At 71.6% G+C, this 54,923-nt stretch carries 55 protein-coding genes (1 of these 55 running past the window's edge); 18 read left to right on the top strand and 37 right to left on the bottom strand.

The window, feature by feature from the left end:
• The 8 genes in view from nuoH to ACFWUQ_RS09855 are tightly spaced (at most 15 nt apart) and all read right to left on the bottom strand, a layout consistent with a single transcriptional unit that may run on beyond the window.
• Positions 1 to 923, bottom strand: partial view of an NADH-quinone oxidoreductase subunit NuoH gene (nuoH, locus tag ACFWUQ_RS09890; RefSeq protein ID WP_384535334.1) — the 5' portion only. It extends 451 nt beyond the left edge of the window; 923 of the gene's 1,374 nt are visible here — the first part of the coding sequence; its start codon is at positions 921 to 923; its stop codon lies off the left edge, out of view.
• Positions 920 to 3,436: an NADH-quinone oxidoreductase subunit G gene (locus ACFWUQ_RS09885; RefSeq protein ID WP_384535331.1), complete on the bottom strand. Its 2,517-nt coding sequence runs from the start codon at positions 3,434 to 3,436 to the stop codon at positions 920 to 922. Before ACFWUQ_RS09885 ends, nuoH begins: the two co-directional genes overlap by 4 nt.
• Positions 3,433 to 4,830 (bottom strand): NADH-quinone oxidoreductase subunit NuoF, encoded by a 1,398-nt coding sequence (nuoF, locus tag ACFWUQ_RS09880; protein WP_384535328.1) that lies wholly within the window; start codon positions 4,828 to 4,830, stop codon positions 3,433 to 3,435. Before nuoF ends, ACFWUQ_RS09885 begins: the two co-directional genes overlap by 4 nt.
• The gene (gene nuoE / locus ACFWUQ_RS09875; RefSeq protein WP_384535325.1) at positions 4,830 to 5,579 is read right to left on the bottom strand and encodes an NADH-quinone oxidoreductase subunit NuoE; all 750 of its coding nucleotides are present in this window, start codon (positions 5,577 to 5,579) and stop codon (positions 4,830 to 4,832) included. The genes nuoF and nuoE overlap by 1 nt, the downstream gene beginning before the upstream one ends.
• Positions 5,576 to 6,901 (bottom strand): NADH-quinone oxidoreductase subunit D, encoded by a 1,326-nt coding sequence (locus ACFWUQ_RS09870; RefSeq protein ID WP_384535323.1) that lies wholly within the window; start codon positions 6,899 to 6,901, stop codon positions 5,576 to 5,578. Before ACFWUQ_RS09870 ends, nuoE begins: the two co-directional genes overlap by 4 nt.
• Complete coding sequence (locus ACFWUQ_RS09865; RefSeq protein WP_384535321.1) at positions 6,901 to 7,647, bottom strand: NADH-quinone oxidoreductase subunit C; 747 nt, start codon at positions 7,645 to 7,647, stop codon at positions 6,901 to 6,903. The genes ACFWUQ_RS09870 and ACFWUQ_RS09865 overlap by 1 nt, the downstream gene beginning before the upstream one ends.
• A complete protein-coding gene (locus ACFWUQ_RS09860; protein WP_329380917.1) occupies positions 7,644 to 8,198 on the bottom strand; it encodes an NADH-quinone oxidoreductase subunit B family protein in 555 nt (184 codons plus the stop codon). The genes ACFWUQ_RS09865 and ACFWUQ_RS09860 overlap by 4 nt, the downstream gene beginning before the upstream one ends.
• Before the next feature lie 15 nt (positions 8,199 to 8,213).
• Positions 8,214 to 8,573 carry an NADH-quinone oxidoreductase subunit A gene (locus tag ACFWUQ_RS09855; RefSeq protein WP_384375927.1) on the bottom strand — a complete coding sequence of 120 codons (360 nt, stop codon included), beginning with the start codon at positions 8,571 to 8,573 and terminating at the stop codon, positions 8,214 to 8,216.
• 878 nt (positions 8,574 to 9,451) lie between these two features.
• Here ACFWUQ_RS09855 and ACFWUQ_RS09850 point away from each other — a divergent pair.
• The 6 genes from ACFWUQ_RS09850 (at position 9,452) to ACFWUQ_RS09825 (ending at position 14,352) form a co-directional block, all read left to right on the top strand.
• A complete protein-coding gene (locus ACFWUQ_RS09850; RefSeq protein WP_384535318.1) occupies positions 9,452 to 10,306 on the top strand; it encodes a C40 family peptidase in 855 nt (284 codons plus the stop codon).
• A 208-nt stretch (positions 10,307 to 10,514) separates the two neighbouring features.
• A complete protein-coding gene (locus ACFWUQ_RS09845) occupies positions 10,515 to 10,658 on the top strand; it encodes a hypothetical protein (protein WP_384535316.1) in 144 nt (47 codons plus the stop codon).
• Positions 10,659 to 10,964: 306 nt separating this feature from the next.
• Positions 10,965 to 11,804 (top strand): hypothetical protein, encoded by an 840-nt coding sequence (locus ACFWUQ_RS09840; protein ID WP_384535315.1) that lies wholly within the window; start codon positions 10,965 to 10,967, stop codon positions 11,802 to 11,804.
• Positions 11,761 to 13,260 (top strand): B12-binding domain-containing radical SAM protein, encoded by a 1,500-nt coding sequence (locus tag ACFWUQ_RS09835; RefSeq protein WP_384535312.1) that lies wholly within the window; start codon positions 11,761 to 11,763, stop codon positions 13,258 to 13,260. The genes ACFWUQ_RS09840 and ACFWUQ_RS09835 overlap by 44 nt, the downstream gene beginning before the upstream one ends.
• Positions 13,257 to 13,904 carry a dTMP kinase gene (gene tmk, locus ACFWUQ_RS09830; protein WP_384535309.1) on the top strand — a complete coding sequence of 216 codons (648 nt, stop codon included), beginning with the start codon at positions 13,257 to 13,259 and terminating at the stop codon, positions 13,902 to 13,904. The genes ACFWUQ_RS09835 and tmk overlap by 4 nt, the downstream gene beginning before the upstream one ends.
• A 4-nt stretch (positions 13,905 to 13,908) precedes the next feature.
• Positions 13,909 to 14,352: an NUDIX domain-containing protein gene (locus ACFWUQ_RS09825; protein ID WP_384535307.1), complete on the top strand. Its 444-nt coding sequence runs from the start codon at positions 13,909 to 13,911 to the stop codon at positions 14,350 to 14,352.
• 136 nt (positions 14,353 to 14,488) lie between these two features.
• Here ACFWUQ_RS09825 and ACFWUQ_RS09820 read toward each other — a convergent pair whose 3' ends face one another.
• Positions 14,489 to 15,772 (bottom strand): geranylgeranyl reductase family protein, encoded by a 1,284-nt coding sequence (locus tag ACFWUQ_RS09820; RefSeq protein WP_384535304.1) that lies wholly within the window; start codon positions 15,770 to 15,772, stop codon positions 14,489 to 14,491.
• Between the two features lie 245 nt (positions 15,773 to 16,017).
• Here ACFWUQ_RS09820 and ACFWUQ_RS09815 point away from each other — a divergent pair, with 245 nt between their 5' ends.
• Complete coding sequence (locus tag ACFWUQ_RS09815) at positions 16,018 to 16,524, top strand: GNAT family N-acetyltransferase (protein WP_384535382.1); 507 nt, start codon at positions 16,018 to 16,020, stop codon at positions 16,522 to 16,524.
• 59 nt (positions 16,525 to 16,583) lie between these two features.
• Here the strand turns inward: ACFWUQ_RS09815 and ACFWUQ_RS09810 are convergent, their stop codons facing one another.
• From ACFWUQ_RS09810 to ACFWUQ_RS09800, 3 genes are read right to left on the bottom strand one after another with little or no spacing between them, the layout of a single operon-like run.
• Positions 16,584 to 17,342, bottom strand: a complete 759-nt coding sequence (locus ACFWUQ_RS09810; protein WP_384535302.1) for a GntR family transcriptional regulator — start codon at positions 17,340 to 17,342, stop codon at positions 16,584 to 16,586.
• A 30-nt stretch (positions 17,343 to 17,372) separates the two neighbouring features.
• On the bottom strand, positions 17,373 to 18,299 hold the full coding sequence (locus tag ACFWUQ_RS09805) for a glutaminase (protein WP_384535300.1): 927 nt from the start codon (positions 18,297 to 18,299) through the stop codon (positions 17,373 to 17,375).
• A gap of 6 nt (positions 18,300 to 18,305) precedes the next feature.
• Positions 18,306 to 18,998, bottom strand: coding sequence for a demethylmenaquinone methyltransferase (locus tag ACFWUQ_RS09800; protein WP_384535298.1), 693 nt, complete (start codon positions 18,996 to 18,998; stop codon positions 18,306 to 18,308).
• 413 nt (positions 18,999 to 19,411) lie between these two features.
• Here ACFWUQ_RS09800 and ACFWUQ_RS09795 point away from each other — a divergent pair, with 413 nt between their 5' ends.
• A complete protein-coding gene (locus ACFWUQ_RS09795) occupies positions 19,412 to 20,233 on the top strand; it encodes a DUF3152 domain-containing protein (RefSeq protein ID WP_384535295.1) in 822 nt (273 codons plus the stop codon).
• A 54-nt stretch (positions 20,234 to 20,287) separates the two neighbouring features.
• Complete coding sequence (locus tag ACFWUQ_RS09790) at positions 20,288 to 20,761, top strand: response regulator transcription factor (RefSeq protein ID WP_384535293.1); 474 nt, start codon at positions 20,288 to 20,290, stop codon at positions 20,759 to 20,761.
• Here ACFWUQ_RS09790 and ACFWUQ_RS09785 read toward each other — a convergent pair.
• From ACFWUQ_RS09785 to ACFWUQ_RS09725, 13 genes are all read right to left on the bottom strand, one after another.
• A complete protein-coding gene (locus tag ACFWUQ_RS09785; RefSeq protein ID WP_384535291.1) occupies positions 20,727 to 21,371 on the bottom strand; it encodes a hypothetical protein in 645 nt (214 codons plus the stop codon). The two genes, ACFWUQ_RS09790 and ACFWUQ_RS09785, sit on opposite strands and share 35 nt — an antisense overlap.
• Before the next feature lie 27 nt (positions 21,372 to 21,398).
• Positions 21,399 to 22,598 carry a cyclic dehypoxanthinyl futalosine synthase gene (mqnC, locus tag ACFWUQ_RS09780; protein WP_384535288.1) on the bottom strand — a complete coding sequence of 400 codons (1,200 nt, stop codon included), beginning with the start codon at positions 22,596 to 22,598 and terminating at the stop codon, positions 21,399 to 21,401.
• 114 nt (positions 22,599 to 22,712) lie between these two features.
• Positions 22,713 to 23,498 (bottom strand): prepilin peptidase, encoded by a 786-nt coding sequence (locus ACFWUQ_RS09775; protein WP_384535285.1) that lies wholly within the window; start codon positions 23,496 to 23,498, stop codon positions 22,713 to 22,715.
• A 4-nt stretch (positions 23,499 to 23,502) separates the two neighbouring features.
• Positions 23,503 to 26,478: a BTAD domain-containing putative transcriptional regulator gene (locus tag ACFWUQ_RS09770; RefSeq protein ID WP_384535282.1), complete on the bottom strand. Its 2,976-nt coding sequence runs from the start codon at positions 26,476 to 26,478 to the stop codon at positions 23,503 to 23,505.
• A 62-nt stretch (positions 26,479 to 26,540) separates the two neighbouring features.
• The gene (locus ACFWUQ_RS09765; protein ID WP_384535280.1) at positions 26,541 to 27,002 is read right to left on the bottom strand and encodes a pilus assembly protein TadG-related protein; all 462 of its coding nucleotides are present in this window, start codon (positions 27,000 to 27,002) and stop codon (positions 26,541 to 26,543) included.
• Positions 26,999 to 27,481: a TadE/TadG family type IV pilus assembly protein gene (locus ACFWUQ_RS09760; RefSeq protein WP_384535277.1), complete on the bottom strand. Its 483-nt coding sequence runs from the start codon at positions 27,479 to 27,481 to the stop codon at positions 26,999 to 27,001. The genes ACFWUQ_RS09765 and ACFWUQ_RS09760 overlap by 4 nt, the downstream gene beginning before the upstream one ends.
• 7 nt (positions 27,482 to 27,488) lie before the next feature.
• The gene (locus ACFWUQ_RS09755; protein WP_384535380.1) at positions 27,489 to 27,866 is read right to left on the bottom strand and encodes a TadE family protein; all 378 of its coding nucleotides are present in this window, start codon (positions 27,864 to 27,866) and stop codon (positions 27,489 to 27,491) included.
• 104 nt (positions 27,867 to 27,970) lie between these two features.
• The gene (locus ACFWUQ_RS09750) at positions 27,971 to 28,225 is read right to left on the bottom strand and encodes a hypothetical protein (protein ID WP_384535274.1); all 255 of its coding nucleotides are present in this window, start codon (positions 28,223 to 28,225) and stop codon (positions 27,971 to 27,973) included.
• A 46-nt stretch (positions 28,226 to 28,271) separates the two neighbouring features.
• On the bottom strand, positions 28,272 to 29,207 hold the full coding sequence (locus tag ACFWUQ_RS09745; RefSeq protein ID WP_384535272.1) for a type II secretion system F family protein: 936 nt from the start codon (positions 29,205 to 29,207) through the stop codon (positions 28,272 to 28,274).
• Positions 29,204 to 30,145, bottom strand: a complete 942-nt coding sequence (locus ACFWUQ_RS09740; RefSeq protein WP_384535269.1) for a type II secretion system F family protein — start codon at positions 30,143 to 30,145, stop codon at positions 29,204 to 29,206. The genes ACFWUQ_RS09745 and ACFWUQ_RS09740 overlap by 4 nt, the downstream gene beginning before the upstream one ends.
• Before the next feature lie 7 nt (positions 30,146 to 30,152).
• On the bottom strand, positions 30,153 to 31,460 hold the full coding sequence (locus tag ACFWUQ_RS09735; protein WP_384535266.1) for a CpaF family protein: 1,308 nt from the start codon (positions 31,458 to 31,460) through the stop codon (positions 30,153 to 30,155).
• Positions 31,457 to 32,293: a hypothetical protein gene (locus tag ACFWUQ_RS09730; protein WP_384535264.1), complete on the bottom strand. Its 837-nt coding sequence runs from the start codon at positions 32,291 to 32,293 to the stop codon at positions 31,457 to 31,459. Before ACFWUQ_RS09730 ends, ACFWUQ_RS09735 begins: the two co-directional genes overlap by 4 nt.
• Before the next feature lie 28 nt (positions 32,294 to 32,321).
• A complete protein-coding gene (locus ACFWUQ_RS09725; protein WP_384535261.1) occupies positions 32,322 to 33,032 on the bottom strand; it encodes a hypothetical protein in 711 nt (236 codons plus the stop codon).
• Positions 33,033 to 33,650: 618 nt separating this feature from the next.
• Here ACFWUQ_RS09725 and ACFWUQ_RS09720 point away from each other — a divergent pair.
• Entirely contained in the window at positions 33,651 to 34,289 is a 639-nt protein-coding gene (locus ACFWUQ_RS09720; protein ID WP_384535259.1) for a hypothetical protein, read from the top strand.
• Positions 34,290 to 34,297: 8 nt separating this feature from the next.
• Positions 34,298 to 35,320 carry a hypothetical protein gene (locus ACFWUQ_RS09715; protein WP_384535257.1) on the top strand — a complete coding sequence of 341 codons (1,023 nt, stop codon included), beginning with the start codon at positions 34,298 to 34,300 and terminating at the stop codon, positions 35,318 to 35,320.
• 71 nt (positions 35,321 to 35,391) lie between these two features.
• Here the strand turns inward: ACFWUQ_RS09715 and ACFWUQ_RS09710 are convergent, their stop codons facing one another.
• From ACFWUQ_RS09710 to ACFWUQ_RS09685, 6 genes are all read right to left on the bottom strand, one after another.
• Entirely contained in the window at positions 35,392 to 36,183 is a 792-nt protein-coding gene (locus ACFWUQ_RS09710) for a hypothetical protein (RefSeq protein WP_384535254.1), read from the bottom strand.
• Between the two features lie 37 nt (positions 36,184 to 36,220).
• Positions 36,221 to 36,811: a hypothetical protein gene (locus tag ACFWUQ_RS09705; RefSeq protein WP_384535251.1), complete on the bottom strand. Its 591-nt coding sequence runs from the start codon at positions 36,809 to 36,811 to the stop codon at positions 36,221 to 36,223.
• A 126-nt stretch (positions 36,812 to 36,937) separates the two neighbouring features.
• On the bottom strand, positions 36,938 to 38,155 hold the full coding sequence (locus tag ACFWUQ_RS09700; protein WP_384535248.1) for a mucin-2: 1,218 nt from the start codon (positions 38,153 to 38,155) through the stop codon (positions 36,938 to 36,940).
• A 97-nt stretch (positions 38,156 to 38,252) separates the two neighbouring features.
• Positions 38,253 to 38,603, bottom strand: coding sequence for a hypothetical protein (locus tag ACFWUQ_RS09695; protein ID WP_384535246.1), 351 nt, complete (start codon positions 38,601 to 38,603; stop codon positions 38,253 to 38,255).
• Positions 38,600 to 39,010 (bottom strand): hypothetical protein, encoded by a 411-nt coding sequence (locus ACFWUQ_RS09690; protein ID WP_384535243.1) that lies wholly within the window; start codon positions 39,008 to 39,010, stop codon positions 38,600 to 38,602. Before ACFWUQ_RS09690 ends, ACFWUQ_RS09695 begins: the two co-directional genes overlap by 4 nt.
• 53 nt (positions 39,011 to 39,063) lie before the next feature.
• Positions 39,064 to 41,256 (bottom strand): alpha/beta hydrolase, encoded by a 2,193-nt coding sequence (locus ACFWUQ_RS09685; protein ID WP_384535241.1) that lies wholly within the window; start codon positions 41,254 to 41,256, stop codon positions 39,064 to 39,066.
• A gap of 77 nt (positions 41,257 to 41,333) precedes the next feature.
• On the opposite strand from ACFWUQ_RS09685, the gene ACFWUQ_RS09680 reads away from it, so the two are divergent.
• Complete coding sequence (locus tag ACFWUQ_RS09680; RefSeq protein ID WP_384535240.1) at positions 41,334 to 41,579, top strand: hypothetical protein; 246 nt, start codon at positions 41,334 to 41,336, stop codon at positions 41,577 to 41,579.
• Positions 41,580 to 41,609: 30 nt separating this feature from the next.
• Here ACFWUQ_RS09680 and ACFWUQ_RS09675 read toward each other — a convergent pair whose 3' ends face one another.
• On the bottom strand, positions 41,610 to 42,131 hold the full coding sequence (locus ACFWUQ_RS09675; RefSeq protein WP_384535238.1) for a hypothetical protein: 522 nt from the start codon (positions 42,129 to 42,131) through the stop codon (positions 41,610 to 41,612).
• 242 nt (positions 42,132 to 42,373) lie between these two features.
• Here ACFWUQ_RS09675 and ACFWUQ_RS09670 point away from each other — a divergent pair, with 242 nt between their 5' ends.
• Positions 42,374 to 42,634, top strand: coding sequence for a WXG100 family type VII secretion target (locus tag ACFWUQ_RS09670; protein ID WP_384535236.1), 261 nt, complete (start codon positions 42,374 to 42,376; stop codon positions 42,632 to 42,634).
• Positions 42,635 to 42,708: 74 nt separating this feature from the next.
• On the opposite strand, the gene ACFWUQ_RS09665 is transcribed toward ACFWUQ_RS09670, so the two are convergent.
• Positions 42,709 to 42,972 (bottom strand): hypothetical protein, encoded by a 264-nt coding sequence (locus ACFWUQ_RS09665; protein WP_384535234.1) that lies wholly within the window; start codon positions 42,970 to 42,972, stop codon positions 42,709 to 42,711.
• Between the two features lie 197 nt (positions 42,973 to 43,169).
• On the opposite strand from ACFWUQ_RS09665, the gene ACFWUQ_RS09660 reads away from it, so the two are divergent.
• The 3 genes from ACFWUQ_RS09660 to ACFWUQ_RS09650 are packed head-to-tail and all read left to right on the top strand — an operon-like array spanning position 43,170 to position 45,406.
• Positions 43,170 to 43,823 carry a hypothetical protein gene (locus ACFWUQ_RS09660; protein WP_384535231.1) on the top strand — a complete coding sequence of 218 codons (654 nt, stop codon included), beginning with the start codon at positions 43,170 to 43,172 and terminating at the stop codon, positions 43,821 to 43,823.
• A complete protein-coding gene (locus ACFWUQ_RS09655; RefSeq protein ID WP_384535228.1) occupies positions 43,811 to 44,842 on the top strand; it encodes a hypothetical protein in 1,032 nt (343 codons plus the stop codon). The genes ACFWUQ_RS09660 and ACFWUQ_RS09655 overlap by 13 nt, the downstream gene beginning before the upstream one ends.
• A 39-nt stretch (positions 44,843 to 44,881) precedes the next feature.
• A complete protein-coding gene (locus ACFWUQ_RS09650) occupies positions 44,882 to 45,406 on the top strand; it encodes a hypothetical protein (RefSeq protein ID WP_384535226.1) in 525 nt (174 codons plus the stop codon).
• A gap of 61 nt (positions 45,407 to 45,467) precedes the next feature.
• On the opposite strand, the gene ACFWUQ_RS09645 is transcribed toward ACFWUQ_RS09650, so the two are convergent.
• Entirely contained in the window at positions 45,468 to 46,196 is a 729-nt protein-coding gene (locus ACFWUQ_RS09645; protein WP_384535224.1) for a hypothetical protein, read from the bottom strand.
• Positions 46,197 to 46,279: 83 nt separating this feature from the next.
• Between ACFWUQ_RS09645 and ACFWUQ_RS09640 the strand changes: the two genes are divergently transcribed.
• On the top strand, positions 46,280 to 47,665 hold the full coding sequence (locus tag ACFWUQ_RS09640; protein ID WP_384535221.1) for a PE-PGRS family protein: 1,386 nt from the start codon (positions 46,280 to 46,282) through the stop codon (positions 47,663 to 47,665).
• A 3-nt stretch (positions 47,666 to 47,668) separates the two neighbouring features.
• On the opposite strand, the gene ACFWUQ_RS09635 is transcribed toward ACFWUQ_RS09640, so the two are convergent.
• The 3 genes from ACFWUQ_RS09635 to ACFWUQ_RS09625 all read right to left on the bottom strand — a co-directional run bounded on the left by ACFWUQ_RS09635 (position 47,669) and on the right by ACFWUQ_RS09625 (position 54,300).
• Entirely contained in the window at positions 47,669 to 48,511 is an 843-nt protein-coding gene (locus tag ACFWUQ_RS09635) for a hypothetical protein (protein ID WP_384535377.1), read from the bottom strand.
• 211 nt (positions 48,512 to 48,722) lie between these two features.
• Complete coding sequence (locus ACFWUQ_RS09630) at positions 48,723 to 53,183, bottom strand: FtsK/SpoIIIE domain-containing protein (protein WP_384535219.1); 4,461 nt, start codon at positions 53,181 to 53,183, stop codon at positions 48,723 to 48,725.
• Positions 53,184 to 53,436: 253 nt separating this feature from the next.
• Positions 53,437 to 54,300, bottom strand: a complete 864-nt coding sequence (locus ACFWUQ_RS09625; RefSeq protein WP_384535217.1) for a menaquinone biosynthetic enzyme MqnA/MqnD family protein — start codon at positions 54,298 to 54,300, stop codon at positions 53,437 to 53,439.
• Between the two features lie 238 nt (positions 54,301 to 54,538).
• On the opposite strand from ACFWUQ_RS09625, the gene ACFWUQ_RS09620 reads away from it, so the two are divergent.
• Positions 54,539 to 54,742, top strand: a complete 204-nt coding sequence (locus ACFWUQ_RS09620; protein WP_384535214.1) for a cold-shock protein — start codon at positions 54,539 to 54,541, stop codon at positions 54,740 to 54,742.
• The last annotated feature ends 181 nt before the right edge of the window (positions 54,743 to 54,923 follow it).

Here is a 54,923-nt window from a genome sequence, read left to right as displayed (position 1 = left end):
AACCAGAGCATCGGCCACCAGCCGTGGTTCGCGCCCTCCCAGTACGTGGAGATCGGCGCCGGGGCCCGCCAGCCGCCCAGGAAGAGGGTGACGGAGACCGCCGAGACGGTGACCATGTTGACGTACTCGGCGAGCATGAACAGCGCGAACTTGATGGACGAGTACTCGGTGTTGAAGCCGCCGACCAGGTCGCCCTCGGACTCCGGCATGTCGAAGGGGGCGCGGTTCGTCTCGCCGACCATCGTGATGACGTAGATGATGAAGGAGACCGGCAGCAGGACGATGTACCAGCGGTCGGCCTGGGCCTCCACGATCGCCGAGGTCGACATCGACCCGGAGTAGAGGAACACCGAGGCGAAGGCCGCGCCCATGGCGATCTCGTAGGAGATCATCTGCGCGCAGGAGCGCAGGCCGCCCAGGAGCGGGTACGTGGATCCCGAGGACCAGCCCGCGAGGACGATGCCGTAGATGCCGACCGAGGCCACCGCGAGGATGTAGAGCATCGCGATGGGCAGGTCGGTCAGCTGCATCGTGGTGCGCTGGCCGAAGATGGAGACCTCGTTGCCCGCGGGCCCGAAGGGGATCACCGCGATGGCCATGAACGCCGGGATCGCCGCGATGATCGGGGCCAGGACGTAGACGACCTTGTCGGCCCGCTTGACGATGACGTCTTCCTTGAGCATCAGCTTCACGCCGTCGGCGAGCGACTGGAGCATGCCCCAGGGGCCGTGCCGGTTGGGGCCGATGCGCAGCTGCATCCAGGCGACGACCTTGCGCTCCCACACGATGGAGAAGAGCACCGTCACCATCAGGAACGCGAAGCAGAACACCGCCTTGATGACGACGAGCCACCAGACGTCCCGCCCGAAGAGGGACAGGTCCTCCGCGGCGAGCTGTACGAGATCACCGTGTACCGCGTTCACGCGCCCACCTCCGCAGTGGTGCCGTCGGCGCCGGCCGGGGTCGCGGGTCCGATCCGGACGAGGGTGCCCGGGCGGGCGCCGGTGTCGGCGAGGACGCCGGAACCGGTGGAGTTCAACGGGAGCCACACGACGCGGTCGGGCATCGCGGTGACCCGGAGCGGGAGTCGCACGCTGCCGGCGGGGCCGGTGACCGCGAGGACGTCTCCGTCCTTGACGCCCGTCTCGGCGGCCGTGGCGGCCGACAGGCGGGCGCTCGCCTCGTGCCGGGTGCCGGCCAGGGCGTCGTCGCCGTCCTGGAGCCGGCCCAGGTCCAGGAGGAGCCGGTGGCCCGCGAGGACCGCCTCGCCCGCTCCGGGGCGGGGCACCGGCACCCGGTCGGTGGACTGCTCGGTGGCGAGCTCGCCCTCCCAGGGGCCGAGCCGCTCCAGCTCCCGGCGTACGGCGTGCACGTCGGGCAGGGCGATCGGCCGGTCGGCCGCGTCGGCCAGCATGTGCAGCACGCGGGCGTCGGCGGGGGCGAGGCGCCGGGTCATCTGCTCCGGCTTGAGCGCGGCCTCGAACGGCCGGACCCTGCCTTCCCAGTTGATGAACGCGCCCGCCTTCTCGGCCACCGCGGCGACCGGGAGGACCACGTCGGCGTGGTCGGTGACCTCACCGGGCCGCAGTTCCAGGGAGACGACGAAGGCCTCCTGGAGGGCGATCCGCGCCCGGGCCGGGTCGGGCAGGTCGGTGACCTCCACGCCCGCGACCAGCAGGGCGGACAGTTCGCGCGAGGCCGCGGCCTCGACGATCTGGCCGGTGTCGCGGCCGTAGCGGTGCGGGAGCTCGTCCAGACCCCAGGCGGTGGCGACCTCGCCGCGGGCCCGCGGGTCGGTGGCCGGGCGGCCGCCGGGCAGCAGGGACGGCAGCGCGCCGGCCTCGACGGCGGCCCGCTCGCCGGCCCGGCGCGGGATCCACACCAGGGCGGCCCCGGTCGCGGCGGCGGCCCGGACGGCCGCGGTCAGCGCTCCCGGCACTCCGGCGAGGCGCTCCCCGACGACGATGACGGCGCCGGGCAGGCGCAGCGCCTCGGCCGCGACCGCCCCGCCCGCCTCCAGGCCGGTGCGGGTGGCGAGGGCGTCGAGCCACTCGGGCTCGGTGCCGGGGGCGGCGGCCAGCAGGGTGCCGCCGGCCTTGTCCAGGCCCCGGGTGGCGAAGGGGGCGAGGGCGAAGGTCCGCTGCTTGCGCGTACGGTGCGCCTTGCGCAGCCTCAGGAAGACCCCGGGGGCCTCCTCCTCCGACTCGATGCCGGCGAGCAGGACGGCCGGCGCCGCCTCCAGCGAGGCGTACGTGACCCCCGTACCGTCGAGGTCCTTGCCGGTGCCGGCCACGGTGGCGGCCAGGAAGTCGGCCTCCTCCGCGCTGTGCACGCGGGCCCGGAAGTCGATGTCGTTGGTGTCCAGCACGACGCGGGCGAACTTGGCGTAGGCGTAGGCGTCCTCGACGGTGAGCCTGCCGCCGGTGAGCACTCCGGCCCGTCCGCGCGCCGCGGTGAGGCCCGCGGCCGCGGCCGCCAGGGCCTCGGGCCAGCTCGCGGGGGCGAGGATCCCGTCGGCCCCGCGCACCAGCGGGGTGGTGAGCCGGTCCGGGCGCTGTGCGTAACGGAACCCGAAGCGGCCCTTGTCGCAGATCCACTCCTCGTTGACCTCGGGGTCCTCGGCGGCCAGCCGGCGCAGCACCTTGCCGCGGCGGTGGTCGGTCCGGGTCGCGCAGCCGCCCGCGCAGTGCTCGCACACGCTCGGGGAGGAGACGAGGTCGAAGGGGCGGGAGCGGAACCGGTACGCGGCCGAGGTGAGGGCGCCGACGGGGCAGATCTGGATGGTGTTGCCGGAGAAGTACGACTCGAAGGGGTCGCCCTCGCCGGTGCCGACCTGCTGGAGCGCGCCGCGCTCCAGCAGCTCGATCATCGGGTCGCCGGCCACCTGGTTGGAGAAGCGGGTGCAGCGCGCGCAGAGCACGCACCGCTCCCGGTCCAGCAGCACCTGGGTGGAGATGGGGACGGGCTTCTCGTAGGTCCGCTTCCTGCCCTCGAACCGCGATTCGGCGTTCCCGTGGGACATGGCCTGGTTCTGCAGCGGGCACTCGCCGCCCTTGTCGCAGACCGGGCAGTCCAGCGGGTGGTTGATGAGCAGCAGCTCCATCACCCCGCGCTGGGCCTTGTCGGCGACCGGGGAGGTCAGCTGGGTCTTGACGACCATGCCGTCGGTGCAGGTGATGGTGCAGGAGGCCATCGGCTTGCGCTGGCCCTCGACCTCGACGATGCACTGGCGGCACGCGCCGGCGGGGTCGAGGAGCGGGTGGTCGCAGAACCGGGGGATCTCGATGCCGAGCTGCTCGGCGGCCCGGATGACCAGGGTGCCCTTGGGGACCGACAGCTCGATCCCGTCGATGGTCAGCGAGACCGTGTCCTCGGCGGCCCGCCGCGGCCCCGCGGTCTCTCCGCCACCGGCGGGAGTGTCAGTGGTGACGGTCATGCGTTCACCTCCGTGTCAGCCCAGAGGGTCGACTTCTTGGGGTCGAAGGGGCAGCCCTTGCCCGTGATGTGCTGCTCGTACTCCTCGCGGAAGTACTTGAGCGAGGAGAAGATCGGGCTCGCCGCGCCGTCGCCGAGCGCGCAGAAGGACTTGCCGTTGATGTTGTCGGCGATGTCGTTCAGCTTGTCGAGATCGGACATGACGCCCTTGCCGGCCTCGATGTCGCGGAGCAACTGGACCAGCCAGTACGTGCCTTCCCGGCAGGGGGTGCACTTGCCGCAGGACTCGTGGGCGTAGAACTCCGTCCAGCGGGTGACGGCCCGCACCACGCAGGTGGTCTCGTCGAAGCACTGGAGGGCCTTGGTGCCGAGCATCGAGCCGGCCGCGCCCACGCCCTCGTAGTCGAGCGGGACGTCGAGGTGCTCGTCCGTGAACATGGGGGTGGAGGAGCCGCCGGGGGTCCAGAACTTCAGCCGGTGCCCGGGACGCATGCCGCCGCTCATGTCGAGGAGCTGGCGCAGGGTGATCCCGAGCGGGGCCTCGTACTGGCCGGGGCCCGCGACGTGCCCGGAGAGGGAGTAGAGCGTGAACCCGGGGGACTTCTCCGTGCCCATCGCCTTGAACCAGTCCTTGCCCTTGTTCAGGATCGCGGGGACCGAGGCGATGGACTCGACGTTGTTGACGACGGTGGGGCAGGCGTAGAGCCCTTCCACGGCAGGGAAGGGAGGGCGCAGCCGGGGCTGGCCGCGCCGGCCTTCGAGCGAGTCGAGCAGTGCCGTCTCCTCGCCGCAGATGTACGCGCCCGCTCCCGCGTGCACCGTGATGTCGAGGTCGAAACCGTTCCCGGGGCCCTTGCCGGCCCGCTGTTCGGCCGTGCCGAGGTAACCGGCCTCGTACGCCTCGCGCACGGCCTCGTGCAGGCGCCGCAGGACCGGGACGACCTCGCCGCGCAGGTAGATGAAGGCGTGCTGCGAGCGGATCGCGTAGCAGGCGATGATCATTCCCTCGATGAGGGAGTGCGGGTTGGCGAAGAGGAGGGGGATGTCCTTGCAGGTTCCCGGCTCCGACTCGTCCGCGTTCACGACGAGGTAGTGCGGCTTGCCGTCGCCCTGCGGGATGAACTGCCACTTCATGCCGGTGGGGAAGCCGGCGCCGCCGCGGCCGCGCAGGCCGGAGTCCTTGACGTAGGCGATCACCTCGTCCGGCGTCATCGCCAGCGCTTTGCGCAGGCCCTCGTAGCCTCCGTGGCGCCGGTAGGTCTCCAGCGTCCAGGACTCGGGCTCGTCCCAGAACGCCGACAGCACCGGGGCGAGCAGCTTCTCCGGGCTCGTGCCTCCTCCGGCGTCCGGCCGGGAGGTGCCTCCGAGGCTTCCGTTCGGTGTGGACACGGACATCACTCCCCTCCCTCGGTGGCGTTTGTGCCGCCGGCCTCGCCCCGCGGGTGCACGATCGAGGCGTGCGGGCTCTCGCCGCGGGAGAGCCGCAGTCCGATCAGGGAGGCGGGTCCGGCGCCGCCGGTCGCCTCGACGGCGCCCTCGCGCTCGTCCGGGAAGCCGGCCAGGATCCGGGCGGTCTCCTTGTACGTGCACAGCGGCGCGCCCCGGGTCGGGGCGACCGGGCGGCCGGCCAGCAGGTCGTCGACCATGGCCTTGGCGGACTCGGGGGTCTGGTTGTCGAAGAACTCCCAGTTGACCATCACCACGGGGGCGAAGTCGCAGGCCGCGTTGCACTCGATGTGCTCCAGCGTGACCCTGCCGTCGGGGGTGGTCTCGTTGTTGCCGACCCCGAGGTGCTCCTTGAGCTCGTCGAAGATGGCGTCGCCGCCCATCACCGCGCACAGGGTGTTGGTGCACACCCCGACCTGGTAGTCCCCGGACGGCTTGCGCCGGTACATCGTGTAGAAGGTGGAGACGGCGGTGACCTCGGCGGTGGTCAGGCCCAGCACCTCGGCGCAGAAGCGGACGCCGGTGCGCGAGACGTAGCCCTCCTGCGACTGGACCAGGTGCAGCAGGGGCAGCAGCGCGCTGCGGCTGTCGGGGTAGCGGGCGATGACCTCCCTGGCGTCCGCTTCGAGGCGCTCGCGCACCTCCGCCGGAAAGTCGGGGGCCGGCAGCTGGGGCATACCCAGCGAGATGTCTGTCATCGGTCGACGCCTCCCATCACGGGGTCGATGGAGGCGACGGCGACGATGACGTCGGCGACCTGGCCGCCCTCGCACATCGCTGCCATGGCCTGCAGGTTGGTGAAGGACGGGTCCCGGAAGTGGACCCGGTAGGGGCGGGTGCCGCCGTCGGAGACGACGTGGACGCCGAGCTCGCCCTTGGGGGACTCGACGGCCGCGTACGCCTGGCCGGCCGGTACCCGGAAGCCCTCGGTCACCAGCTTGAAGTGGTGGATGAGGGCCTCCATGGAGGTGCCCATGATGTTCTTGATGTGGTCGAGCGAGTTGCCGAGTCCGTCGGGGCCCATCGCCAGCTGGGCGGGCCAGGCGATCTTCTTGTCGGCGACCATGACCGGTCCGGGCTCCAGCCGGTCCAGGCACTGCTCGACGATGCGCAGCGACTGGCGCATCTCCTCCAGCCGGATGAGGAACCGCCCGTAGGAGTCGCAGGTGTCGGTGGTCGGGACGTCGAACTCGTAGTCCTCGTAGCCGCAGTACGGGTCCGACTTGCGCAGGTCGTGCGGGAGGCCGGCGGAGCGCAGGACGGGGCCGGTCGCGCCGAGGGCCATGCAGCCGGTCAGGTCGAGGTGGCCGACGTCCTGCATGCGGGCCTTGAAGATGGGGTTGCCGGTGGCGAGCTTGTCGTACTCCGGCAGGTTCTTCTTCATGGTCTTGACGAACTCGCGCAGCTGGTCGACGGCGCCGGGGGGCAGGTCCTGCGCGAGGCCGCCGGGGCGGACGAACGCGTGGTTCATGCGCAGGCCGGTGATCAGCTCGAAGATGTCGAGGATCAGCTCGCGGTCCCGGAAGCCGTAGATCATGATCGTGGTCGCGCCCAGCTCCATGCCGCCGGTGGCGATGCACACCAGGTGGGAGGAGAGCCGGTTGAGCTCCATCAGCAGGACGCGGATGACCGTGGCGCGGTCCGGGACCTGGTCGGTGATGCCGAGCAGCTTCTCGACGCCGAGGCAGTACGCCGTCTCGTTGAAGAACGGCGTCAGGTAGTCCATGCGCGTCACGAAGGTGGTGCCCTGCGTCCAGTTCCGGTATTCGAGGTTCTTCTCGATTCCGGTGTGCAGGTAGCCGATGCCGCAGCGGGCCTCGGTGACCGTCTCCCCGTCGATCTCCAGGATCAGGCGGAGCACTCCGTGGGTGGACGGGTGCTGGGGGCCCATGTTGACGATGATGCGCTCGTCGTCGGCCTTGGCGGCCGACCGGACGACCTCGTCCCAGTCGCCGCCGGTGACGGTGTAGACGGTGCCTTCGGTGGTCTCGCGCGCGGAGGCGTGGTTTGACGTGGACATCAGCTGTACGACCTCCGCTGGTCGGGAGCCGGGATCTGGGCGCCCTTGTACTCGACGGGGATGCCGCCGAGCGGGTAGTCCTTGCGCTGGGGGAAGCCCTGCCAGTCGTCCGGCATCATGATCCGGGTGAGGGCCGGGTGGCCGTCGAAGACCAGGCCGAAGAAGTCGTACGTCTCGCGCTCGTGCCAGTCGTTGGTCGGGTAGACGGGGACGAGCGTCGGGAGGTGCGGGTCGCCCTCCGGGACGGAGACCTCCAGCCGCAGCACCCGGCCGTGGGTGAGCGAGCGCAGGTGGTAGACGGCGTGCAGCTCGCGGCCCTTGTCGCCGGGGAAGTGCACGCCGGAGACGCCGGTGCACAGTTCGAAGCGCAGGGCCGGGTCGTCGCGCAGGGTGCGTGCGACCCGGACGAGGTGCTCGCGCGCGATGTGGAGGGTGAGCTCGCCCCGGTCGACCACGGTCTTCTCGATCGCGTTCTCCGGGACCAGGTCCTGCTCCTCCAGGGCGCCCTCCAGCTCGTCGACGACCTCGTCGAAGTACGAGCCGTAGGGCCGGGCGGAGGCGCCCGGCAGGGCGATGGTGCGGACCAGGCCGCCGTAGCCGCTGGTGTCGCCGCCGGCCTCGGCGCCGAACATGCCCTTGCGGGCCCCGATGACCTCGGGGCCGCGGTCGCGCGGGGCGGGGACGTTGCCGCCGTTGCCTCGGTCGCCGCCGTTGCCGCCGTTCGCGGGCTCTTGGGTCTCGCTCACCGGAGCAGCCCCTTCATCTCGATCATGGGGAGCGCCTTGAGGGCCGCCTCCTCCGCCTCGCGCGCCGCCTCTTCCCGGTTCACGCCGAGCTTGGAGCCCTGGATCTTCTGGTGGAGCTTGAGGATCGCGTCCATCAGCATCTCGGGCCGCGGCGGGCAGCCGGGCAGGTAGATGTCCACCGGGACGATGTGATCAACGCCCTGGACGATCGCGTAGTTGTTGAACATGCCGCCCGAGGATGCGCAGACCCCCATGGAGATGACCCATTTGGGAGCCGGCATCTGGTCGTACACCTGCCGCAGCACGGGCGCCATCTTCTGGCTCACCCGGCCGGCCACGATCATCAGGTCGGCCTGGCGCGGAGAGCCCCGGAAGACCTCCATGCCGAAGCGGGCCAGGTCGTACCGGCCCGCTCCGGTGGTCATCATCTCGATGGCGCAGCACGCGAGGCCGAAGGTCGCGGGGAAGACGGATGACTTGCGCACCCAGCCCGCGGCCTGTTCGACGGTGGTCAGCAGGAAGCCGCTCGGCAGCTTCTCTTCCAGTCCCATGGAAAATTCAGCCCCTCAGTCCCATTCCAGGCCGCCGCGGCGCCAGACGTAGGCGTAGGCGACGAAGACGGTGAGCACGAAGAGCAACATCTCGACGAGCCCGAAGATCCCCAGGGAGTCGAAGGTGACGGCCCAGGGGTACAGGAAGACAACTTCGATGTCGAAGACGATGAAGAGCATCGCCGTCAGGTAGTACTTGATGGGGAAGCGGCCGCCGCCGGCCGGCAACGGCGTCGGCTCGATGCCGCACTCGTAGGCTTCGAGCTTCGCCCGGTTGTACCGTTTTGGGCCGATCAGCGTGGCCATGACCACGGAGAAGATCGCAAACCCTGCGCCGAGGGCGCCGAGCACGAGGATGGGCGCGTACGCATTCACGCTCCTCGCTCCTTCCAGTCGTCCTTGACCGTTGGACCGCTGCGCCGGCCGGAGCCCCTCCAGCGGTGACCGGGGGCGTGCCCCGCCTCGCGAAGATCGTGTACATGTGAGGCAGTTCACAAGCCGGACTGCTGCGCATCTTATGCCCGCCCGTCTGTGATCTGCGACACGGGTTGCAAGACCGAGTTTGTGATCTCCACCACCTGACGAACGATCATCAAGTCCGATGAGTGGTGATCTTCATACGTGAAGCATCCACATGATCACCAAAGGTGACATCCGACCCCGTTGTCGCAGGTGGAAGGCGGGTTGCTCTATCAAATCGTGGCCCCTGCACGCAAATTGGCACCATCCGATGCCGGGTGGTAAGGGAATCCGCGTCCCCCGGTCGGGGGAGGCTCCGGGTAGCGAGGTGGACACGGGCCCGGACGGGCGGGGCGGGGTCGCGGACCGTGTGCATCCGTTCACGAGCCGCATCCGGCGGGCGGCCCGGCCGTCGCGGGGCATGAGGGGCCGCCGCCGCGGGTAGCCGGGTCCGGGGCGTCCGCCACCCCGGGGTCGGTCACGGTCGCCTCCACAGCGAGGTCACGACCGGGCCACAGCTACCTCACAGCGAGACACACCTGTGACCTGCGCCACACGGAATCCCGGCCACCGAAAGCGGGCTTGGCCAACAGTGCGCCGGGATGGTAGGCCCGGGATCAATACGGACTTAATGCTGAAACCCCATGATCACAGCCTCGTGAAGCCATGTCCGTTTCGCCCGTTACGGCGTCAATAGACGCCGTGGCGCGTCCGGTTAGCCCGGTTCGCTCCTAACTGTGGCGCACCCCACGTAGCTTGAAGGAAACCCTGACCCCCTGATAGCGGTTGTACCCATGTCCCACACCGCTCACATACCCAGCCACCGGAAGCCCCGCCGCAGCGCCTCGAAGCTCGCGGTCCGCGCCGGAGTTGCCGGTGGCGTCCTCAGCACCCTCGCCATGGCCGGCACCGCGAGCGCGTCCCCGACCGCCGAGCCCCTGGCCGAGACGACGCTCGAAATGCCGGTCCTCAACCTGGACCTGGGCGCCGAGGTCTCCTCGGCCGTCACCAAGGCGGCCGAGAACACCCGCGCCGCCGCCGTCGAGGGCGAGCTGACCGCCCAGGAGGAGAGCGCCCGCACCGGCGCCGCCGCCGAGGCGAAGAAGGCCAAGGAAGACGCCCAGCTGAAGGCCGACGCCGAGAAGAAGGCGAAGGAAGAGGCCGACCGCAAGGCCGAGGCCGAGCGCGCCAACCGCAGCACGGCCCGCGCCACCCTCGCCACCGCCTCCGGCTCCAACTCCACCGAGGGCTCCACGGCCAAGAGCTCCAAGAACTCCGTCAGCGCCCCGGCCACCGGCTCCGCCGCGGCCATCGTCAACTTCGCCCGCGCGCAGGTCGGCAAGGCGTACGTGATGGGCGGCACCGGTCCGTCCTCGTTCGACTGCTCCGGCCTCGTCCAGGCCGCCTACCGCCAGGCCGGCATCACCCTGCCGCGCATGTCCCAGGCGCAGTCCACGGCCGGCACGTCGGTGTCCCTGAACGCCCTGCAGCCGGGCGACATCCTCTACTGGGGTTCCAAGGGCAGCGCGTACCACGTCGCCGTCTACGTCGGCGGCGGCAAGTTCGTCGGCGCGCAGAACTCCGGCACGGGCATCGTCGAGCGCTCCCTGAGCTACGACAAGCCGACGGGCGCCGTCCGCGTCCTCTGAGGCCTCCCGGCGTCCCACGACGCCCGGCAGGCCCCCCGGCAAGCCCTCTGAGCACCGCTCGGGCCGCCGGGGACCGCTCTGGGGCCCTGAGGGCCGGTACTCCCCCGCTCGGGGGCGGAGTACCGGCCCTCAGGCCTCTCCAGCCCTCTCGCGAACACGCCGCCCCGCCAGGCCCGCGGAGCCGGCTCGGTTCCACCGGGGTGGCCTCGTGGACGCCCTCGTGGTCGCCACGGCCGCACTCTGCACTCCCCCGGTCCTGCTCGTCACGTCTGACACGTCGCACATCCCGGCGCTGTGCAAAGCCGCCGAGGAGCTTCCCGGCTCACCGAAGGTGAGGATCGTCCACGTGTGACGGCCGAACACCGCGAGCCGGGCCGCTCGGCTGTCCGACGAGCGGCCCGGCGTGGAGCCGTCAGGCGCGGGGAGCCATCTCCGCAAGCCCTGCCCACAGAGCGATCCGTCCGGCAGGGTTCCGCCCGGGGTTGCAGCCTGCCCACCGTTGCAAAACTGGTCCGGCAGGACGCAACCGAGCAGCCGTGGCAGGGAGGTACGCATGCGCCAAGTGGCGAGCTGCGGCCTGTCTGTTTCCTCTCGCTCATCCCACGCATTGCGCAGACTATGAATCTCAACCACTGCAACCGCGTCGGGAATTGAGCACATGCGTACCACGATCATGACGGAGCACCCCGGTTGGCACGAAACTTCGGGCGGTGAGCCGGTGCGCGTCGTCGAGCACCAGGGCGCCCCGTGGCTCGCCCACTGGGAGGCCGAGCGCGAGCACCTGCTGCTGCGCCCGCTGGACACCGAGGCCGGCGAGCAGCCCCCCGTCGCCTACACATCGGCGGTCGAGCTGCCGACCGCCGTCGAGGGGGCCCTGCTGCTCGACGAATTGGTTTCGCTGGGCACGGTCGCACGGCTCACGAACCCCTCGCTCTGGGACGCGATCACGACCGCCCTCCTTCGACAGGTGATCGGCGCCTCACAGGCCCGCAAGAAGCACCGCGCGTTCTACGCCGCGTACGGCCGCACCTGCGACACCCCGGCCGGCCCGCTCCCCCTCGCTCCCGCTCCCGAGGTCGTACTCGAACTCAGCGACGCGGGATTCACCGCGATCGGCGCCAAGTTCAACGCGAAGGGCCTACGCGCCGCTGCTACCGCTTACCTCGACCGCGGCGACCACTGGGCCACCCTCGACCCGGAAAGCCTCGTCAAGGAACTGTGCGAGGTCCGATACATCGGCCCGTGGACCGCCGCAGCAGCCGCGGCCGATTTCACGGGGGACCACTCCATCTACCCGCACGGCGACCTCGCCGTGCGCACGTGGGCCGGCCGAGCCGTGCCCAGCCTCGACCTGCCCGACGACGAGAAGCCGTTCGAGGCCCTGTGGCGCCGATGGGCACCCACCCGCAGCCAACTGCACGCCCTGACCCTCTTCACTCTCACATGGGGGAGCCATGCCCGTATCACCCGCCCAGGAGGAACACCGCACCACCCCTGACCTCATCGCCGGCGCCGACCCGAACCACGTACTCGATGCCCTGTTCGTCAACGCCCCATTGCGCGACTACGGCCTGCGGCCCCGGACCAACGACTACACCCTGCCCGTGCTCGGCATGGCATACATCGCCACCTACGCGCAGGAAGTCGGAGGGTTCAACGTCGGCGTCTTGGATGCCGAAGCACACGGCCTCGGTGTCGAGGAAACCGCCCAACTGATCAACACCGTCCGCCCCCGATGGGTCGGCATGAACCTCCTCGCCCCCACGTACGAGATGTCGGCCCGGATCGCCGAACTCCTCGACCCCGGCATCGCCGTCATGGTCGGCGGACACCACGCCCGAGCCATGCCCGCCCGCATCCTCGACGACCCCCGCATGCGGAACCTACGCGCCCTCGTCATCGGCGAGGGCGAGACCCGCGTCGCCGCCCTGCTCTCCGACGAGCGCCGCCGCGCCGAACTGCCCGGGGTCATGTGGCGCGACCGCCTGCTCGGCACGCACGGCGCCGGCATCGCGCACGGCAACACCGCCCAGTGGCTCGGTCCGGACATCGACGCCCTACCCCTCGTGAACCGTGCGTTCCTCCCGCAGGACCCCTACCTCGCCGACGACGGCCGAACCGAGGCAAACATCGTCGGCAGCAGGGGGTGCCCGTACGACTGCGGATTCTGCGGCGCCGCCGTCTCCGCGAACCCCGACGTCAAGATCAGGGCTCGATCGCCCGAGGGCATCGTCACCGAACTCGACCACCTGAACGCCACCTGCGGAACGACCGCGTACCGGTTCGTCGACGACCTGTTCCTCGGCGCCGAACGGGTGATCGTCCCGCAGATGAAAGCCTTCGCGGAACACCGGATCGGCGACCGGTACCTGTGGGACGCCACCGGCCGGATCAACGTGTTCTCGCGCCTCGACAAGGCCATGCACGCAACCCTCAAGGCCAACGGGCTGCGCGAGGTCGCTCTCGGTATCGAGTCCGGAAGCGACCGCGTTCTCGCCGGGATGGACAAGCGGATCACAGCCGGGATGACCGGGGAAGTGACCGACCGACTGCTCTCGCACGGCATCAACGTGAAGGGGTACTTCATCCTGGGCTACCCGGGGGAGACTCACGAGGACCTCGAAGCGACCGTGCGCCATATCCACCACCTGTGGACCCTCACCGACAAGCTCCCCGGCAACTTCCGCGCGAGCGTCTTCGAGTTCCGCCCCTACCCCGGTACCCCGATCTGGGACACCCTGATCAAGGCCGGCCACCACCCCGACAAGCTGCTCGCGTACTCCGACATCGACCTCACCGCGGACGGCGCCGACGAGTCGATGCGCGCCCGCGACGAGTTCAATTTCTCCGTCGGCATCCAGTTCGGCACGGTCCCCCTGCGCAAGCTGCGCTCGACCCTCGCCATGCTCACCCGCGAGCAGCACGCCCGGAACCGAATGGGGATCGCCGCATGACCGGCCCCGGCCTGTTCATCACGGTCGACGGCCCGAGCGCCGTCGGAAAATCCACCACCCTCGAAGAACTCGACCGCCTGCTGCGGAACGACGGCCGGCCCGTCTTCCGCACCGCCGAGCCGAGCGGAAGCGCCCTGGGGCAGTTCACCCGCACGAGCGCCGCGTTCCTCACCGGGCACGCCCTCGCCTGCCTCGTCGCCGCCAACCGGTACGAGCACGTCGAGGTCGAGCTGCGGCCGATGCGGGAAGCCGGCTTTACCGTCATCAGCGACCGCTATCTCGCCTCGTCGCTTGTCCTGCAACGCCTCGACGGCGTGAGCGAGCAGTTCGTGCTCGACCTGAACCGCGAGATCATGCTGCCCGACCTCGCCGTGATCCTCACTGCCGAACCGGACACGATTGCCGCCCGCCTCAAGAAGCGCGGCGTACGCCACCGCTTCCACTACGACCCGGGCGCCCCGAGCCGCGAGATCGACCTCTACGCCGAGGCGACACAGACCCTCATGGGCATGGGCGTACAGGTGCTCGTACTCGACTCCACCGCAACCGCCCCAACGGACGTAGCACGCCGAATCGCCGACGCGCTACCTCCGCACGGAGTAGCGTCCCGAGACAGCCCCAGCAGCCCGACGACCACACGGTGAACCCATGAGCCCCACACCCGCAACACCCGTCATCGACACGCACGTGATCCTGCGCGACGGCGACATGATCCTGCTCTCGCAGCGCGGCGGACCGTACGGCCACGGCCGGTGGCACGCACCCTCCGGCAAGCTGGACCAGGCCGAGCCCCTCACAGTCGGCGCCGCCCGGGAGCTGTGGGAAGAAACCGGGGTCACGGTCGCCCCCGAGCACCTGTGCCTCGTACACACCGTGCACCACAAGCAGAGCGAAACCGTCGAGCGGATCGGACTGTTCTTCCTCGCGACAGAGTGGGACGGCGAGCCCCGGAACCGCGAGCCCGAGAAGTGCCTAGCGCTTCGTTGGTTCCCCGTCGACGCTCTGCCCGAGGATCTCATCGAGTACCCCGCTGCGGGTCTGTACGGCTATCTCAAGGGTGCCGAGGTACTCACCGAGCACGGTTGGTCGTAGACCTCGCGAACGCCCCTGTCCGCCCGTCGGTGCCCTTGTGGCCGGCGGGCGGATTCATGCCTACGGCGCGAAAGGACTCTCGCCGTAGACTGTGACCTCGCTGTTCAGGGGCTGCTGTGCCGTCCCGGTTGCACGATCACGCGCGGGGAGCCACCTTCGAGAGGCCGTTGATGATGCGGTCCGCCGCGTCGCCGCCCGTCGGGTCGGTGAGGTTGGCCAGCATCTTGAGCGTGAACCTCATCAGCACCGGATGCGTCAGGCCGCGCTGCGTGGCGACCTTCATGACCTTCGGGTTGCCGATCAGCTTCACGAAGGCGCGGCCCAGCGTGTAGTAGCCGCCGTAGGTCTCCTTGAGCACCTTCGGATAGCTGTGCAGCGCCAGTTCGCGCTGCGCCGGGGTCGCCCGGGCGTGCGCCTGCACGATGACGTCGGCCGCGATCTGGCCCGACTCCATGGCGTACGCGATGCCCTCGCCGTTGAACGGGTTGACCAGGCCGCCCGCGTCACCGACCAGCAGCAGGCCCTTGGTGTAGTGCGGCTGCCGGTTGAAGGCCATCGGCAGGGCCGCGCCGCGGATGGGCTGCGTCATGTTCTCGGGGGTGTAGCCCCAGTCCTCCGGCATGGACGCGCACCAGGCCTTGAGGACCTCGCGCCAGTCCAGCTCCTTGAAGGCGGAGGAGGAGTTGAGGATGCCGAGACCGACGTTGGACGTGCCGTCGCCCATGCCGAAGATCCAGCCGTAGCCGGGCAGCAGCCGGTCCTGCGCACCGCGCCGGTCCCACAGCTCCAGCCAGGACTCCAGGTAGTCGTCGTCGTGCCGGGGGGAGGTGAAGTACGTCCGTACCGCGACACCCATCGGCCGGTCCTCGCGCCGGTGCAGGCCCATGGCGAGGGACAGCCGCGAGGAGTTGCCGTCGGCCGCGACGACCAGCGGCGCGCTGAAGGTGACCGGGGTCTTCTCCTCGCCGAGCTTCGCCTGCACGCCGGTGATGTGGCCGGTGCGCGGGTCGCGGACGGGCTCGCCGACGTTGCACCGCTCGTACAGCCGGGCGCCGGCCTTCTGCGCCTGGCGGGCCAGGGTCTCGTCGAAGTCGTCGCGCTTGCGGACGAGTCCGTAGTCAGGGAAGGAGGCGAGTTCCGGCCAGTCCAGCTGGAGCCGCTGGCCGCCGCCGATGATGCGCAGGCCCTTGTTGCGGAGCCAGCCGGCCTCTTCGGAGATGTCGATGCCCATCGCGACCAGCTGCTTGGTGGCGCGCGGGGTCAGGCCGTCGCCGCAGACCTTCTCGCGGGGGAATGCCGTCTTCTCCAGCAGCAGGACGTCCAGTCCGGCCTTGGCGAGGTAGTAGGCGGTGGTCGAGCCGGCGGGACCGGCTCCGACGACGATGACGTCCGCGGAGTGTTCGGAGAGGGGCTCGGTCACTGCGGTGTCTCCCGAAGGCTCGATACTCGATAAGGGGTGCCCAAAGACACCGGACCTGTGCAGTCTATGCAGCGAGAGAGACCGCGATCAGAAGGGCCGTCCCTTTGACCAGCTCACCCAGCTCGATCAGCCCGACCGGCCCGACCGGCCCGACCGGCTCACCCGGCCCGACCGGCTCACCCGGCCCGACCGGCTCACCCGGCCCGGCCGGCCCGGCCGGCGCGCACGCCTCGCGGACGCGGCCGCTGCCCTCCGTCCGGCTGCGCGTGCCCACCGACGAGGACGCGCACGCCTGGCACCGGGCGTTCGACGACCCCGACGTGATGGAGTTCCTCGGCGGGCCCGCGGAGCTGTCGGCGTACGAGGAGATCACCGCCCGCCAGCGCATGCACGACGCGCAGCTCGGCTACTGCCTGTGGACGCTGCTGGACGAGGAGGGCGCGGTGATCGGCTTCACCGGGGCGCAGCCCTGGCCCCGCGCCAAGGCGTGGGGTCCGGTGGGGGAGATCGAGATCGGCTGGCGGCTGGCGCGCGGGGCGTGGGGGCGCGGGTACGCGTACGCGGCGGCGCTGGCCACGCTGGAGCGGGTGCGGTCGGCCGGGGTGCCGCGGGTGGTGGCGATGATCGACGACGCGAACGCGCGGTCCATCGCGGTGGCGGAACGGCTGGGCATGCCGCTGGCCGCCCGCTTCCCCCTCCCGAACGGCACCCGCTACGCCCGCCGCTACGAACTGGACCTGACCCACCCCTGACCTCCGGCCCCCGCGCCCCTGGGGGGCGGGGGCGGGCGGGTGGTCCCGCGGCCACGGCGCTAGGCGTCGAAGTCGTACTCCAGCACGTAGGACGCGGAGTCCAGGGTCATCTCGTTGACCTCGACGACCCGGCCGTCGGCGGTGAACGCGGTGCGGACGATCTGGATGACCGGGGTGCCGAGGGAGAGCGCGAGCCGCTCGGCCTCGTCGGCCGAGGGCATCCGGGAGCGGATCTCCTCGCGGAAGTGGACGGGCTCGTGCCCCAGCTCGGCCAGCCTCGCGTACGTCCCACCGGGGCCGGTGTCGAGCTCGGTGACGGCGGAACCGGAAACGACGTCCGCCGGCAGGTACGACGTCGCGAAGAGCACCGGCTTGCCGTCCAGCACGAAGCGGCGGCGTCGCGCCCACACGCGGGACCCGGCGGGGATGCCGAGGACGTCGGCGATGCGGTCCGGTGCTTCCTCCTCGCCCACGTCGACCTGGTCGACGACAAGCTCGCGGTCCCCCGTGTCGGCGGACCAGACGGAGCGCCCGGAGCCCCACCGCTCCTGCGCCAGGCGCTGGATGCCGTGCCGTCGCAGGGGCTTGAAGGCCCGGACGAAAACGCCGGCACCCTTCCGCGCCTCCGCGAGGCCTTCGTTGCGCAGCACGCCCAGGGCCTGACGCGCGGTCATCCGGGCGACGCCGTAGGCGGCCATCAGGTCGTTCTCGCCCGGCAGGCGGTCACCCGGGCCGTACTCGCCCGCCTGCACAGCGGACCTCAGCACATCAGCGATCTGCTGGTACTTCGGCCGGCGCGCGCCGCCTCGGCTGGTCATCGACGATCACTCCTTCTCCCGCGGGCGGGGTCAGAAGACCGAGAGGCCGGTCAGGGTCGTGAAGCGGTCCAGGGCGGCTACGCCGGCCACCGAGTTGCCGCGGGCGTCCAGGCCGGGGCTCCAGACCGCCAGGGTGCACAGGCCGGGGACGACGGCGACGATGCCGCCGCCCACGCCGCTCTTGCCCGGCAGGCCCACCCGGTAGGCGAACTCGCCCGCCGCGTCGTACGTCCCGCAGGTCAGCATCACCGCGTTGATCTGCTTGGCGCCGCTGCGCGTCAGCAGCCGCGAGCCGTCCGCGCGCAGTCCGTGCCGGGCCAGGAAGCGGCCGGCCAGGGCCAGGTCGGCGCAGCTCATCTCGATGGAGCACTGCCAGAAGTAGTGCTCCAGCAGCGCGGGCACCGGATTGTCGATGTTCCCGTAGGAGGCCATGAAGTGGGCCACGGCCGCGTTGCGGTCACCGTGCTCCTGCTCGGAGGCGGCCACCTCCGCGTCGAAGCCGAGGCCGGGGTTGCCGCTCTCCTGGCGCAGGAACTCCAGCAGTTCGCTGCTCGCGTCACCGGTCAGGGTCTGGAGCCGGTCGGTCACCACGAGGGCGCCCGCGTTGATGAACGGGTTGCGCGGGATGCCGTTCTCGTACTCCAGCTGCACGAGCGAGTTGAACGGGTTGCCCGACGGCTCCCGGCCCACCCGCTCCCACAGGCTGTCGCCGCCCTCGGCGAGCGCGAGAGCGAGCGCGAACACCTTGGTGATCGACTGGGCGGAGAAGGGGGTCCGCCAGTCCCCCGTCCCGAAGACGTTGCCGTCGAGGTCGGCCAGCGCCATCCCGAACCGGCCGGGGTCCACGGTCGCGAGCGCCGGGATGTACTCGGCGGGCGTACCGCTGCCGATCAGCGGGGCGATGTCCGCCGCGATCCGCTCCAGCAGCTCCGCGTAGTCGAAGGGCCCGGCCTCCACCGCCTGCTACGCCTTGACGCCGCGGTGCAGGGCCACGATGCCGCCGCTCAGGTTGCGCCAGGCGACCTTGCCCCAGCCGGCCTTCTGCAGCAGCGCGGCCAGCGCCGGCTGGTCGGGCCACTCGCGGATGGACTCGGCGAGGTACACGTACGCGTCGGGGTTGGAGGACACGGCGCGGGCCACCGGCGGCAGGGCGCGCATCAGGTACTCGACGTAGACGGTCCGGAAGGGGGCCCACACGGGCTGCGAGAACTCGCAGATCACGACCTGGCCGCCGGGCTTGGTGACCCGGTACAGCTCGCGCAGGGCGGCATCGGTGTCCTGGACGTTGCGCAGGCCGAAGGAGATCGTCACGGAGTCGAAGGCGTCGTCCTTGAACGGCAGCTTCGTGGCGTCGCCGGCGGTCAGGGGGAGCCACGGGTTGCGCTTCTTGCCCTCGCGGAGCATGCCGAGGGAGAAGTCGCAGGGGACGACGTACGCGCCGGTGGCGGCGAAGGGCAGCGAGGAGGTCGCCGTACCGGCGGCCAGGTCGAGGACCGTGTGCCCGGGGCGCGCGGCGACCGCCTTGGCGACCTCCTTGCGCCAGAGGCGGGCCTGGCCCAGGGAGAGGACGTCGTTGGTGAGGTCGTAGTTCGCGGCGACTCCGTCGAACATGGAGGCGACTTCGTGCGGCTGCTTGTCCAGGGAAGCCCTTGTCACTGGTGTTCGCCCCTCGGTGTGCGCTGCGGATCGGCGGGTACGCCCCCATCCTCTCAGGCCGCCCCGCCCGGCACGGCCCCGGCGCCGCCCTGCCGGTCCCCCGGCGGGTCCGCTGTGATCATCTGTCGATAGGCTTGCCGCCCGCCCCCCGTGGGCGGGGTATGCGGACAACTGGCCCGAAGGCCAGTTACTCCCCTCCCCAGGCGTCACGTTGACTGGGGCGGAGTGCGGCCCGGTGAGGGTCACCCACCGGATCAGGGGCCCCGACGCAGTGGCCGGTCCGGCAGGGGCCGCCTCGAACAGAAAGCTTCACGATGCCGGCAGGCCATTCCACCGGTCGCTCCCCCAGCCCGCGCGCCAGGCGGCGGGCCGAGCGGCAGCGACGGCTGCGACGCACTCTGCTCCTCGGTTCGGTGACGCTCGTCGCGCTGTCGGCGACCGCGTACGCGCTGGTTCCGGGGGACGAGGGCGGGGCGAAGGCGGACGGCCGTCCGCCGGCGGGCGCCCAGGAGGCCCCGGACGGGGAGGCCGGCGACGGCGGTTCCGCCCCGGACCCGCAGGGCGGCCAGCGGTCGACGGCGCCCGCGAGCCCCTCGGCCGTCCCGGCGCAGCCCGCGCCGGGCCCGACCTCGCCGCCCGCGGCCCAGAGCCCCGCGGCCACCGCGGTGCCGGCCTCGGGCCCGGGCACCTTCAAGGGCTCCGGCACGGTGGGGAACGCCCAGGGCAAGGGTCCGGCGCTGCGCTGGCGCGTGGAGGTCGAGGAGGGCAGCGGAGTGGACCCGGAGGCCGCGGCGCGCTCCATCGAGGCGATCCTCGGGGATCCGCGCGGCTGGACCAGGGACCCCGCGTACGGGTTCCAGCTCGTCGGGGCCGGCCAGCCGGTGGACTTCACCGTGAAGATCGCGACGCCCACGACCACCAACCGGCTGTGCGACGTGGTCACGCCCGAGCTGATCGGCGAGACGAACTGCCGGGCGGGCCACACCGTCGTGGTGAACCTCAAGCGCTGGCAGGAGGGATCGCCGCAGTTCGACGGGCCGGTGGAGGAGTACCGGGCGCTGATCATCAACCACGAGGTCGGGCACGAGATCGGGCGGGAGCACGAGACCTGTCCGGGTCCGGGACAGCCCGCTCCCGCGATGATGCAGCAGATCAAGGGGCTGCTCGGCTGCAAGGCCAACGCCTGGCCGCACGACGTGAACGGAACCTACCTGTCCGGTCCGCGCGTCCCCTAGGGCGGAGAGCCGGGCCACCGCATCGGGCCGGCCGGGGGCGAGGAGTGGTCAACCGTGCGCGTCGTCAGCTTCAGCGTCCCCGCCTGGTTCCCCTCCTACGAGGAGGGGCGGGAGCCGGGGCGGGAGCCGCGCGACGCCCAGCTGACCGAGCAGGAGTCGGCCGTGTTCCTGTGCCTGGCCACCGGGGCCTCCAACGCGGAGCTCGCGGCCGAGCTCCAACTGTCCGTCAGCACGGTCAAGTTCCACGTCGTGAACATACGGGCGAAGCTGGGCGGGATCAGCCGCCTGCAGGCCTGCCTGCTGTCCGCGCTCGCCCGGGAGGGCGCGGGCACGCGCCCCGTGCCGGGCGGGGCGCCCGCGTCGGCGGAGCCCGCCGCACCGGCGCAGCCCGTATCAGCGGAGCCCGCATCGACGGCGCCCGCAGCGACGGAGCCCGCATCGACGGCGCCCGTACCGACGGCGCCCGCAGCGGCCGGCCCCGCCCCGTCGGCGGTCAGCGCCGGCGGTGCAGCAGCCTGCCCCCGATGACCGTGGCCACGCAGCTGGTCGCGCCGCGCGCGAGCAGCTCCCGCGGATCCTCGGCGGCGAACACCGCGAACCGCGCCGGGCCCCCCTCGTCCAGCCTCCCGTGGAAAGCCTGCTCGGCCGCCTCCCGGCCGGCGAACGGGTCCAGCTCAGGCGGCCCCTCGAAGGGGGCCGGCGGCAGGATCGCCAGCCCGGAGCGGGCCACCGCCGTCCGCACCGCCGGGATCGAAAAACGGCCGGCCACCGCCACCACCCCGCGCGCCAGCAGCTTCTGCGTGCCGCGCCGCGCACTGTGGCCCCAGCGCGCCGCGGTGAGGTCCAGGGCGTCCAGCGCCTCGCGGCCGGTGACCGCTTCGGCGCCGAGCTCGGCGACCTCGTACGGATCGTCGGGGTAGTACGTCCGCTCCAGCAGCGTGTCCGCGCCGCGCACGAGCAGCCCCGGCGTCAGGACGCCCTGCCAGCGGCGGGTGCGGGCGTGCGGATGGGCCGCGCCGAGCTCCTCGTACGGCCCGAGGCGGGCGATCCGGTCGCCGTCGACGAGGACGGCGCCGCCGGGCAGGGGCGCGGATCCCGGCCCGGGGACGAGGAGTTGGGCGGCGTGGAGCGTCAGCATCGGCGGCAGTCCGGCTCGGGGCGGCGGTCAGTTCGTGGAGATGAGCTTCAGCTCGGGGTGGGCCGTGCCGCCCTCGATGGCGGTCGAGGAGATGTGCGAGACCACCCGGTCGTCGACCGGGTCGTTCGCCGGGTCGTCGTGCACCAGGAGGTGCTCGTAGGTGGTCGCGCGCTGCGCCGGGGTGCGGCCCGCCTTGCGGATCAGGTCGATGATCTCCTGGCGGTTGGAGCGGTGCTTGGCGCCGGCCGAGGAGACGACGTTCTCCTCCAGCATGATGGAGCCGAGGTCGTCCGCGCCGTAGTGCAGCGAGAGCTGGCCCGCCTCCTTGCCGACGGTGAGCCAGGAGCCCTGGATGTGGGCGATGTTGTCGAGGAAGAGGCGTGCGATGGCGATCATGCGCAGGTACTCGAAGATCGTCGCCTGGGTGCGGCCCTTGAGGTGGTTGTTCTCGGGCTGGTAGGTGTACGGGATGAAGGCGCGGAAGCCGCCCGTACGGTCCTGGGTGTCGCGGATCATCGCGATGTGCTCGATGCGCTCGGCGTTGGTCTCGCCGGTGCCCATCAGCATGGTGGAGGTGGACTCCACGCCCAGCCGGTGGGCGATCTCCATGATCTCCAGCCAGCGCTCGCCGGACTCCTTGAGCGGGGCGATCGCCTTGCGCGGCCGGGCCGGGAGGAGTTCGGCGCCGGCGCCCGCGAAGGAGTCGAGCCCGGCGGCGTGGATGCGGCGGATGGCCTCCTCGGCGGAGACCCCGGAGATCCTGGCCATGTGCTCGACCTCGGACGCGCCGAGGGAGTGGATGACCAGCTGCGGGAAGTCCTTCTTGATGGCGGCGAAGTGCTCTTCGTAGTACTCGACGCCGTAGTCGGGGTGGTGCCCGCCCTGGAACATGATCTGCGTGCCGCCGAGTTCGACGGTCTCCGCGCAGCGGCGCAGGATGTCGTCGAGTCCGCGCGACCAGCCCTTCGCGGTGTCCTTGGGGGCCGCGTAGAAGGCGCAGAACCTGCACGCCGTGACGCACACGTTGGTGTAGTTGATGTTCCGCTCGATGATGTACGTCGCGATGTGCTCGGTACCGGCGTAGCGGCGGCGCCGCGCCGCGTCGGCGGCCTGGCCGAGGGCGTGCAGCGGCGCGTGGCGGTAGAGGTCGAGCGCCTCTTCCCTGGTGATCCGGCCCCCCGCGGCGGCGCGGTCGAGGACAGACTGGAGAGCGGCCTGGTCGGTCACCGGTGCGTCACCTTTCGGCGGTGTGTCAAGGTCCGGACCGATCCAGCCTACGCCAGCGGTCGGGACGGTCTCCCGCACACCCCCCGCCAGGCCCCGGCTCCGGCCGGCGCCGTCCTACGGGGAGCCGGTCGCCGCCGCGTAGACGACGCCCGCCAGCGCGCCGGCCAGCATGAACGGGCCGAAGGGCATGGCGGCCTTGCGGCCCGCGCCGCGCAGCACCATCAGGCCCAGGCCGTGGACCGCACCCGCGAGGAAGGCGGCGAAGGTGCCGGCGAAGAGCACGGGCCAGCCGTACCAGCCCAGGACCTGGCCCAGGGTGAGGGCGAGCTTGACGTCCCCGAAGCCCATGCCGCGGGGGTTGATGAGGAAGAGCGTGAAGTAGCAGGCGCCGAGGGCGAGACCGCCGAGCAGGGCCCTCGGCCAGTCCCCGGCCGTGCCCGGCAGCAGCGCGGCCAGGCCGAGGCCGGCCGCCGTCGCGGCGGCGAGGGGCAGGGTCAGTACGTCGGGCAGCCGGTGCACCGCCCGGTCGACGAGGGCGAGCAGCACGGCGAAGGGCGCGAGGGCCAGCCACACGAGCAGTTCGGGGCGCACCCCCGCGGCGGCCGCCAGGGTCGCGCAGACCGCCGCGCCGAGCACGGCCGCGACCGGGGCCGGGGCGTAGGGCCGGCTCCCCGGGCCGCAGGCCGGGCACGTGGCGCGGCCCAGCCAGCCGCCGCCCGGTCCGGACAGCGGGTGGCCGGCCGGGCAGCCGGAGCGCCACGGCTCCCGCGGGGGGACGGAGAGCCGGTACGCGGCGCGCGGTACGAGGAGACCCGTGGCGGCGCCCCACAGCGCGGCGCCGGCCACGACGAGGACCGCCGTGGCGTCGCCGGCCGCGGCGAGGGCCGCCGTGGCGTCCACCCCGTCAGCCCGCCGCCGCGCCGTCGCCGCGCCAGGACGGCAGCAGCTCGTCGAGGAGGGCGGCGGTGCGCGGGGGCAGGCCCCGGCCGCCGCCGAGCTCGGCGGCGCGGGTGGTGAGCGTGGCGGCGAGCGCGGTGAGGCGGCCCGTGTCGCCGGTGGCGTGCGTGGCCCTCAGCAGCTCGTTCCACAGGCGCTCGTCGGCGGGCGACAGGGACAGGGCGCTGGAGAGCGCCGCGACGGCCTGCTCGGGCCGGTCCTTGCCCAGCTGGTGCTCGGACAGGCTCAGGGCGACCTCGGACACCAGCAGCGGCAGCTGCGCGTCGACGATCTCGTGCGCGAGCCACCCGTACCGTCCCGCGGGCCGGTCCGGCAGCAGGCCGCCGCGGACGAGGCCCAGCGCGTCGGTGAGCATCCGCTCGCGGACGTTCGGGTTGCGGGCGCCGCGGCCCTGCGTCGCCTCGTGGTGCAGCGACCGCAGCACGTCGAGGTCGCTGACGACGGACGGGGCCAGGGTGAGCCGGCCGGCGGCGCCGGAGCGCAGCCTCGGGGTGCCGTCCGGGTCGGTGCCGAGCCATTCCCGCAGCCGCTCGACGAGCGCGTCGCGGACGTCGTCGCCGACGCCGCGGGGCCACAGGGCGGCGGCGAGCACCCGGGGGTTGACGCCCTCGCGGTGCAGCAGGCACAGGGCCAGCGCCTCGGCCATCAGGGCCGCGCGGTCCGGGTCCGGGGCGTCGAGGCCGATGATCTCGAAGGGGCCCATGAGGCGGGCGTAGACCGCCGGGCGTCCCTGCTCGGTGACGTCGACGAGGAACGGCGGGGCGGAGCCAGGGTCGGGGTTCGGGTCGTGGCCGGTCTGGCCGTCGGCGTCGCGGAAGAGCTGGACGACCGCCTCGTGCTGGGCCCGGGGCAGCGTCTGGGCCCGGAGTTCGAGGCCCAGGACCGGGGCGAGGAGCCGGCCGTCGGAGGTCATCTCCAGCTCCCAGACCGCGCCGGGGAGGTTCTTCGTCGGCGTGCCGAGGAGGTAGCCGATGCCCAGGCGGGCCGCGCCCGTTCCGAGTGCGGCGAGCTCCGCGGCCTGGGCCTCGGTCGGCTCGGCGGCGATCAGTACGAGGTGCGGCGCCCAGCGGTTCTCCTGGGCGTGCCCGGTGCGGCCGGTGAGGACGGAGTCGTGGCCCGCCGCGCCGAGCGCGGAGGAGCGCTGGCGGCTCTCGGCGGTCATGACCGGGATCAGGTCGTCGATGCCCGGCAGGTGCCGCAGCCGGCTGGGGGCGAGGGCGGTGAGCTCCTCGCCGAATCCGACCAGGGTGACCGTCAGGCGGTCCGACCAGCCGTTGGTGGCCAGTTCGGCGGCGATCGAGGACATGACCGCGGCCCGGTCCTCGTCCGCTCCGGTCAGGGAGACCATGCCGGGTACGGATTCCAGGTTGAGCAGGAGCCGGTTGCCGTCGAGGGTGCCGAGGCTGACCAGTCCCGGGTAGGGGGCCGCCGTCGTGCCCGCCGGGGCCGCCTCGGCGGAGGCCTGGTCCAGGCGCCAGACGGTGTGGTCCTGGCCCTGCTGCCACGGCGCGGGCGGGGCGGCCTCGCCGTCGCCGAGCTGCAGGTGGATCTCGCCGCCGGCCAGCCAGGCCGCGTACACGGTGGGCAGCGGGCGGGAGGCGGCGGCGAGGGCCTCGGACAGGCCGCGCAGGCCGTGGTCGAGGCGGCGTACGGCCGCCGGGTCTGCGCCGACGAACAGCGCGTCCTGGACGTTGGCGGCCTCGCCCGTGGGGGCGGGCGGCGGGGTGGCCCCGCGCCCGGTGACGGCGCCCATCGCGGACTGCCACAGGGCGGTGCGCCGGCGGCGGCCGAGCGCGGCCAGGAGTCCGGCGGCGAGCAGCGGGGAGGCGAGGAGGGCCTCGGGCAGGCCGAAGGAGGAGTCGTCGGCGGCTGCGGCCGAGGCGCCGCTGTCGGCGGAGCCGATCGCGGTGTCGGAGACCTGCGCGGCGCCGGACCGGTCCTGGGTGGCCCAGTCCTTGGGGAGGACGAACTGCGTGGTGTCGGTGTCGACGGCGCCGGTCGCGGTGCCGGAGCCGCCCTGGGCGGACCCGCCCCGCGAGGTGTCGGCGGCGGCCTGCGGGTGGTCGCCGCTCTTGGAGTACTCCAGGATCTGCCCGCGCACCTTCTCGGACACCTGGGGCGCCTCGTCCGGCATCTGCACGAGGTCGCCGCCGTAGGCGTCGGCGGGCATCTCCATGATCCAGCCGGGCCGGATCAGGCTCGCCTTCGAGAGCTTCTCCCCGTCGGGCTGCACCCGGTCCTTGTTGAGCTCGTAGATCTCGGAGTAGCGGCGGCCGTCGCCGAGGTGGCGCTCGGAGATCTCCCACAGCGAGTCGTGGTGGCGGCCCTCGGGCGGCTGGATCCGGTAGAACTTCGTCCCGTCCTCGCGGGCCTGCTCGGCAGCCTGCCGGTCGGACTCCGCCTGCTCGGCGGCCCGGTCCTGGGCGGCCTGCTGCGCCTGCTGTCCCGGGGTCAGCTGGGCGGAGGCGGCCACGCCGGGGCGCGGCTGGTCCTCCAGCGCCTGGCCGAGCTGGGAGAGGCCGGGGGTGAAGCTGGCCGCGCCGGCGGTGACCAGCAGCAGGGCGGCGACGAGCTGCCGGGCGAGGGCCTGGCTCGCTCCGGCGGCGGGGACCCGTGCGGGCATGCCGAAGCCGGAGACGGCGGCCTTGACCTCGACGAGGACGCAGGCGGTGAACTGGGCCCAGGCGAGCCACACCACCACGGTCAGTACGTGGATGAAGGTGTTGACCGTGATCTGCTCGCGGAGCATGTCCAGCGAGGGCACCTCGTCGGGCAGCGGCCAGCCGACCTGGGACGCGAGCGCCACCGGGACGCCGAACACGAGCACGGCCAGCGCGAGGAACGCGAGGAACGCCTTGACGAAGTCGCCGAAGGTGCGCCGCGGCCTCGGTGCGGCGCTCGTGCGGGGGGTTCTGCGTGCCATGGCGGCTTCCTGTGTGGAGAGGTCGGTGGGGCGGTACGGGGACGGGGGCTGCTCCGGCCGGGTCATCCGGTCACGGACTCGGCGACCGCCCGGCCGCGCACCGTGACCGGTCCGCGGTGGTACAGGCCGAGTACGGGCCGGTAGGTCAGCCGGATCTCGACCTGCACCCGCTGGGCGTTGGCGGAGACGCAGCCGGCGGCGGCCACGTCCGGCCCCGACAGCTTCGCCTCCTGGGCGAAGACGCGGACCCGGGCCCCGCAGTTCTCGAAGTTGATCGGGGCGCCGCCCGAACCCGCGTACAGGGCGGCGCGGTCGATGTCCTGCGCGGCGTACCGCGCGGCCTGTTCGGCGATGTCCGCCGCCCGCTCCCGCTGGGAGATCGCCATGCCGCCGTCGACGACGAAGGCGGCCAGGGCCAGGAAGAGGATGCTGAAGATGATGAGCGCGCCGGCGCCGGAGCCCCGGTCGTCGAGGCCCGCCCCGCGGACCGCGAGCCGGGCCCGCAGCCCGTGGAGTGCCTTCATGCCGCCCTCCGGAAGGGGTCGAGCGAGGACGTGGCGTGGCCGCTGATCCGGGTCGGGACGTCGAGGCCGAGCATGGCCAGGCCCCGGATCTCGCAGCTGACCTCCACGGTGAAGAACCCGCCGGGCTCGAAGCCCGCGCTGGTCTTGTTCACGGAGACCGGCCCGGCGCACACGTCGCTCAGGTTGGCCTCGGCGGCCCTGACCGCCTCGGCCATGGCGACGTCCCGGCTCTTCTGGATGGACCCGGCGCGGGCGGCGTCGCGGGCGGCTCCGTCGACGGCGCCGCGGCCCTGGGCGAGCTGGCCGAAGGCGACGAGGACGAGGATGAAGAGGAAGAAGACGGGGGCGATGATGACCACCTCGATGGTCGAGATCCCCCGGTCGCCCCGATCGCCCGCGCCGCCGCCCACCCGGCCACCCCGGTCGCGCACCGGGCCGCGCACCATGTCGCGCACCCGCTGCCGTGTCCGATGACTCATCGGAACCTCATCCCCCGTCCTGTACGAACCGCTCGACCGGCCCGCTCGACTGCGCGTGGACGGTCAGGTCGAGGCCGGGAACGATGCTGGGCACGTTCGCCGTGATCACGACCCGCACCGTGTTCGCCGCCGGCTGGTCGACCACGATGTTCGGCCGGAGCACCAGCTGCGGCCCCAACTGGTCGATGTAGCTGTCCGCCGAACTGCGCGCCTTGCCCCGCCAGCCGCCCGGGTCGGCGTCCGCCGACGCCCGGGCCTCGCGCGCACCCGCCTGGGCGGCGGCCTGTGCCACCTGGTCCGCGAAGGAGTACAGGGCGAACTGCACCGTCGCGAAGATCATGAAGAACAGGATCGGGGTGAGGAAGACGAACTCGATCGCGGTCATGCCGGAGTCACCGCGGGCGGAGGCGGCCTCCGCCCTGCGGCGTACGGCGTCGCGCAGCCGGGCTGCGCAGCGGTTCACGGCTTCGGTCACTGAAGGGACTGCGCCTAGCAGGTCTTGGACGCGGTGGCGCCGGCGATGCAGTCCCCGACCTTGCTCGCGCCCTTGCCGAGCGCGGCGTTGAGGATGGCCGCGACGACGCCGACGATCGCCACGACGACGGCCGAGATGATCACCCACTCGACGGCGGAGGCGCCCCGGTCCAGTTCGCCGGAGCGGGCGCGCTGCACCCGGCCCTGCAGGAAGACGACCAGGAAGTCGAGGGCGGGGTGACTGTTGCGGATGCCGTTGATGCCGTTCATGGCGGGGTCCTCTCGAAAGACGATGACGGTAGGTGGGGCGGGAGGGTCAGGCGCCCTGGAAGACGCGCATCGCCGCCGGGAAGATCAGGAAGACCAGGAAGCCGGCGCAGAGCAGGAGCTGGGCCACGAGCATCGACTGCGACTTCTCGCCGGCGCTGCCCTCGATCTCGGCCATCTCGCGGTGCCGCATCGTCTCGGCGCGGGAGGCCAGGGACTCCCGTACCTTCGCGCCGTCCTCGGCGACGAGGCCGAGCGCGCTCGCCAGGTCCTTGAGCTCTTCCACGCCCAGCTCCTCGCCGAGCGTGCCGAGCGCCTGCCACTGGCTCGTGCCGGTGATGCGGGCGTCCGCCAGGGTGTTGCGGATGCGCCGCAGGGCCCAGCCGTCGCTGATCTCGGCGGCGGCCATGAGCGCCTCCGGCAGGCCGCGGCCGCCGGCCAGGTTCATCGCGACCAGGTCGAGGTAGGCCCCGATGACGCGGCGCAGGTCGCGGCGCTTTTCCGCCGCGTCCCGGCGGACCTCCAGGTCGGGGAGGAAGAAGAAGAGGGCGCCGCAGACCAGCGCCATCCAGACCGGGACGACCGCTCCGCTGCCGAGGCCGAGCGTCATGACGATCGCGAAGAGGAACGGGCCGAAGAACAGCCCCGCCGCGCCCAGCAGGATCTTCGTCGCCAGGAAGTTCTCCCAGCTGCGCTCCAGCACGTTCAGGTCGGCGCGCAGGGAGCGCTGCTCCCAGCCCTGCTGCCGGTAGAAGTCGGCGACGCGGGCGCCGACACCGGCCCGCAGGGTGCCCATCTTCCCGGCGTCCACGTCCTGCTGGACGGTGCGGCCCGGGGACTCGTACAGGGCGCCGCGCGCCCGCATCGCGTCGATCTGGGCCACGGTGGCCACCGCGCCGCGCTTGGAGGGCACCATGGCCCGGACGAGCGCGTAGATGCCGAGGCCGAGGACCGCCCCGATGACGACCGGAAGGGTGAGGTTCACCTCGGACCGACCTCCTCACGTTCGGACGGGGGCTGCGCGAAGCGCACCGGCTGGGCGTCGCGGACCAGGAAGCGTTCGGGCGTCTCGATGGTGGAGAGCTTGCGCAGCCACCAGAAGCCCAGGGCGAACAGGCCGCACACGCAGGCCAGGACGACCTGGCCCACCGGCGAGTTGTAGGGGGACACGAAGTCCGGGTTGAAGATCGACAGGCCGAGTACGAAGGCCACGCTGACGCCGACGACGATCTGCACGCTGCGCCGGGTGCTGGAGCGCTGGGCCGCCACGCGCTGGCGCATGTCGACCTCCTCGCGGGCCGACTTGGCGAGCGCGCCGAGCACCTGCCGCAGGCCGGGGCCGCGGAGGCGGGCGTTGAGGATCAGCGCGGCGACGATGATGTCGGCGGAGGCGTCGTCGATCTCGTCGGCGAGGTGCTGGAGCGCGTCCGGCAGCGGCATACGGGCCCGCAGCCGGTCGACGAGCGTCTCCAGGTGGGGCCGCATGGCCGGGGCCGCGGCGCGGGCCGAGGCGGGGATGGCCTGCTCCAGGCCGACCGCTCCGGCGATGGTGTCGCGCAGGGACTCGGTCCAGGACGCGAGGGCCTCGACCCGGCGCATCGCGGCCCGCTCCTCGGCGGCGCCGCCGAAGAGGCGGTCCCAGAAGAAGACCAGCACGCCGGTGGCGATGCCCGCCACCGCCCAGCGGGTCAGCAGCAGGATCGCGAGTCCGGTACCGATCGCGAGGGAGCCGCGACGGCCGGCGAACCGGGCCAGCTCGGCGAGGCGCTCGCGCGAATTGGCGCGCTCGTGCTCGGGTTTGACGGGCAGGCCGCGGATCGCGGCCGTGAGCAGGGCGAGCCCGCCGCCGACCACGAGCCCGCACAGGAGCGCGTACAGGACGGGCAGTGAGAAGAGGCCGCCCATGGAGGTGATGCTGTTCATGTCCGCCTCACCCCCAGGATCCGCTGGGTCGGTAGCCGAAGGGCATGAGTTCCTCGATGCAGGAGATCGGGGCGTGCGCGACGACCCGCCCGTCGGAGGTCTCCGCGAAGACCTCGCTGGAGAGCACGCGGCCGTCGACGCCGTTCACCTCGCGCACGGAGGTGACGACGCGGCGGAGCCGGCCGCCGCTCTGGAAGGCGTTGCGGCGCTCGACGAAGACGACGAAGTTGATGGCGCCCGCCACCAGCATCTGGCTCGCCTCGATGGGCAGCCGTTCCGCGGCCTGCAGCGCGTAGGTGGAGATACGGCTGAAGACCTCGCTGGAGCTGTTGGCGTGGATGGTGGAGAGGGAGCCGTCGTTGCCCTGGGACATCGCGTTCAGCATGGTGACGATCTCGTCGCCGAGGACCTCGCCGACGATGACCCGGGAGGGGTTCATACGCAGGGAGCGGCGCACCAGCTCGGACATCATGATGGCGCCCTGGCCCTCGGAGTTGGGCAGGCGCTCCTCGAAGGCGACGACGTTGGGGTGCAGCTCCGCGAAGGTGTCGAGGCCCAGCTCCAGGGCGCGCTCGACGGTGATGAGGCGTTCGTGCGGGGGTATCTCGTTGGCGAGCGCGCGCAGCAGCGTGGTCTTGCCGGCGTTGGTGGCGCCCGCGATCATGATGTTCTTGCGCGCCCGGACGGCGCAGGACAGGAAGTGCCCGAGCTCGGGGGTGAGCGTGCCGTTGCCGACCAGGTCCGCCATGAAGACCTTGCCCATGCGGGCGCGTCGGATGGAGAGCGAGGGGCGCCGGGTGACGTCCATGACCGCCGACAGGCGGGAGCCGTCGGGCAGCCGCAGGTCGAGCTGCGGGTTGGCGGAGTCGAAGGGGCGCGAGGAGAGGCCGGAGTAGGCGCCGAGGACCTGGATGAGCTCGACGAGCTCCTCGTCGGTCTCGGCCACCGGGTCGCCCCGGACCTCGCTGCCGTTCGCGTACCCGACGAACACCTGGTCGCAGCCGTTGATGTCGATGTTCTCGACCTCGGGGTCGTCGAGCAGCGGCTGGAGCCGGCCGACGCCGAAGAGCGCGGCGTGGACAGCGGACGCGAACTGCTCCTCGGTCTCCGCGTCGAAGGGGGTGCGGCCCGCGTTGATCTCGCCGCGGGCGTAGTCCTCCAGGATCTGGGCGATGACGGCGCGGGCGTACTGGCGCTCGTCCTCGCCGGACATCTGCATGAGGCCGGCGAGCTGGTCCACCCGCCGCTGTTCGGCGATGCGGTCGCCCGCCTCCTGCCGGAACCGCTTGACGAGCTGGTGGTCGACCGCGCTCATCGGGCCGTGCCCGGGGGTGCTCCGGCGGGGCCGGCCCACAGGGTGCCGTACTGCTGGTTGATGTCGAAGGAGACCTGCCGGGCGGAGCGGATCAGCAGGGACTTGTCCAGGCGTCCCCGGCGGCGGCCGGCCAGCTGGTCCGCGCCCTGCGGGTCGTACGCGAGGGTGCCGACGACGCGGACGCCCGAGTGGGAGGCGACCAGCATGTCGTTGACCTGGTTGACGACCTTGGCGGAGTCCTTGGGGTCGGTGACCAGCACGACCCCGAGCAGGGGGGTGCCGAACTGCGCGGCGCCGCGCTGGGCGCCGTGCAGGCGGGCGGAGAGCGCGAGGGCCCGGTCGCGGACCCGCGCGATGCTCTCGGGCGTCGTACGGGCGACGAGCAGCACCAGGCTCGCGTGTGCGAACAGCTCCAGCGCGGGTCCGTCCGCGCTGATGCGTCCGCAGTCGGCGATGACGTCGGCGGGCGCGTGCGGGGAGTCGCCGAGCTGGGCGAACGCCTTGCCGAGCAGCGGCCACTGGCCGATGAGGCCGGCGGACTGCTCGGAGGAGCCGAGACCGACGAGGACGTCGAGGCCGCCGGACATCGTCTGGGCGTGGTCCCAGAGCTGGTCCGCGGCCAGGCCGCGACGCGCGGTCGCGGCGATCGACAGCATGCCGGAGTTGGGGTTGAGCGGTCCGCCGTGGGAGGCCGAGCTGCGGTAGACGAGGTCTCCGCCGGCGGGGTCCGCCTCGGCGAGCAGCGTGCGACGCGGCCATACGGCCGAGAGCGCGACGGCCGCGGTCGTCACGCCGGGTGACCCCTTGTCGGCGGCGAGTGCGATGAGCGCCATGTCTTCTGCTTTCCTGTGCGCTCGTGAATCAGCCGTTGGCGGACGGGATCAGCACCACGGCGACCTGGCCGGCCGCGGCCGCCTGCGTCAGTGGCGCGATCTCACCGGTGGCGACCATGACGGTGACCGGCAGGTTGCCGCTGCCGATGGCCTTGCCGTCGCCGACGAAGATGTCGGTGACCTTGGCGTCCTTCACGAGCAGCGTGTTGCCCTCGCCGGCGCTGCCGGGCTTGGCGGCGGCGGCCGTGTCGGCGGTCACCTTGTAGGCGGAGACGTGGTCGCCGACCTTGAGCCCGACCGGGTACTGGCCCTCCTTGAGGGAGAGGCCGACATGGGCCTTGCCGTCCGGCAGGCCCTTGTCCTGGGCGAACATCTCACCGATTGCGATGGTGCCCTTGACCAGGGTGTTCTTCGCCTGGAGAGTCTTGAGCGCCTCGCGCTGCTCCCACTTGACGTAGTTGACGGCGGGATCCTCCGCCACCATCACGGGCTTGATGGTCGCGTCGGTCACGGACTTGCCCGCGGGAACGTCGGCCATGATACGGACGACCTCGATCCGCTCGCCGGCCCGCAGCACGAGCACGGTGGCTCCGAGAGCGCCGACGAGGATGAGCAGCACCGCCAACGCGGCCAGCGCGGGCTTGCGTTCCCGCCCCGAGGAGGGCAGCCGCTCACCGACGCCCTGAGCGGACCCGGAACCCCTGTGGCTGGCCGCGCCCGAACGTTCCTGGACCTTCACTCCACCGCTCCCCGTGCACTGCGAAAGACAAAACCGGTCATTCTCGAACAGAACCCAGCCTGCTGGCGACTTGACCGAACTATAGAAAAACTAAGGTGATCGCACGGTAGCAGTAGCACATAAGCACCTCAAGGCGAGTCCGGCGCCACCCGCCCCCGCGACGACGATTTGAGTACGCGTACTCAGTACGGGTACTCAGAAGCCGCGCGCGGCCCTCCGTACGGGACCCCATCGCCGCTCTCCCGAGCACCGCTGACCAGCCGTCGGGCCTCGGCCGACGCCCCCGAGCCGGGGACGGGGGGCGGTACCGGGCCGTCCCGGGGCGCGGCCGGGGCCGGCCCCCGCGCAAGCGCCGGCGCGGTCCCGTCGTGCAGCCCGTCCGCCGCCGACGGCCGTACCGCGCACAGAGGTTCACCGAACCTCCACACCGCCGCGGGCCGCCCGCCGGCTTCGCGCTCGCGACATTCGACGCAATCCCCACCGGGTGGGCGCTCGGCGGCCCGCCCGGCGGCGATCCGGTCGCATTCGCCCTGGCGAAACCATTCTCCGCGCGGGTAGCGTCAGAACGCTTCAGAGACCCTCGTCCCCACCGGGAGCTGCCCAGTGAACCGCCGCACTTTGCCCGTTGCAGTCGCCGCTACGGCAACTGCCGCCCTGCTCCTGACCGCGTGCGGCGGAGGTGGCGGCAAGGCCGACGACACGATCGCGGGCTCGGAGCAGAGCGCCGCGCCGTCGTCCGCGCCACCGGGCACGGCCTCCGCGGACGCGGTCCCGGGGCGCCCCGACGTAGCGCTGCCGGCGGACCTGAAGCACGAGTTCGAGGGCTGGACGACCGGCGACCCGGTGAAGGACGCCCTCCTCGGGGACATCAAGAACGCCGTCGCGTCCGTCGACGCGGCCATCGCGGGCGACGCGGCCGAGTCCCCGGCCGTTCCCTTCTACCACAAGGGCGACGCGCTGATCGGCGCCTCGACCTGGATCGCGAAGCTCAAGAAGGACGGCCTGACGCCCACGGGGACCACGCGCTTCTTCAACCCCCGGGTCGAGGCCGGCGACGGCAGGTCGGCGGGCGTCGAGTACTGCGCGGACGAGGGCAAGGCGTTCGCCAAGGAACGCAAGACGGGCAAGGTGCTCACCACGCCCGTGACCGCCAACTCGTACATCCGGTACCAGGTCCGGGTGGAGAAGACCGATCAGGGCGTCTGGCAGACCACGAAGCTCACTTCGAAGCGGGGAGACAAGACGTGCACACCGTAAGACTTCCGATGCGATGGATCGCGGTGGCGACGACGGCCGCCGCACTGGCACTCATACCGGGCACGGCGAGCGCGGACATCCCGCCGGACTCCTCCCGGGGCGGCGAGGGCGGCGGCGGGCTCAAGGACGGCAAGCTGACCTCCACGATCCAGATCACCGGGGACAAGCGCCAGCCCGGCCAGACCTCCAAGGGCTTCACCGCGGACAACAACTGGACGCCGCCGGCCTGCTGGTACGAGCCGCGCTCGGCCGCCGAGTTCCAGAAGTACGTGGAGGCCTTCTACAGCGAGACCGTCAACTACCCGGGCCAGCACAGCTACGCGAAGACGGCCGTCGGGCAGTTCCGGGAGATCTACAAGGACGGCAAGTACAAGAACTACAACCTGGACAAGGCCTCCGAGGGCGCCTTCTGGGTCTCCGTGGTCAACCCGGACCGCGCAACCGAGCTCGCCGCCATGTCGTGCAGCGACCTGCCCGAGTGGGTCCCCAACGGCACGCCTCCGCCGTTCCGCCAGGCCATCACGCCGGAGATGCTGGCACAGGCCGCGTACGGTGCGATCAACCTGCCGACGACCGAGGTCAGCCTCGCCCCGGCGAACAACACCAAGGTCAACCTGGCCACGTGGGCCTGGATGGACGGCGGCGTCTTCGAGCCGAAGAGCGTGACGGCCACCATCAACGGGGGCGGCACGACCCTTTCCGCCACCGCCACCGCGACCCCGGCGTCGGTCCGGATCAAGCCCGGAACGGGCGACGCCACGCTCCACCCCGCCTCCGGTGAGTGCGCCTTCAACGCGGGCGGCGCGGGGGCCGGAGCCCCGTTCGCCCCGGGCTCCGAGAACCAGACCCCGCCGTGCGGGGTCACGTACCTGCGCTCCTCGGGAGGCGCCACGTTCCCGCTCCAGGCGACGGTGACGTGGACCGCCCACTGGAGCAGCGGCGGTTCGGCCCCGCAGGCCCTGCCCTCGGCCACGATGGTGGGCGAGCCGCAGAACGTCACGGTCCAGGAGATCCAGGCCGTCAACCGCTGACGCGCAGCACCGACACCGCCCGCCGGGATTCTCCCGGCGGGCGGTGTCGTACGGCCTGTGGGGCCAGGGGGTCAGCCGAGCTCGGAGCCGTCCGGCAGCAAGTCGGCGATCATCTGCCACAGCTCCTTGGCATGGGTGCGCCGGACCCGCAGCGGGCTCTCCAGGGTGACCTCGCCCTCGCGCACGGGCTCCGCGGGCAGCTCACGCACCCAGTAGCCCTCCAGGCCGCAGTCCCAGACGGCCAGGCCCGTGAAGGTCGGCTCGGCGTTCTCGACGTGGGCGTTCTTCCACACCACCGTCATCCGCCACATGCAGTTGAGCTGCGCGAGCACCTCGACCAGCCGCGCCGGGGCTCCGGTGGCCGCCGCGACCTCCTCGGTGTCCACGTCTCCCTCGACGGCCTCCATGCGCACCATCACGGCGTCGAGCGCACTGGTGGTCGAGGTGATCGACTCGGTGAGGTCCGCGCCCTCAAGGATGTCGTCGTGCAGGTCGACGCCGCGGGCGAGCGCGGGCACGAGCAGCGGAGCCCCGACCGGGACGTACTCGGACTCGGTCTCGCCGGGCCAGCCCTCGTGCGTGAAGACGAAGTCGTTGCCGACCACCGCGCCGCTCTCCAGGGTCCCCTGGGGGCCGGTTATCTCGGTGCGGACGATGACGCGGGGCGCCAGCAGGGTGGAGACGAGCGGGTAGAGGTCGCCCGTGATGGAACCGTCGTCTCCGACGATCCCCGCCGCGCGGAGCTCGGCGTGCGCGATGCCGAGCTCGTCGGGCACCGCCTCCTCCTCCACGAGCAGTCCGAGGACGCTGATGTGGGGGTCGGCGAGGCGCAGACGACGACGGGCAGCGTCAAGCGAAGGCATGTCAGATTCCTTTGATACTCGGTCGTTTCGTTTCAGCTCAGAAATCCGGCAGGTCCGCCCGGCTCAGCATGCGCCCGGGAAGGGAGTACAGCGCGCCGCCGACAGTGAGATTGCGCGTGTACATGCTCTGCAGGGCAATGGCCAGCGCGATATCGACGTTGTCCACGTTTCCCTGGGCCACCCCCGAAACCTTGCGCGGGTGCCGCCATTCCGAACGGGTGGTGGTGACGCTGGCGCCGTCGCGCACGAGGAGGTGCTGGCGCTTTCCGCCGGCCACCTGGTACCGGTAGTCCCGCCCGCAGACATTGATCCGCAGCGCGCGGCCGCTCCGCGTCAGGGCCAGGCGGCTGCGCTTGAACACCGCCGGGTATTCGTTGACCGTCAGCTCCATCATGGCCATGCGCAGGTGGTAGCGGAATCCGACCCCGGCGAAGGTGATCGTGGGGAAACGCTCGCCCCATGCCGCCGAGAGCAGGATCCCGTGCACCCTTTCGGTGTATTTGATCGGGAACCGCATCTCGATCGGCCCGAATCCGGGCACGTCCGCGGTCCACGCGTGCGTCGTCACGCGTTCGATGTCACCCTCGGCCGGACCGCGATATATGAGTTCGAACGGAATGGTGTGCATTCGGCGCCCCTCAGTCGAATGGGTCGAGTTTACTGTCCGGTACTCCGGGCGCTCCGGTACCGGCCCCCGGTCGTCCACCATCCGCATGACGCCGAGAGCGTGGGGGATTTCCCTTCCGGGAGGACCTCAGTCGAACGGGTTGTACTTGCTGGCCAGGTCCTTGGCCCCCTTGGCCAGGTTGCTCGCACCCTTCGATATCGCGTCCCCGGCCCGGCCGGCCGCGTCGGCCACCTGGCCCGGCCACTTCTTCACCGTGTCCCAGTTGTCGACGATGGACGCCACGCCGTAGATGGCGCCGGTCACCACGACGGCACCGATGGTGATGGGGTTCGGGGCGATCATCGCGGCCGTCAGCGAGGCGTTGAAGCCGACTCCCGCGACGTCGGCCACATAGCCGGCCCCGTCCTTCTTGAAGGCCTCGACGGGGTTGCCCTTCTGGTACAGCTCGTAGGCTCCGAAACCGGTCGCTGCGACGCTGCCCACGATGCCGGCGCCCCGCCAGAACCCGGCGGTCTTCAATACCGCTCCGGATCCCGCGCCGAAGCGGGCCAGAGCGCCTCCGCCCATCGCTCCGTTCAACCGTGCCGCCGGGCCGGCCACCTTGAGGAGGTTGGCCTCCCAGGCCCACGTCTTGCCCGCGAGCGCGGCGTAGGAGTTGTTGCCCGCCAGGAAGTTGAGCAGGGGCGGCGGGATGAGCCGGCCGACCCGGGCGCCCTGCCGCGCCAGTGCCATCGTGCCCGTGGAGCCCTGCCCCCGCAGCATCTGCGCCAGGAAGGTGCCCGGCGCCTTCAACGCCTTGGCGTCCGGCCCCCAGTACTTCTTGAGGTCCCAGATCCCCTTGCCGGCCTTGAACAGGGCCGGCGGCGCGGTGGTGATGAACTCCACGAGGTCGTAGTAGTCGGCGACGACCTTGCCCAGCTTCTCATCACCGGTGATCTTGGCGACGGACTCGCTCTTCATGCGGTTCTGCCACTCGGTGTACGTCTCGTTCGGCTGGCGCTTGACCCAGTCGAACGAGCCGTCGTCGGCGAGCGAGGCCGCACCGGCCAGGAGCGCCAGCTGCGGATTCGTCGCCAGCCGCGCCGCGTCCCCGGCCGAGAAGCCGGCCCACAGGAAGCCGCCCGTCGGGTCGCCGTTCTCGGCTCTGAGGATGCCCGCGCGCTTGCGCAGGTCCGGTGCGGTCTCCGTGTTCCAGCTCTGGATCGGCCGCAGCGGGCCGAGCTTCGCCGTGACGCCCAGGCCGGAGGCGCGCGTGAACGCCTCCGCGAGCTTGTCCTGCGCCCCACCCCTGCCGTCCAGCAGCTTCGCGAGCTGCTCCAGGTCCTCCGGGTTGGCCTTCCTCATTCGCTAACTCCCCCGTGCGAACATGCGTGCAGTCCTACAAACTGCGCAGCATATACGGGAGATTGAGCGAAGACGACCCTGGGGTCCGTACGTCGCGTCAGCGAAGCGGAGTAACGCTTCCCGTGTACGTCAGCCCTCGGGAGGCCGCGTACAGCCGGCCGCGCCCCACGCCCGCCTTGGCGATCCTGGCCGACCGGTCCTCGCTGTCCGTCGCCTCCGGGGACACCCGCCAGCCGCGGTCCGCGAGGTACTCCGTACTCGCGCGCAGCAGTGCGTCGTTGGACTGCGTCTCCTGCGGGTCCCAGCCCGCGACGCGGGCGGAGTCGGCCTCGAACTCGGCGTCCGGGAAGACGGCCTGGGGCGTGGCCCTCCTGATCGCGGCGCGGATCTCGGCGGTCAGGACGGCCCGGGCCGCCTCCATCGCCTCGTCCGGCTGCCCGCCGCTCACGCCCCGCCCTCCGGCCCCGGCTGCGGCTGCGGCTCCGGCTGCGGCTCCGCCACCGGCTCCAGCACGCCGGCGAAGGAGATCGCGGGCGGCGCCACGGCGAAGGAGCCGCTGCCGAGACCCGGCAGGACGGCGTACACCGCGGGTCCGACGGCGGGTGCGGCGGGGTCGCGCTCCGGGTCCTGGACCGTCCAGCCCGCGCCGGCCAGCGCCGTGGACACGGCGGCCGTGAGGTCCGCTCCCGACCGGGTCTCGGACTCCGCGAAGGCCGTGACAGCGACGGTCCCCGGCCCGAGGTGCGAGGGCGGGTTCACCAGGGTGGCGCCGCCGCCGAGGACCCCCTTGAGGACCGCGCCGGCCTCCTTCTCCAGCCGCTTGCGGTCCCTGACCCGTCCGTTGTCCTGCCCCATCCCAGTTCCCTCCGGTCCCGTGTGGATTTCCTGCGCGTACCCCCGCCTCGACCCTACAGACCGATGAATTTGCCCACGCCCTCCACGATGTTCTTGCCCTTGTCCAGGGCCTTGCTGCCGTGCTCGACCGTGGAGCGCGCGATGTCGCCGCCCTTGTCCACGACCGTGTTCTTCGCGTCGTTCAGACCGCCGGCGATATCCGGGACCTTGTCGTAGATCTTGTCCTTCGCCCCGTCCGCGATCTTCCAGATGTCCCCGGCGTTCTCTCCGGCCCGCCACGGCCGTACCAGGGTGTCGCCGAGCTCCACGCCGAGCCGCCCGCCGTCCCGGAACAGCCCGCCGGTCAGTTCCCTGGTGTCGTTGTAGATCCGGGCGCCGTCCCGGCCGAGCTGCGTGCCCAGCTCCCGGACGTGCCCGCCGATCTCCTCGGCCCCCTGGTCGAGGACGTCGCCGAGCTGGTTCACGTTGTTCGCGATCCGGTCGACCTCCAGCGCCTTCACGACCGGCCAGGTGACGACGTACAGCGTGTTCTGTGCCGCGATCTCCGCCGACTTCGCCGCCGCGGCCGCGATGAAGTCCGGGGCGCCCTTGTCCTTGACCGCCTTGTACGTCTCCTTGTACGCCAGGTTGCCGCCGAGGTCGTTGATCTTGCCGAACAGCTCGTCCGGCGGGAGCCGGTCCAGCATGTTGTACTTGCCGAGGACGGCGTGGACGTCCAGCAGCAGGTCCTTCGCCTCGGTCCGCCCCTCGAAGTGGTCCTGCACCGCCCCGTTGAGCTCCCCGCCCATCTTGATCACCACGTCGGGCGGGATCTTCCCGTTCAGGAACCCGACCATCTCGCGCGCCTCTGCCGCGCCGATCTGCTCGTCGTCGAGCGTGGTCCTGGTGGTCGACAGCGGCTTGGCATCACCGCCGAAGAAGATCCGGTGCATGTTGGCCAGCGAGCCGGTCTCGGAGTTGTAGTACTGCGAGTGGCCGTGCGCGCCGTCCGTCGCGAGGCGGGTGATGTCCTTGAAGTCCGCCGGGTCGTTGCCGTGGCCCTGCGTGTACGAGACCCAGTCGCCGGGTGCGCGCATCGCGTAGAACTTGGTGTTCGGCATGTTGAAGTCGGCGACCGACTTGATGTTGGGACCGAGGCCGGGGCTTCCCATGAACGTGACGTTGTCGACGTTGGTCAGTCCGCCCTGGAGGGCCTTGCTCGTCACGAGCGTCCCGTAGCTGTGGGCGAAGATGTCCAGCCCGGCGTTCGGCTTGAGGTTCACCGATATGCCCTGGCGGAACGCGTTCAGGGCCGAGCCGCCCGCGACGGCCTTGGCCGGGTCCACGGAGTCGCCCAGCTCCGGGGTGTCGTAGCCGAGCCAGCTGACGACCGCGGAGTCGGGGCGCTCGTTCCCCTTGGCGTCGGTGACCAGCTCGTATCCGCCGCTGCTGAACCCGTTGAAGTTGTCGAGGCGGTTGGTGATGCCCGGCACCCGGAACGCGACATTGTCCGCGTTCTCCAGGTCGCCGACGACCTCGGCGATCCGGCCGTCCGGGAACGGGGACGACTTGGCATCGGCGGTCGAGCCGAAGTGCGGGTCGAAGACGAGGAACTGGCGGGGCACTTCCACCGTCATCCGCTGACCCGTCTTCGGGTCGAGGTACGTCTTCTGGCGCGGGTTGAGGAAGCTGCGCAGCGTGTCCACACGCTCCTTGGTGCGCTTGTAGGCCCCGTCGGTCGGCTTGAGCGTCGCCAGGAAGGCGGCTTCCTTCGTGTACTCCGACTGGATCGTGATCCGGTTCGCCGCGAACCGGACATTGACGGGCACGCCGTCCAGGTTGCCGACCATCAGCGGGTCCGTGGAAGCGAGCGCGGCCTGCTGAGCGGGGGTGAGCGTGGCGAAGTAGTCCTTGACGGCCTGGGCGCGCTGCTGCGGCGTGCCGTTCTTCTGCGCTTCGAGAATGGCCTTCAGTTCGGTCTGGAACCTCTTGCCCGCGTCCGGGTCCCCGGCCACGCCCGGGGGCAGCCCGAAGGCGGCGAGGGAGTCGAAGGGCGATTCGGAAGGGGCCCGCAGGATGTTCGCGCGACGCCGCAGATCCTTCGCCGTGTCCCCCAGCCAGCTCGCGATCGCGGGCAGTCCGGACACGTGGCCGCCGACGTCGAGCGCGGACGCCCGGCTCTTGAGTTGGGGGATCGCCCCAGCCTTGCTGTCCAGCGATTTCGCCAGTCGGTCGAGCATCTCCGGATCCGCAAAAACCATGGCCATGGCCGCGTACTGTAGTACTGCGAACGGTTGTATGACCAGCAAATCGATCAACTCAGCACAGGAGCGGAGCGACTGACATGGGTGCGAACGACGCGGCCGATTTGCGAAAGTTGGCTGACGACCTCAGGACGCTGCTCAACGAACCCATCGAGATCGCGGCCGACCGGAACGCCAAGGCCGACGAGCGGTGGCTGGGGCCCACCGCGGAACACGTGCGCGGGGAGCTTGCCACGCGGAAGGCGCGCCTGGGCACCATGGCCGGCGAACTGGACAAGGAAGCCGCCAACCGCAAGGACAAGGCGACCGGCAACCAGCCGGACTGAACCCGCCCGGGCTGTCGGCGGGCAGCCCCCTCAGTACTTGGGGTTGCGGAGGCAGTCCGTCAGGATGTCGGCGCCGAGCTTGGGGACGACCTCGCCGGACGTCGTGGTGAACGGGTACGCCCGGACGACGACGAGACCGGAGCCCTGCTTCTTGACGTACTTGGTGACCATTCCCGAGGGGTCGGGTGTGTCGGAGCCCTCGCGCTGCTCGACCTCCCACCCGCCCCGCCCCGTGAGGTGGGTCACCACGCCGCTCGCCAGTTCCTGCGGTGTGCGGCGGTCCGACGACGGTCCGGTGAGGTCGAGTTGGTACTCGAACCGGACTTTGCTGGCGTCCTTCCCGTCCGAGAAGTCCGGGCCGCCGCAGTTCGTGCCGCCCTTCGACAGCTCGCCGGGCTCGACACCGGGCATCACCTGCCGCACCGCCTCCTGGACGCCGGGAAGCATGGCCTCCAGCGCCTCCTGGTACGTCGGCCCGCTCGCGTCGCCCTTACCCGGGCCCGGATCCGACCCGGAACCGGGCAGCGCCGAGCAACTGGAGAGCGCCGCCACCGCGAGGACGGCACACGAGATCTTCCGAATGGTTCCGATACGCAACTGTTCGTCACCGCCCTGGTTCCGTCGGTCACCGACACCCTGTGGAGGCGGTGGGAGCCCTCCTGCCCGGCCCTTGCGGCCTCAGCATAGTCACGGATGGGTGTTCGGGAGGGGGATCCTTTTCGCTTACAGTTGCGATAGCGTCCGTTGGTGCGAACGGAACGTCCGTCGTTCACAGTTACACGGGGAGGGCCGCCATGGATCGTGGCGCAGATATCAAGCAGCTCAGGGAACTGTCCAAGCTGTTCAGCCGCCGAGCGGGCGACCTGCAGACGTTGATCAGTGACCTGAACTCGTCGACGTCCGGTAGCACCGGCTACTGGAAGGGTCCGAAGTCGGACCAGTTCCGCCAGGACTGGGAGAACGCCCGCGGTACGTTCTCCAAGTGGGTCGACACCCTCAACGACGCCAGCAAGTCGGCGTCCACCAGCGCCGACAACATCGAGCGCGCCACCTGATCCGTCCTGCGGATCGGAAGTCTCACAACGACGGGGCGTCCACCTGGTTCAGGTGGACGCCCCGTCGTCGTGGGTCACGTCTTCGGTTGCTTCTGCAGCTCCGTGGCTTGATCGGAGCTCTGCTGGGCCTCCTCGCGGAGGCTCTTCGCGACCGTTCCGCACGTCGTCTTCCACGTGCTCAACTTGCCGCGCACGTCGGTGGCGTTGGGACCCTCCCAGGTCTTCATCTGCCCCGTGCTGAAGTCGCGCGGCTGGTCCATCATCTTCTCGATGTGGTCGGCGAGCGACCTCAGCGCTCCGGCGCGCTGGTTGAGCTCTTGGACCTCAGGATTACCCATGGCAGCCTCCCCCGCTGTCTCGTGGACCGGCTCAGCATATCGACGGCCCGGACTGCTCCCCACCCTCAGGCCCGGGTTGGTTTCTTACGGTTCGCGAACGGGCTCCCGGGCGTCGGGGCTGTCAGCGTGCGTGGCTACGATGCCATTGTCCGATCAACCCATGACCGATGTCGCAACAGACGTTACGGATGTCAACTATGCATGCGCGAACCCGGGTCGGCCTCGGCCTCCTTGCGGCCACGCTCTCCCTGACGATGACGGCGTGCGGCGGAGACGCCCAGCCGGCGGCGAACGACAACATCCCAGGTGTGGACGGCACGTCGTCCGCCTCCACGTCCCCCACCGCGCCCGCGCCGGCGGGTGCGGAGCGCCCGAAGATCACCCTGCCGGCGGACGTGAAGAACGTCTTCGAGGGGGCCCAGACCGGGGACCCCAAGAAGGACGAGGTGCTCGCCGACGACGCGCGGCGCGTCGACGCCGTCAGCGATGCCATCCTGAAGGGGGACCCGAGCGCGCCTGCGCTGCGGGTGTACGAGAAGGACCAGGTCCTCGTGGACACCGGTCAGTGGGTGCGGAGCTTCGTCGAGGCCGGAATGAGCTTCACCGGCACGACGAGGTACTTCGACCGACGAGTGAACCTCGTGGACGACAAGACCGCCACGCTCGTCTACTGCGCGGACGAGACCAAGGCCGTCAACACGGACCGTAAGACGGGCAAGCCGCACAAGGAGCAGTCCCAGGGCAAGGACCACTTCGTCCTGTACAACTACCGACTGGTCAAGAGCGAGAACGGCGTCTGGCAGAGCGTGACCGGCTTCTCGGAGCGGGGGGCGGCGTCATGCACCAAGTAGTCCGGCGCGACGTACTTGCCGCCTCCATAGGAGCGGTCTCCGCACTTCTTCTGGCGGTCGTTCCCTCGGCCTCCTACGCGGCCGGGCCCGGCGGGTCCAAGGGCGGCACCGGTAGCGGCGGCAAGAGCGGCCAGAACATCACGGCCACCACCAAGATCCAGGTCAGTACCCCGGGCCGGGCCGGGTCCGCCAAGACCGGGACGCTGAGCTCCGAGGACAGCAACTGGACGCCCCCGGCCTGCTGGTACGAGCCCGCCTTCTCCCCCAAGCAGATCGAGTCCACGGTCAAGGCCATCGACGGCTTGCCGCTGTTCGGAGACGCCTTCGCCTCGATCCTCAACGGGTACTACAAGGACGGCACGCCCTACAAGGACTACAACCTGGACCAAGAGGGCAAGGGCATGTTCTGGGCGTCCGTGGTCAACCCCAAGCGCAAGGACGACCCCGCGGCGACGTCCTGCGACAAGCTGCCCTTCTGGGTGCCGAACGGCCAGACCCCCGCGGAGCCCCTCGCCGTCAGCCCGCAGGTCCTCGCCGAGTACGCGTACGACGAGCTGCGCCTGCCGGACACGACGATCACCATGAAGCCGGGTGACAAGTCCACGGTGAACCTGCCCACCTGGACCTGGCTGGACAAGTCGACGTTCCGCCCGGTCTCCGTGACCGCCAGCATCCCGAACTCCGGCCTGTCGGCGACCACCACCGCCACCCCGGTGTCGCTCAGGCTCGACCCCGGCACGGCCGACGCCCGGGTCCACCCGGCGGGCGGCGTCTGCGCCATCGCCGGCGACGGCAGCATCGGCGCCCCGTTCAGTGCCGACAAGGCGAACCAGGACCCGCCCTGCGGTGTCACCTACCTCCGGTCCACGGCCGGCAAGGCCCCGCACAAGCTCCGGGCCACCGTGACCTGGAAGGTCGAGTGGAGCAGTTCCACGGGTGCGGGCGGCGCCCTCCCCAGCGGGACGTTCGGCACGAGCCAGGACGTCACGGTCCAGGAGATCCAGGCCGTCAACCGGTAGGCGCGAGCCGACCCGCCCCGAGAGGAACGAGAGAGCCGCATGTACGTCGAGAAGCTCCCGAAGACCTGGTCCGCGATCTGCATCGGCCTCTACCTGGCCGGCGTCGTCGCCATGGGCGTGGACTCGGTCCCCGAGGACACGGGGCCGTGGCTCGCCGTGTCCGCGCTGTTCCTGGTGCTCCTGCTGCCCTGCCTCGGGGTGCCGATCTCGAAGCGGGTCTACCACCGCATCCGCATCGACCCCGCGCAGGGCATCCTGCGCGTCGGCCGTGAGCGGTACCCCCTGGACGCCATCCACCCGGGGTCCGTCCAGGTGGCGCTCCAGCAGGCGGTTCCCGGGATAGCCACCCGCTACGCCGTATCGGCGTCGACCATCGACGGGATCCCCGGCCTGCGGGAGACGGAGTGGAACGAACCGCGGCTGGTCGGCGGCGGCTGGGCCGTTCCGATGGGCATGGACACCGTGGTGCTCACCACTCGCGACGGCAGGGGCCTCAGGATCGCCACGCACGACCGTACGGGGTTCCTGACCGCCCTGGCCAAGGCCACCGGCGTCGCCTACTAGACCGCGCCGCCGAGCGGTGGACGGAGCCGGCCCCCGGCCCTCCGCCGCTCGGCACGCGGGACTATGTCGTCTCCGCCGGCTTGCGGTTGCCGTCGCGCAGGACTGCCAGGGCGAAGCCCAGCCGCCGGTCCAGCCACGGCGCCTGGACGGTGTACCAGCGCGCGTTGAACTGGCTCTCCGACGTGATCACCGTGGTGTCCCCGGACCGCCAGGCGGCCGGCTTGGGCGGGGGAACGTCGCCGCCCTCGCTGGAACCTCCCATCGTGACCACCGACTCCAGCACCAGGTACGGGACCTTGACCACCTGGAAGGCGGCGCGTCCGCCGACGTCCGAGGCCGTGCCCTCGGCCCAGTGGTACCGGGCCGCGATCTCGGGATGGCCGGGGGCCTCCAGCCACCAGCCGTGCTGGATCGACCGCTTGGCGACCGGGGTGCGGACCACCGCCCCCACCTCGCCGCCCTCCGCGTCGCTCACCCGGTACCGGCCCGAGGCCTTCGCGTCCGGCAGGACCGAGCACACCGGGGAACCCGCCGCGTCGGGGGTCGCGTACAGCCGGAACCCCTTCGCCCGCGGCGGAGCCTGCGGCTCGACCGGGACCACGTACAGGAACGGGGTCCGCTCCACGTCACCCGCCACCCAGCTGAAGGCGCGCACGGCCAGCGGGCCCTCGCCGCGCTTCGCCGCCCGCACGGCGCTCCGCGTGACCGTTCCGACCGTGAAGGTGGAAATCCGCTCCCACGGCCCCGGATCGACAGCGGGCCGCGCCTGCTTCTTCTTCCCGAACACCATGCGATTCCCTCCTGTTGAGCCCCGGCGGCCCATCCTGCCGCATACGATCAATTGATCGACAGCATGTTCTCGGGGGAGGCTCCATGCGACAGGCGAATCCGGACGACCTGGATCAGCTGGCGAAGCTGATCGACGGCCGGGGAGGCTTACGGGACAAGGTGGACGAGGCGTTCACACGGGCAACCTCGCTGGGCGTGACGAGCAAGCTCGGAGCCCTCAAACCGCTGCGCGCCTGGGCGAACGACACCGCGCCCGACCTCCGCAAGCGGGCCACCATCGCCCGCCTGGAGGACGGTGACCCGCAGGCCGGCCTGCTGTGGGCCGGTTTCTCGCCGGAGGAGCTGGCGAACTACAAGGGCGACGGTCTGACGCCCGACGTGTTCCTGCTGGCCAACTCGGTGGCCGCCAGCGACGATCCGAAGGCGTACGACTTCAAGCGCAGGCCCGACGAGTCCGTCCACGACTACCTCGAACGGCTCACGGCGCACGCCCTGGAACAGATACCCGGCATGCCGCTGCACGAGGAGACGATCGCCACGCTGGTGGGTCTTTTCGGCGACTGGCACAGCGTCGCCCTGGCCGCCGGCGTGGTGAGCATCTCGGGTACGTCGCTGACCCGCGTGCTGATCGGCAACCACGTGAACACCACCTCCGGCAGGGCGTTGCGGATCCGGATCGGCGCCATGCTGCGGTCGTCGGGCGTCGGCCTCGTCCGCTGGAGCGGCAACAAGTTCGTCAAATGGACCCCTCCCATCCGGTCCGTGTCCGCGCCGGGCAGCTGGATGCCCTCGCGGCTCGGCGGTCTCTTCGCGAACAGCGCCGCCTACCAGGACGCGGCGCGCGTCCCGGGCACCACGAACGTGCGGGGCGACCTGCTCGGCATGGGCTGGGACCGCTTCCGCGCGTCGCCCGTCGTGGGTACCAAGGTCAACGCCGCCATCGACTTCGTCGTCGGCTCCGACACGGCCGCCAAGGTGTTCGGCGGGACGACCCACTCCGGGCAGGCGGTGACCCGCGCCGGCCAGGCGAACCTGTTCCGCGTCGCCGGGAACGCGGCCGCGCTCCAGCGCGGTGTGAACGCCGTCCCCGGCGCGCCCGCCGGTTCGCCGTTCCGCGCGGGCCTGGGAGCGGCCGCGAAGACCGCGGGCCTCCTGCGCGGCGCGAGCGTGGTCGGTGGTGTGGCGGCGACCGGGTTCAGTCTGTGGAACGCCGTCGACAAGGACCACGGCCAGGCCTGGAAGGAGAACAAGGCCAAGTACATCGGCGACTGGGCCGAGGTCGGCTTCAACGCCTCGCTGACCGCCGCGATGATCGCCCCGACCCCCATCACGATCGGCGCGGCGGTGGTGACAGGCGTCATCTACGGAGGCGCGAAGATCGTCGAGAACTGGCCCGCGATCAAGGACGGCGCGAAGAAGGCCGCGGACTGGACCGGGAAGAAGCTGAAGAGACTGAACCCGTTCGACTAGCGTTCACTGCCCCAGGTACAGGTCTTCCTTGTCCGGCAGCAGGTCCGTCAGCTTCTCCCAGACCTCGCCGGGCGTGGACCGGACGACCCGCAGCGGGCTGGCCGGCGTGACCTGGCCCGGCATGATCGGCTCCTCGGGGGCCTCCCGGATCCAGTACCCCAGCGGGCCGCAGTCCCATGCGGCCAGGGCCCGGACCATGGTGGCGCGTTCGCCCTCGTGGCGGCCGTCCCAGGCGGTGGTCACCCGCCAGGTCGCGTTCAGGGCGAGGACCAGGTCCAGGAACTGCTCCAGGGCCGGGCCGGTCAGCCCGGGGTCCGCGCCGGTCGCCGCCCCGCGCGCCGCGACCCGGACGGCCTCCTCACCGCCGGCCGCCGCCGTCTCGTTGAGCGCCGTGAACACCGCGTCCAGGGTGCCCATCGTCGTCTCGACCCGGGTGATCTCGGGAATCGCCGCGTCCCGCTCACCGCGCCGCAGGTTGATCTTGCGCGACAGCTCCCACACGAGCATGCCGGGCTCGACCGGTACGTACTCCGCCTCGTCCTCGCCGGGCCACGAGTCGAAGGACACGACCGCCTCGGGACCCACCACGATCCCGTGGTCGACAGGTCCGTGCTCCCCGGTGATCTCGACCTGGACCATCGTCAGCGGATGCGCCAGGGTGTCCAGCAACTCCCGCAACAGGGGTGCCAGTTCCCCCTCGGATCCGACGAGGCCGACCTCCTGGAGCTCGCCCATGGACGGCGTCAGCTCCTCCGGCGGGGTCTCGCCGTCCACCAGGTGGGCCAGGACGCCGAGGTGCCGGTCGGCGAGGCGGAAGCGGGCGCGGGAACTGTCGTACGAGGGCATCGCGCGGCTCACTTCTGCCTGGTGGGGACGGGGTCGGCTTCCTCGCGGGCCCGGAGGGCCCCGTCGTGGGGCACCCGCCCCCGGGCGTGCACCCGTACGTCCGTTCTCTGCATCGCAGCCTCCCCCGCTGTCGCGCCGTGACGGGATCAGCATACGAACGGACCGGGGCGCCCGTGCGGGGTTCCGCCCGCGCGCCCCGGCCGCGGCCGGGTCAGCCCCGCATCACGCCCTGCACCGGCATGAACGATCCGCCGGACGCGAGCAGGCCGCTGCCCGCCGAGCCGCCGCCCGTGTTCGACGGCAGGCGCAGGCCGAACATCTCGCCGTCCTGCGAGCTCTGCGGGGTCAGCAGCAGTCCGTTGCGGGACTTGCGCGCCGCGGTCACATAACCCCGGTACTGCGAGTTCAGCGCGTCCGTCGTACCGGCCGTCAGGAGGCCGAGGCCGCCGTCCGCGCCCTTGCGCAGCAGGGCCTCCAGCGCCTCGTCGAGCCGCGTGTCGTAGAGCAGTTCGGCATCGTCGGCGACGACCACATACGGGCGCCCCTCCGCCAGCTCCACCAGGTCGGACAGGTCGTCCTCGCGGCTCTCCGCGTTCAGGAGGCCCAGGACGCCGGGCCGCCCCTCCAGCTCCCGCAGCGGCGAGCGCCTCGGGGTGATCAGGATCAGCGGGGTGCCGGCCGCCAGCAGGGACTCCGACGCGCACACCAGGGCGGTCGAGCGGCCCGACTTCGGGGGGCCGGCGATGACGAAGCCCGGGCCGGCCTCCTCCAGGTCGATGCCGAGCGGCGCCAGTTCGTCGCCGCCCACCGCGAGCAGGGCCCACAGCGGCGACGGCGGGGTGAAGTCCGGGTCCAGGGCCAGCGCCTCCGCCGCGGTGATCCGCGGCGGCAGGGCGTCGACGCGCATCGGGCGGCGGTGCGCGGGGACCCGGCCGTACCGGGCGTGCACCTCCTCCGCGATCTCGCGCAGCCTGCGCACCTGGGTCTGGCCCGACGGGTCCGGGTCGAGCAGCGCCATCTGCGTCTCGTCGATGCCGGTGTCGGTGATGCGCAGCGCGCGTCCCGGGCCCATGTTCTTCGGGACCTCGCGGGGGTGGATGCCGGCCACGGCGTAGTCGTTGGGGTCGGCGAAGCGCAGGATGAGGCGGTCCACGAAGGCGGAGGCCACCATGCCGCTGAGGCCGCTGCGGTCGGCGGTCATGACGACCTTGAGGCCGACCGCCGAGCCCTCGCGGAAGATGCGCTGCATCATCTCGATCAGCTGGCCGTAGTTGTAGGCCTCGAAGGCGCCGACGAAGCCCTCCCAGCTGTCCAGGAGCAGGACCATCCACGGCAGGCGGTCCTGCGGCGCGGCGGCCGCGCGCTGTTCGGCGGCGCTCGACGCGCCCTCCATCGCGAGCAGCTGCTGGCGCCTGCCGATCTCGCCCAGCAGGCGTTCGATGAGCCGCCGCACCCGGTCGGGCTCGTCGCGGTTGACCACGGCGCCGACGTGCGGGAGGCGTACGAGGGGCAGCAGGGCGTTCGATCCGCAGTCGATGCCGTACACGTGGACCTCGGCCGGGTCGCTGCCGCGGGCCAGCGCGCCGGCCAGGGTGCGCAGCGCGGTGGACCGGCCCGAGCGGGCGCCGCCGGCCAGCATGGTGTGCTCGCCGCCCACCAGGTCGAGGGCGAAGGCCGCGCGGGCCTGCTGCGCCGGGAGGTCGGTGAGCGCGTAGCCGATCGGCGGGACCTCGCCCGGCGCGTGCCGGCCGTCCGTCGGGGGCAGGTCCTCCAGGGTGACCTGCTCGGGCAGCGGGTCCAGCCACGGGCTGCGCGGCGGCGGGAAGCCCATCGCGTCCGAGCCGGACCGGACGGCGTCGACGAGCACGGCGAGGTCGGTGACCATCGTGCCGTCGTCGTTCGCGTCGGCCGCCCGGGGCAGGGGGCGGCTGTACGAGTTCCAGGTGAGGGGGATCAGGCTCGCCTTCGGGCCGCTGTTCCCGGTGGCGGGGCGCCGGCCGCCGATCCGGGCGGACTGCACGCCCACGAGGGACTGCGCGCCGGACCGCACGAAGGCGCGGCCCGGGGTCGACTTGGCGATGGCGCCGGCGTCCGAGGCGTCGATGACGTCCTGGGACTCGGTGCCGTCGGTCACGCGCAGCGCGATGCGCAGGTTGGTGTTGGCGCGGATGTCGGCGCTGACCACACCGGCGGGGCGCTGGGTGGCGAGGATCAGGTGGACGCCGAGTGAACGACCCCGTCGGGCGATGTCGACGAGCCCGGCGATGAAGTCGGGGAGTTCGGCGACCAGGGAGGCGAACTCGTCGATGACCAGCACCAGGCGGGGCATCGGCTCCAGTTCGGGGCGCAGCTTGCGGGTGTCGTTGTAGTCCTCGATGTCCTTGGTGCCGGCGTTGAAGAGGATCGTCTCGCGGTGGTGGAGCTCGGCGGCGAGTGAGGCGAGGGCGCGTTCGGTGAGGTGGGCGTCGAGGTCGCTGACCATGCCGACGGTGTGCGGGAGGCGGGCGCAGTCCATGAAGGCGCTGCCGCCCTTGTAGTCGATGAGGACGAAGTTGAGGGCGTCCGGGCGGTTGGCCACGGCCAGCGACGCGATGATCGTCTGGAGCAGCTCGGACTTGCCCGCGCCGGTGGTGCCGGCGACCAGCGCGTGCGGGCCGTCCCGCCGGATGTCGAGGGTGAACGTTCCGTCGGCGGCGACGCCGATGGGGGCGGCGGTCGTCGAACCGCCGGCCCGCCAGATCCGCTCGATGTCGGTGCCCGTCGGGTCGGGCATGCCGAGGAGGTTCAGCAGCCGGGCCGCCGTCGGCAGCGCGCCGCCCGCGTCGTCCCGGCTCACGTCGCGCACCGGCGCGAGGGAGCGGGCGAGCAGCTCGCACCAGTCGGCGGTGACCTGGTCGGCCAGGACCTCGCCGAGGGCTTCCAGGCCGCCGCCGCGCAGCCGCACCCGGGTCGGCGACTCGTAGGTCCAGGCGACGGCCGCGGCGCACTCCTCGGGCAGGACCCGCTCGTCCTCGTCGACGCAGAGCGCGAAGATGCCGTAGCCCGGCCCCTCCTGGAGCAGTTGGGGCACGCCGGGGACCCGGCGCAGCAGCCGGGCGCCGTCGAGCACGAGTACGACGAACGGTTCGGGGGCCATGCCGCCGCTGAGGGAGCTGTGGTCCTCGCGGGCGGCCTTGCGCCGGGCCAGCTCGTTGAGGAGCTCGTTCACGCGCTTGGCGATGGACTCGGAGTCGGATCCGACGAGCGCGACGCAGTCCTGGCCGAGCTGGGGCGTGGCGTGCGGGAGCCAGTGGGCCCACGCCCAGTCGGCGCCCGCCTCGCGGACGGACGAGAGGACGACCAGGGACAGGTCACGGGGGCTGTGCAGCACGGCGGCCTGTACGGCGAGCCAGCGCACGGTGGACAGGGCGCGGGGGCGGTCGCCCGCGACGCCGATGACGCCGAGCTCGGCGAAGGGCAGGGTGACCGGTACGTCGGCCAGCAGCGGCGGTTCCGGCTTGTCCTCGGCGTATCCGCCGCGGGCCATGGCCAGGTCCACGTCGGCGGGCAGGGCGCCGACGCCGACGCGCAGCTGGAGCGCGTCCACATCGGTGATCCGGCGCTCCCAGAGGCGGCGGCGCGGTCCGGTGGCGAACAGCAGGACCTGCGCGGGGTCGGGGCTGTCGGCCCGGCGGTGCTGCTGGTCCTGCTTGCCCAGGCGGAGCAGCTCGGCCTCGAAGGCGGCGAGGTCCTTCTTGTACTGCTTGAGGGAGCTCTTGTTCTTCTTCTTGCCCTCGCGGTTGTCGCTGATCCACTGCCCGAGCATCATGATCGGGGTCATGGCGCAGAAGAGCAGCATGTAGATCTGCTTGGTGACGGCGAACATCACCAGACCGAAGATCATCGGGGTGAAGGCCGCGATCAGCTGGAAGCGGGCCCGCTCCGACTTCGACGGCAGGACGGGGACGACCACCCGCGGCCGGGGCCGCAGCGGCGACAGCCGGGGCGGGCGGTTGTAGGCGAGTCCGCCCTCGCCGGTGGCGGACAGGTGGGCGTCGGGCTCGGTGACGTGGTCGAGCACGAACAGCGATTCCCCGGCCCGCAGTACGGCGCCCAGCGGCCAGGGCGTCTCGCCCTGCACCTCCTCGTCGTCGAGCAGGAGCCCTGTCGTGTGCTCGGTCTGCTGCGTCTGGAGGGTGGCGTTCCCCTTGACGTCGACGGTCACGCGCGCGGCGACGGGCGCCAGCCCGCCGTCCGGCACCGCGACCGTGCAGGCGGGGGCGGAGCCTATGGTGGCCGCGCCGACGCCCAGGCGCACCACGCGGCCGGAGGCCGGGCCGGCGGCGATGCGCAGTTCGTAGCGCCCGGCCGGTTCGCCGCGGCGCAGCAGCGGGCCGATCGCGTCGTCGACGGAGACCCGCATGCCGTCGCGCAGGATCTGGGCGACCGGTGTCCCCGGCTCGCAGCGGTACCCGTCGGCCCACAGGGCCGGGCCGGTCGGCGCCTGCCGCGCGAACCCGGCGTGCAGCGGTACGACCACCTCCCGGGCGCCGGCGGTCCGGGCGGGGCGGGCGCCGTCGAAGGCCGAGGCCACCGCCTGCGCCACATCGCCCGCCGTCGCCGTCTCGTCCGCGTCGATCACGACGTCCTGCGGGGCTGTGCCCCCGTGTACGACCGTCACCAGGACTCGCATGACCTGTCCCCTCACCCTCGGCGCGTGCCGCGCCGCCGCCCACCGTGTCCTCGCTGATCAACCGAGGCTAGTCGCTGGGCGGGGAGCCGGGAACAGCCGCCCCCGGCCTTCCCGGCCATTCCCGCGGGCATTCGGGCGCGGGGACGCCGGAAGACGAAAGGAGCGCCAATTCCCGGGATACGACATATTCGCCCGTGCCGGACGATTGGGGCCACCGCCGGATAAACAAGGAACCGCTTGCGGGTAAACCCGGTCAGTGCTCCGGGACGGCCGCCCGCAGGAGCTCCACGGAGACATCCGCGGGGTACCCCGTCGTCGGTCCCGTGCGGCGCGCGAATTCCCGTACGCCGGCCAGCTGGTCGGGTCCGAAGCGGAAGTCGAGGGTGGTGAAGTAGCGCTCCAGGAGCTCGGCGTCGAAGGCCTCCCAGCGGGCCGCCTGCTCCGCGACCTTGGCGACTTCCTCCAGGGACACGTCCCGGGAGGCGAGGAAGGCCTCGTGGACCTTCTGCACCACGGCGGGCTCGCGGGCGAGGTAGTCCTTGCGGGCGGCCCAGACGGCGAAGACGAACGGCAGCCCGGTCCACTCCTTCCACATCAGCCCGAGGTCGTGCACGGTCAGGCCGAGCCGGGGGGCGTCGTGCAGGGAGGCGCGCAGCGCGGCGTCGCCGATCAGTACCGCGGCGTCGGCCTCCTGCATCATCAGACCGAGGTCCGGCGGGCAGGTGTAGTAGTCCGGCTCGACGCCGTACTTCTCGGAAAGCAGCAGCTGGGCGAGGCGTACCGAGGTCCGGGAGGTCGAACCGAGGGCGACGCGGGCGCCGTCGAGCCGCTCCAGCGGAACCTGCGAGACGATCACGCAGGACATCACCGGACCGTCGCAGCCGACCGCGAGGTCGGGGAAGGCGACGAGCTCGTCCGCGTTGCGGAGGAACTCCACGAGGGTGATCGGCGCGATGTCCAGCTCGCCCTGGACGAGGCGCTCGCTGAGCTTCTCGGGGGTGTCCTTGGTCAGCTCCAGGTCCAGCAGGGTGCCGGTTCGGGCCAGCCCCCAGTAGAGGGGCAGGCAGTTCAGGAACTGGATGTGGCCGACGCGGGGCCGGCTGCGGTAGACGTCCACATCGCGAGACTAACCCCCGGCTCGGCGTCAGCGTTCGGACGGGTCTCAAACGTCCGAGTGACGTGATCTTCACCTCTGGCCCGACCCCTGGGGTGCGTGCTAGGCTCGTCCGCAAGTTGCAGTTCGGTTTCCCTTGCAGTACGAGGCCTGCGGAGAATGTGACCCGCAGGCTTTTGTAGTTTTCAGACTTCTTAGCAGGTTCTGGAGCAGGGCGACCCTTTGGCCCATAGGAGGGCTCATGGCTACCGGAACCGTGAAGTGGTTCAACGCTGAAAAGGGCTTCGGCTTCATCGCCCAGGACGGCGGCGGCCCGGATGTCTTCGTCCACTACTCCGCGATCAACGCCAATGGTTTCCGCTCCCTGGAGGAGAACCAGACGGTGAACTTCGACGTCACGCAGGGTCCGAAGGGCCCGCAGGCGGAGAACGTCACCCCGGCCTAGTCGCCTGGGCCAACCTAATCGCGGTTGGATAGCAGTACCCAAGGAGCCCCGTCCCCTCTGCGCGAGCAGAACGGCGGGGCTCCTGCCTTTTCCCTCCCGGGTGGGGTGGGGGCGGGCAGTGCTGAGGCCCCGGGCCCCCTTTACAAGCTGCCCGGGGCTGTCAATTAAAAACAACACCGAG

Origin of the sequence: Streptomyces sp. NPDC058662 (assembly GCF_042716255.1) — a bacterium.
Lineage (GTDB): Bacteria > Actinomycetota > Actinomycetes > Streptomycetales > Streptomycetaceae > Streptomyces.
The sequence above is the reverse complement of the archived record's forward strand: the minus strand, read 5'-3'. Positions and strand labels throughout refer to the sequence as shown.

What these genes read in the sequence shown, in the direction of transcription:
- ACFWUQ_RS09715 (WP_384535257.1), top strand. Translation starts at nt 34,298, where the DNA reads ATGCGATGGATCGCGGTGGCGACGACGGCCGCCGCACTGGCACTCATA.
- ACFWUQ_RS09740 (WP_384535269.1), bottom strand. Translation starts at nt 30,145, where the DNA reads ATGAACAGCATCACCTCCATGGGCGGCCTCTTCTCACTGCCCGTCCTG.
- ACFWUQ_RS09755 (WP_384535380.1), bottom strand. Translation starts at nt 27,866, where the DNA reads ATGACCGCGATCGAGTTCGTCTTCCTCACCCCGATCCTGTTCTTCATG.
- ACFWUQ_RS09690 (WP_384535243.1), bottom strand. Translation starts at nt 39,010, where the DNA reads ATGGGGCAGGACAACGGACGGGTCAGGGACCGCAAGCGGCTGGAGAAG.
- ACFWUQ_RS09660 (WP_384535231.1), top strand. Translation starts at nt 43,170, where the DNA reads ATGCATGCGCGAACCCGGGTCGGCCTCGGCCTCCTTGCGGCCACGCTC.
- ACFWUQ_RS09735 (WP_384535266.1), bottom strand. Translation starts at nt 31,460, where the DNA reads ATGAGCGCGGTCGACCACCAGCTCGTCAAGCGGTTCCGGCAGGAGGCG.
- ACFWUQ_RS09685 (WP_384535241.1), bottom strand. Translation starts at nt 41,256, where the DNA reads ATGGCCATGGTTTTTGCGGATCCGGAGATGCTCGACCGACTGGCGAAA.
- ACFWUQ_RS09730 (WP_384535264.1), bottom strand. Translation starts at nt 32,293, where the DNA reads ATGGCGCTCATCGCACTCGCCGCCGACAAGGGGTCACCCGGCGTGACG.
- ACFWUQ_RS09810 (WP_384535302.1), bottom strand. Translation starts at nt 17,342, where the DNA reads ATGACCAGCCGAGGCGGCGCGCGCCGGCCGAAGTACCAGCAGATCGCT.
- ACFWUQ_RS09665 (WP_384535234.1), bottom strand. Translation starts at nt 42,972, where the DNA reads ATGGGTAATCCTGAGGTCCAAGAGCTCAACCAGCGCGCCGGAGCGCTG.
- ACFWUQ_RS09630 (WP_384535219.1), bottom strand. Translation starts at nt 53,183, where the DNA reads ATGCGAGTCCTGGTGACGGTCGTACACGGGGGCACAGCCCCGCAGGAC.
- ACFWUQ_RS09710 (WP_384535254.1), bottom strand. Translation starts at nt 36,183, where the DNA reads ATGCCTTCGCTTGACGCTGCCCGTCGTCGTCTGCGCCTCGCCGACCCC.
- ACFWUQ_RS09860 (WP_329380917.1), bottom strand. Translation starts at nt 8,198, where the DNA reads ATGGGACTGGAAGAGAAGCTGCCGAGCGGCTTCCTGCTGACCACCGTC.
- ACFWUQ_RS09885 (WP_384535331.1), bottom strand. Translation starts at nt 3,436, where the DNA reads ATGACCGTCACCACTGACACTCCCGCCGGTGGCGGAGAGACCGCGGGG.
- ACFWUQ_RS09770 (WP_384535282.1), bottom strand. Translation starts at nt 26,478, where the DNA reads ATGGCACGCAGAACCCCCCGCACGAGCGCCGCACCGAGGCCGCGGCGC.
- nuoF (WP_384535328.1), bottom strand. Translation starts at nt 4,830, where the DNA reads ATGTCCGTGTCCACACCGAACGGAAGCCTCGGAGGCACCTCCCGGCCG.
- ACFWUQ_RS09870 (WP_384535323.1), bottom strand. Translation starts at nt 6,901, where the DNA reads ATGTCCACGTCAAACCACGCCTCCGCGCGCGAGACCACCGAAGGCACC.
- ACFWUQ_RS09620 (WP_384535214.1), top strand. Translation starts at nt 54,539, where the DNA reads ATGGCTACCGGAACCGTGAAGTGGTTCAACGCTGAAAAGGGCTTCGGC.
- ACFWUQ_RS09840 (WP_384535315.1), top strand. Translation starts at nt 10,965, where the DNA reads ATGCGTACCACGATCATGACGGAGCACCCCGGTTGGCACGAAACTTCG.
- nuoE (WP_384535325.1), bottom strand. Translation starts at nt 5,579, where the DNA reads ATGACAGACATCTCGCTGGGTATGCCCCAGCTGCCGGCCCCCGACTTT.
- ACFWUQ_RS09760 (WP_384535277.1), bottom strand. Translation starts at nt 27,481, where the DNA reads ATGAGTCATCGGACACGGCAGCGGGTGCGCGACATGGTGCGCGGCCCG.
- ACFWUQ_RS09785 (WP_384535291.1), bottom strand. Translation starts at nt 21,371, where the DNA reads ATGCTGACGCTCCACGCCGCCCAACTCCTCGTCCCCGGGCCGGGATCC.
- ACFWUQ_RS09645 (WP_384535224.1), bottom strand. Translation starts at nt 46,196, where the DNA reads ATGGTGTTCGGGAAGAAGAAGCAGGCGCGGCCCGCTGTCGATCCGGGG.
- ACFWUQ_RS09850 (WP_384535318.1), top strand. Translation starts at nt 9,452, where the DNA reads ATGTCCCACACCGCTCACATACCCAGCCACCGGAAGCCCCGCCGCAGC.
- ACFWUQ_RS09705 (WP_384535251.1), bottom strand. Translation starts at nt 36,811, where the DNA reads ATGCACACCATTCCGTTCGAACTCATATATCGCGGTCCGGCCGAGGGT.
- ACFWUQ_RS09635 (WP_384535377.1), bottom strand. Translation starts at nt 48,511, where the DNA reads ATGCCCTCGTACGACAGTTCCCGCGCCCGCTTCCGCCTCGCCGACCGG.
- ACFWUQ_RS09765 (WP_384535280.1), bottom strand. Translation starts at nt 27,002, where the DNA reads ATGAAGGCACTCCACGGGCTGCGGGCCCGGCTCGCGGTCCGCGGGGCG.
- ACFWUQ_RS09680 (WP_384535240.1), top strand. Translation starts at nt 41,334, where the DNA reads ATGGGTGCGAACGACGCGGCCGATTTGCGAAAGTTGGCTGACGACCTC.
- tmk (WP_384535309.1), top strand. Translation starts at nt 13,257, where the DNA reads ATGACCGGCCCCGGCCTGTTCATCACGGTCGACGGCCCGAGCGCCGTC.
- ACFWUQ_RS09750 (WP_384535274.1), bottom strand. Translation starts at nt 28,225, where the DNA reads ATGAACGGCATCAACGGCATCCGCAACAGTCACCCCGCCCTCGACTTC.
- ACFWUQ_RS09670 (WP_384535236.1), top strand. Translation starts at nt 42,374, where the DNA reads ATGGATCGTGGCGCAGATATCAAGCAGCTCAGGGAACTGTCCAAGCTG.
- ACFWUQ_RS09640 (WP_384535221.1), top strand. Translation starts at nt 46,280, where the DNA reads ATGCGACAGGCGAATCCGGACGACCTGGATCAGCTGGCGAAGCTGATC.
- ACFWUQ_RS09650 (WP_384535226.1), top strand. Translation starts at nt 44,882, where the DNA reads ATGTACGTCGAGAAGCTCCCGAAGACCTGGTCCGCGATCTGCATCGGC.
- ACFWUQ_RS09825 (WP_384535307.1), top strand. Translation starts at nt 13,909, where the DNA reads ATGAGCCCCACACCCGCAACACCCGTCATCGACACGCACGTGATCCTG.
- ACFWUQ_RS09700 (WP_384535248.1), bottom strand. Translation starts at nt 38,155, where the DNA reads ATGAGGAAGGCCAACCCGGAGGACCTGGAGCAGCTCGCGAAGCTGCTG.
- ACFWUQ_RS09835 (WP_384535312.1), top strand. Translation starts at nt 11,761, where the DNA reads ATGCCCGTATCACCCGCCCAGGAGGAACACCGCACCACCCCTGACCTC.
- ACFWUQ_RS09655 (WP_384535228.1), top strand. Translation starts at nt 43,811, where the DNA reads ATGCACCAAGTAGTCCGGCGCGACGTACTTGCCGCCTCCATAGGAGCG.